This window comes from Aphanothece hegewaldii CCALA 016 (genome assembly GCF_003007785.1).
GTDB lineage: Bacteria > Cyanobacteriota > Cyanobacteriia > Cyanobacteriales > Microcystaceae > Chroococcus > Chroococcus hegewaldii.
In genome coordinates, this window is record NZ_PXOH01000035.1 from 1 (window position 1) to 44743 (window position 44743).

Annotated in this window: 39 protein-coding genes, 1 tRNA gene and 1 pseudogene; 22 read left to right on the forward strand and 19 right to left on the reverse strand. The window is 40.3% G+C overall.

Annotated elements, in window-relative coordinates:
• The first annotated feature begins 253 nt into the window (after positions 1-253).
• Positions 254-415, forward strand: a complete 162-nt coding sequence (locus C7H19_RS25940) for a hypothetical protein (protein ID WP_181280697.1) — start codon at positions 254-256, stop codon at positions 413-415.
• A 193-nt stretch (positions 416-608) separates the two neighbouring features.
• On the opposite strand, the gene C7H19_RS20970 is transcribed toward C7H19_RS25940, so the two are convergent.
• The 3 genes from C7H19_RS20970 to C7H19_RS20980 form a co-directional block, all read right to left on the reverse strand.
• Entirely contained in the window at positions 609-1505 is an 897-nt protein-coding gene (locus C7H19_RS20970; RefSeq protein ID WP_106458874.1) for a peptidoglycan DD-metalloendopeptidase family protein, read from the reverse strand.
• A gap of 102 nt (positions 1506-1607) precedes the next feature.
• Complete coding sequence (locus C7H19_RS20975) at positions 1608-3029, reverse strand: TolC family protein (RefSeq protein ID WP_181280698.1); 1422 nt, start codon at positions 3027-3029, stop codon at positions 1608-1610.
• Between the two features lie 195 nt (positions 3030-3224).
• The gene (locus C7H19_RS20980) at positions 3225-3704 is read right to left on the reverse strand and encodes a DUF2808 domain-containing protein (RefSeq protein ID WP_106458876.1); all 480 of its coding nucleotides are present in this window, start codon (positions 3702-3704) and stop codon (positions 3225-3227) included.
• 501 nt (positions 3705-4205) lie between these two features.
• On the opposite strand from C7H19_RS20980, the gene C7H19_RS20985 reads away from it, so the two are divergent.
• From C7H19_RS20985 to rppB, 5 genes are all read left to right on the forward strand, one after another.
• Entirely contained in the window at positions 4206-5873 is a 1668-nt protein-coding gene (locus C7H19_RS20985) for an efflux RND transporter periplasmic adaptor subunit (RefSeq protein WP_106458877.1), read from the forward strand.
• Positions 5874-5886: 13 nt separating this feature from the next.
• Positions 5887-9015, forward strand: coding sequence for an efflux RND transporter permease subunit (locus tag C7H19_RS20990; protein ID WP_106458878.1), 3129 nt, complete (start codon positions 5887-5889; stop codon positions 9013-9015).
• A gap of 38 nt (positions 9016-9053) precedes the next feature.
• Positions 9054-9560, forward strand: a complete 507-nt coding sequence (locus C7H19_RS20995; protein ID WP_106458879.1) for a hypothetical protein — start codon at positions 9054-9056, stop codon at positions 9558-9560.
• Positions 9561-10633: 1073 nt separating this feature from the next.
• Positions 10634-11344 carry a two-component system response regulator RppA gene (rppA, locus tag C7H19_RS21000; RefSeq protein ID WP_106458880.1) on the forward strand — a complete coding sequence of 237 codons (711 nt, stop codon included), beginning with the start codon at positions 10634-10636 and terminating at the stop codon, positions 11342-11344.
• Entirely contained in the window at positions 11271-12701 is a 1431-nt protein-coding gene (rppB, locus tag C7H19_RS21005) for a two-component system sensor histidine kinase RppB (protein WP_219907706.1), read from the forward strand. The genes rppA and rppB overlap by 74 nt, the downstream gene beginning before the upstream one ends.
• A 25-nt stretch (positions 12702-12726) precedes the next feature.
• Here the strand turns inward: rppB and C7H19_RS21010 are convergent, their stop codons facing one another.
• The 4 genes from C7H19_RS21010 to C7H19_RS21025 form a co-directional block, all read right to left on the reverse strand.
• Complete coding sequence (locus C7H19_RS21010; protein WP_106458882.1) at positions 12727-13449, reverse strand: tetratricopeptide repeat protein; 723 nt, start codon at positions 13447-13449, stop codon at positions 12727-12729.
• Positions 13450-13572: 123 nt separating this feature from the next.
• A complete protein-coding gene (locus C7H19_RS21015) occupies positions 13573-14199 on the reverse strand; it encodes a cation diffusion facilitator family transporter (RefSeq protein ID WP_146136566.1) in 627 nt (208 codons plus the stop codon).
• A 119-nt stretch (positions 14200-14318) separates the two neighbouring features.
• Complete coding sequence (locus tag C7H19_RS21020; RefSeq protein WP_245927691.1) at positions 14319-15320, reverse strand: vitamin K epoxide reductase family protein; 1002 nt, start codon at positions 15318-15320, stop codon at positions 14319-14321.
• Positions 15304-15675: a hypothetical protein gene (locus C7H19_RS21025; protein WP_106458884.1), complete on the reverse strand. Its 372-nt coding sequence runs from the start codon at positions 15673-15675 to the stop codon at positions 15304-15306. The genes C7H19_RS21020 and C7H19_RS21025 overlap by 17 nt, the downstream gene beginning before the upstream one ends.
• 161 nt (positions 15676-15836) lie before the next feature.
• Between C7H19_RS21025 and C7H19_RS21030 the strand changes: the two genes are divergently transcribed.
• Complete coding sequence (locus tag C7H19_RS21030) at positions 15837-16301, forward strand: PepSY domain-containing protein (RefSeq protein ID WP_106458885.1); 465 nt, start codon at positions 15837-15839, stop codon at positions 16299-16301.
• A 75-nt stretch (positions 16302-16376) separates the two neighbouring features.
• On the opposite strand, the gene C7H19_RS21035 is transcribed toward C7H19_RS21030, so the two are convergent.
• The 3 genes from C7H19_RS21035 to C7H19_RS21045 all read right to left on the reverse strand — a co-directional run bounded on the left by C7H19_RS21035 (position 16377) and on the right by C7H19_RS21045 (position 18748).
• A complete protein-coding gene (locus tag C7H19_RS21035; RefSeq protein WP_106458886.1) occupies positions 16377-17624 on the reverse strand; it encodes a sensor histidine kinase in 1248 nt (415 codons plus the stop codon).
• 3 nt (positions 17625-17627) lie between these two features.
• Positions 17628-18302 (reverse strand): response regulator transcription factor, encoded by a 675-nt coding sequence (locus C7H19_RS21040; RefSeq protein ID WP_106458887.1) that lies wholly within the window; start codon positions 18300-18302, stop codon positions 17628-17630.
• Positions 18303-18382: 80 nt separating this feature from the next.
• A complete protein-coding gene (locus C7H19_RS21045; RefSeq protein ID WP_219907707.1) occupies positions 18383-18748 on the reverse strand; it encodes a four-helix bundle copper-binding protein in 366 nt (121 codons plus the stop codon).
• Positions 18749-19039: 291 nt separating this feature from the next.
• Here C7H19_RS21045 and C7H19_RS21050 point away from each other — a divergent pair, with 291 nt between their 5' ends.
• The 4 genes from C7H19_RS21050 (at position 19040) to C7H19_RS21065 (ending at position 22576) form a co-directional block, all read left to right on the forward strand.
• Complete coding sequence (locus C7H19_RS21050) at positions 19040-19234, forward strand: heavy-metal-associated domain-containing protein (protein ID WP_106458889.1); 195 nt, start codon at positions 19040-19042, stop codon at positions 19232-19234.
• A 12-nt stretch (positions 19235-19246) separates the two neighbouring features.
• Positions 19247-21505: a heavy metal translocating P-type ATPase gene (locus C7H19_RS21055; RefSeq protein WP_106458890.1), complete on the forward strand. Its 2259-nt coding sequence runs from the start codon at positions 19247-19249 to the stop codon at positions 21503-21505.
• A gap of 109 nt (positions 21506-21614) precedes the next feature.
• Entirely contained in the window at positions 21615-22142 is a 528-nt protein-coding gene (locus C7H19_RS21060; protein ID WP_106458891.1) for a cupredoxin domain-containing protein, read from the forward strand.
• Positions 22143-22165: 23 nt separating this feature from the next.
• Positions 22166-22576, forward strand: a complete 411-nt coding sequence (locus C7H19_RS21065) for a heavy metal-responsive transcriptional regulator (RefSeq protein WP_106458892.1) — start codon at positions 22166-22168, stop codon at positions 22574-22576.
• 7 nt (positions 22577-22583) lie between these two features.
• Here C7H19_RS21065 and C7H19_RS21070 read toward each other — a convergent pair whose 3' ends face one another.
• Positions 22584-23696, reverse strand: a complete 1113-nt coding sequence (locus tag C7H19_RS21070; RefSeq protein WP_106458893.1) for a precorrin-8X methylmutase — start codon at positions 23694-23696, stop codon at positions 22584-22586.
• Positions 23697-23780: 84 nt separating this feature from the next.
• Here C7H19_RS21070 and C7H19_RS21075 point away from each other — a divergent pair, with 84 nt between their 5' ends.
• The 4 genes from C7H19_RS21075 (at position 23781) to C7H19_RS21090 (ending at position 30190) form a co-directional block, all read left to right on the forward strand.
• Positions 23781-25700: a heavy metal translocating P-type ATPase gene (locus C7H19_RS21075; RefSeq protein WP_106458894.1), complete on the forward strand. Its 1920-nt coding sequence runs from the start codon at positions 23781-23783 to the stop codon at positions 25698-25700.
• Between the two features lie 127 nt (positions 25701-25827).
• On the forward strand, positions 25828-27207 hold the full coding sequence (locus C7H19_RS21080; RefSeq protein WP_245927692.1) for a hypothetical protein: 1380 nt from the start codon (positions 25828-25830) through the stop codon (positions 27205-27207).
• Between the two features lie 43 nt (positions 27208-27250).
• A complete protein-coding gene (locus C7H19_RS21085) occupies positions 27251-28042 on the forward strand; it encodes a hypothetical protein (protein ID WP_106458895.1) in 792 nt (263 codons plus the stop codon).
• Between the two features lie 513 nt (positions 28043-28555).
• Positions 28556-30190: an efflux RND transporter periplasmic adaptor subunit gene (locus C7H19_RS21090; protein WP_106458896.1), complete on the forward strand. Its 1635-nt coding sequence runs from the start codon at positions 28556-28558 to the stop codon at positions 30188-30190.
• A gap of 188 nt (positions 30191-30378) precedes the next feature.
• Here C7H19_RS21090 and C7H19_RS21095 read toward each other — a convergent pair whose 3' ends face one another.
• From C7H19_RS21095 to C7H19_RS21110, 4 genes are all read right to left on the reverse strand, one after another.
• Positions 30379-31596 carry an Arm DNA-binding domain-containing protein gene (locus tag C7H19_RS21095; RefSeq protein WP_106458897.1) on the reverse strand — a complete coding sequence of 406 codons (1218 nt, stop codon included), beginning with the start codon at positions 31594-31596 and terminating at the stop codon, positions 30379-30381.
• Between the two features lie 171 nt (positions 31597-31767).
• Positions 31768-31839, reverse strand: a tRNA-Met gene (locus C7H19_RS21100).
• A 97-nt stretch (positions 31840-31936) separates the two neighbouring features.
• Positions 31937-33817: a peptidoglycan DD-metalloendopeptidase family protein gene (locus C7H19_RS25400; RefSeq protein WP_146136567.1), complete on the reverse strand. Its 1881-nt coding sequence runs from the start codon at positions 33815-33817 to the stop codon at positions 31937-31939.
• A 117-nt stretch (positions 33818-33934) separates the two neighbouring features.
• Entirely contained in the window at positions 33935-34213 is a 279-nt protein-coding gene (locus C7H19_RS21110; protein ID WP_106458898.1) for a hypothetical protein, read from the reverse strand.
• A 268-nt stretch (positions 34214-34481) separates the two neighbouring features.
• On the opposite strand from C7H19_RS21110, the gene clpS reads away from it, so the two are divergent.
• The 3 genes from clpS (at position 34482) to recJ (ending at position 37641) form a co-directional block, all read left to right on the forward strand.
• The gene (clpS, locus tag C7H19_RS21115; protein ID WP_106458909.1) at positions 34482-34769 is read left to right on the forward strand and encodes an ATP-dependent Clp protease adapter ClpS; all 288 of its coding nucleotides are present in this window, start codon (positions 34482-34484) and stop codon (positions 34767-34769) included.
• Between the two features lie 86 nt (positions 34770-34855).
• Complete coding sequence (locus tag C7H19_RS21120) at positions 34856-35596, forward strand: CPBP family intramembrane glutamic endopeptidase (protein ID WP_245927695.1); 741 nt, start codon at positions 34856-34858, stop codon at positions 35594-35596.
• A gap of 77 nt (positions 35597-35673) precedes the next feature.
• Positions 35674-37641, forward strand: coding sequence for a single-stranded-DNA-specific exonuclease RecJ (recJ, locus tag C7H19_RS21125; RefSeq protein ID WP_106458900.1), 1968 nt, complete (start codon positions 35674-35676; stop codon positions 37639-37641).
• A 2-nt stretch (positions 37642-37643) separates the two neighbouring features.
• On the opposite strand, the gene C7H19_RS21130 is transcribed toward recJ, so the two are convergent.
• Genes C7H19_RS21130 through C7H19_RS25945 form a run of 3 tightly spaced genes read right to left on the reverse strand, consistent with a single transcriptional unit; the run spans position 37644 to position 39516 of the window.
• Positions 37644-38540 carry a glutaminase gene (locus C7H19_RS21130; protein WP_106458901.1) on the reverse strand — a complete coding sequence of 299 codons (897 nt, stop codon included), beginning with the start codon at positions 38538-38540 and terminating at the stop codon, positions 37644-37646.
• Positions 38537-39307 carry an HAD family hydrolase gene (locus tag C7H19_RS21135; protein WP_106458902.1) on the reverse strand — a complete coding sequence of 257 codons (771 nt, stop codon included), beginning with the start codon at positions 39305-39307 and terminating at the stop codon, positions 38537-38539. Before C7H19_RS21135 ends, C7H19_RS21130 begins: the two co-directional genes overlap by 4 nt.
• A 35-nt stretch (positions 39308-39342) precedes the next feature.
• Entirely contained in the window at positions 39343-39516 is a 174-nt protein-coding gene (locus tag C7H19_RS25945) for a hypothetical protein (protein WP_181280699.1), read from the reverse strand.
• A 197-nt stretch (positions 39517-39713) separates the two neighbouring features.
• On the opposite strand from C7H19_RS25945, the gene C7H19_RS21140 reads away from it, so the two are divergent.
• On the forward strand, positions 39714-40661 hold the full coding sequence (locus tag C7H19_RS21140; RefSeq protein WP_106458903.1) for an NAD-dependent epimerase/dehydratase family protein: 948 nt from the start codon (positions 39714-39716) through the stop codon (positions 40659-40661).
• A 113-nt stretch (positions 40662-40774) separates the two neighbouring features.
• Here C7H19_RS21140 and C7H19_RS21145 read toward each other — a convergent pair whose 3' ends face one another.
• Entirely contained in the window at positions 40775-41098 is a 324-nt protein-coding gene (locus tag C7H19_RS21145) for a hypothetical protein (RefSeq protein ID WP_106458904.1), read from the reverse strand.
• A gap of 89 nt (positions 41099-41187) precedes the next feature.
• Between C7H19_RS21145 and C7H19_RS21150 the strand changes: the two are divergent.
• The 3 genes and pseudogenes from C7H19_RS21150 to C7H19_RS21160 all read left to right on the forward strand — a co-directional run.
• Positions 41188-42361 (forward strand): annotated as a pseudogene (locus C7H19_RS21150) (RNA-guided endonuclease InsQ/TnpB family protein).
• A 65-nt stretch (positions 42362-42426) separates the two neighbouring features.
• Positions 42427-43011 carry a molybdenum cofactor guanylyltransferase gene (locus tag C7H19_RS21155; protein ID WP_106458906.1) on the forward strand — a complete coding sequence of 195 codons (585 nt, stop codon included), beginning with the start codon at positions 42427-42429 and terminating at the stop codon, positions 43009-43011.
• A 447-nt stretch (positions 43012-43458) separates the two neighbouring features.
• Positions 43459-44743: calcium-binding protein (locus C7H19_RS21160; RefSeq protein WP_146136568.1), on the forward strand; the 1285-nt coding region annotated here is incomplete at its 3' end.

Consider the following 44743-nt stretch of genomic DNA (forward strand, 5'->3'; position numbering starts at 1 on the left):
AATCTCATCACGGAAGCATCCAAGTACAGAGTGAGTCTGGAAAAGGCAGCACTTTTATGATTCGCTTACCAATTGAATAATGACTAGCATAAAGACATTAATTATGGATAGAGTTACCTATTATTATGTAGGCCTATAGAAATAAAACAACTGGATTATTATTAAGAAGTATAAATTTTACTTGACTCTCCACATAACTAGAGAATTTAAAATCAATTTAGATCATTGTAAATTGAATTTTAAGGTGATGAGTATGATTAAGAACATCAAAACAATCCTTGGGGCATCTGTAGTTAGTCTAATATTTTTGGTATTAGCGTCTACTCCAGGATTAACACAACAAACAAACCAGACAAATCAAGGATGTGGTTGTTGTCAGAATCATTCGGGAACAATGAATAATCAAAACCGTTAAGTTTTTTGATTAGAAACTTATAATAGGAGTTCTGTGTCCTTTAAAAATTTTAAAATTTTGACAAAAGCAGGACTCTTGCTAGATTGTATTATTAATAAGTTTTTAATTGAAGAGAAAGTATTGATAGATAGAGATTTTAAATCATATTTGTACTCAGCTTTTTAATTTTTTAGACAGTAATTTGAAAAAAGACTTAATACATTTTTTTGTCCATTTTTAGATGAATACTTGGATCTTGAGCTACCCACCCAATAGGTAATTGATAGCGCACTTCAAAATGTAAATGAGCAACCTTCACATCAGGCTTTCCAGTCATTCCGACTGTTCCCAAAACGTCTCCTGTCTTAACTGTTTGGCCAAGTTTGACTTGAATTTTATCAAGATGAGCATAACGAGTTTGTCGTTCGCTTCCATGATTGATGATCACTAAATTGCCGTAATTCTCCTCACTACCTACATATATCGCTGTACCAGATGCCGCCGCCAGCACAGGAGTCTTTATTTCTGCTAATAAATCTAAGCCACTGTGAAATAGGTTTTGCTGATTGATAGGACTAATTTGCCAGCCATAATCTAACTCAATTTTCGCTACTGAAGGCAAGGGATAACAACTTAATTCTGTATAGTCATCATTCCGAGAATTACCTATAGGGCTCCAACTGATGCCAGGTATAAACACTGTTTTCGGTTGTTTTTGACAGCCATTAATTTCAAAAAGAACATCAGCCCGAACGCCATAAGCTGCTTCCAAATCTTGCCAAGATGTTCCTGTGGGAACTTCAAGACGAATACCATTAAAAGGAGGAATCAAAATTTCTTGACCAACAGGAATAGTACCGCCTTGCAAACTAGGATTAAGTCTTATTAAAGTTTCTGGAATTAGATTGTATTGTTGAGCAATAGTGACAATAGTTTCCCCTGAGATAATTCGATGACGTTGTAAGCGAGACAAAATAGGAGATGGGCAATTTACACCCTCAGTATTCTGTGTGGTTCTATTTAACTGGGCAGCTATCCAGCTATTAGACTGAAACATAGGGAAAGAAAAAGTCTGCTCAATAACAAAGGGAAAGAATAGCCAAGTAATCATGAAGACAGCAATTAATTCAAATGTAAAAGTTTTTGTCTGAGTCTGTAATTTTCCTGATTCAAGCCCTGCTAATAGTAGTCCCTAAATAAGGTTCATTTTCGATTAAAAATTTCCAACAGCGCGTTGGAGTGCGGCTAAAGCACGATTATAATTTAAGACTGCTCTGACTCGATTTCCAGCCGCCCGTGTCAACTCATTCTCGGCAATATTGACTTCTAATTGAGTGCCGATACCAGATCGAAACCGAAAACGAGCCATGTCTAAACTCTCTTTTGACTGCTCAAGAGCGAAGGTAGCTGTTTCAATATTCTTAGCATTTGCTATCAAAGTTTTAAACGCTCGTTCGACTTCTAGTCTAATCTGGCTACGGGTATCGGCAAAGCGGACTTCTGCAATTTTGATATTAGCTTCTTCTTGAGCAGCCCCAGCGATCGCCGCACCACCATCAAAAAAATTCCATCCGACTCTAACTCCTCCTGCATAGCCATCTTCTACCCTCCCATTCAATTCTCCGACAACTCCATAGTTAGCAAACAGACTAACAGTGGGTTTTTTCTGGGCTAAGGCTGATCGTCGTTGCTGTTCACTGATATTACGCTGTACTAACTGCTGTACTAACTCAACTCGATTTTTGAAAGCTAAAATCAAACTTTCTTCTAAAGATAGGTTCCACTGACCTGCAATTTGAACTGGATCGGCGGCAGTAGTATCAACTGCATCAGGTAAGCTTAAAATTCTTGCCAGTTGGTCGCTAGAAATGTCCTGTTCGGCTTGAGCTTGAACTAAGTCTTGCTCTGTATTAGCTAACTGCACCTGAGCGCGCACAATATCAAAACGAGCCACTAATCCCCCTTCTTCTAACGCTTGAGCATCTAGCAAACTAATTTGGGCATTTTCCACCGCAGCTTGATTAATCTTGACTTGTTCATCAGCTTCCTGCAAATCATAGTAAGCATTAATAACTTCTAGGCGAATTTGTTCTCGATTCCGCATAATGTCCAATTGTTCAAATTGAACTTGTCTCTCAGCAGCCTCAATTCTTGCAGAACGCCTGCCGAAGGTAAATAGGTCGTAGTTGACTTCCACCATCCCGCCAAGAAAGCTCGTTGGAGAATCGTTGATATTTAGATCGATGTCCGTAGGAGCTTCTTGATCGGCAGAAACTGCCAGCTCTGCATTAGTTCCCAACGTGGGAAATTGTGCGGCCTTAGCTTGTCTGAGGGCAGCTTGAGAACGTTCTAAGGACAAACGTGACACTTGTAGCTCTCGATTATTACGTTCTGCTAGTTCGAGTGCCTGCTGTAGAGAAATTGGCTGGGTTGTCTGAATTTTCACTTCATCAGATGAAATTGGCAATTGCAAGGGATTGGGATTAGGTTCAAGAACATCAAGAGCAGGAGTCGTTTTTTGATGATTGGAGTTGACGGGTAAAGACTGATCAGTCTGAGCAAGCGTAGGTATTAATTGACTGAGGTTGATGCTTATACCAATACTCATCAATAAGAAAGCTCGAAAAAATATCATAAATTTTCGATCAAGGTCAGTAAAGAAAGCTGATGCTTTATTCATAAGTCATCAGGTATTGAGTTTCCAAGAAAATTTCCTGGTTGGTTCCAGTCATAGTGTCGTAGATGTGATATGTTCAAGTTTTGCCTTAACCATCTGGAGTCCAAATTTTATCAAATCGACGAGAAAAATGAAATTTTAACTTGAGTTTTTTTATCGAGAGGTGCGAATTTCTGCTATTCCAAGATTTAATTCTGGCTCAATGTCTACAAGTTTAGCTATAACTCTATATGTAAAAACATTAGAAGCACCTGAAATCCGAACTCCATTCATGTTAATTTCAAGTCGGTTTTTAGGGGTAATAGGTTGTGAAAAACTGATGATTATCATCCGTTCAGCGACCGATATATCAGCAGTAATATTTTCTTCCGATTCATCATGGATAGTAATATTATTACTCACCGTTAAACCTGGAGGTACGCTGATTTTTAGTTGTGAGATAGCCTTACTATCTTCAGGAACTTCTATCCTAATAGTGTGTCTGACATATGATAGTTTTCTTTTGGGAAATTGGACGGCACCGACGATAGAAGGACTAGCAGCAAGATTTGAATTCTGGTTTCCATAGGCAGGCGGGTTTAGAACGGTAATTGCTAAGATTATAGAAGCTGATTGAATAAGTATTCTTGACATTGCAAATTTTCCAATAACTGACTTAACTTACTATTGAGAGCCAAAAAAGACTCTCAAATTATTAACATAACAGTCAGCTATGAAAGTAAGATGAAATTTTGGTAGTTCCGACAAAACAGTGGAGGTAAAGAATTTACGAGCTTTGTCAGTGATCGGAGCCAAGCGCAAATATCTCCAATCCAACCAAGTTGGAGTTAGTCCCATCCTCATAGCTGAAGTCGGGTAGCACTCTGGGTTTCATCTTCAACCTAAAATCTGGCAAAAACTTTCACTGTACTTTCATTTCTATCTACTAAACTGAGTTTTAGTGTAGTTTTTATGACCTTCCCAATTACAGCAATTTATAAGCAAACTTGATTATGAATCATTTATTTAATAAATTTCCATTATAACTTTAAGATTAATTATTTAAGCTAGGAAACAATTGCAATCACTTCTCTAAAATCTGTTGATTCAGTAACACTGACTTGTCCTTAACTCAAGAAAGGTTTGAAAGACTCTATGCGACAATCTCTTATAACTGCTGAAGTAGTCCGACTAACAACCAGAACAATACTAACCTTAATACTTCTGACAATACCATCAAGAGCTTTGGCTGGTGCAGGTCACGATCATGGTAGCAGCCAGTTTCAGCAAGGAGATGCTGGCAGCGTTCAAAATATCGAAGTTGACGCAGCGACTGCCAAGCGATTGGAACTTAAGATTGAGCCTGCGATACGGCAACAATTGTCCTTTGGCATCAGCACAAGTGGACAAATTGAAAGTTTGCCGAACAAGCAAGTTGATGTCACAACCCCAGTCGGTGGAACAGTAACGCGGCTACTGGTGAATCCAGGCGATGCCGTTACAGCAGGGCAAGCCGTTGCAATGATGACCAGCCCAGAATTGGCAAGTTTGCGAACTGAATCATTGGATCGGCAAGCCGAGGCGATCGCAGCAATGCAACAGGCTGAAGCAGATTTCAAACTTGCCCAACAAAATTTAGAACAACAGCGCAAAATCGTTACTGCCAATATCCGACAAGCCAAGACAGAGGAGAGTTTTGCCCAAGAACGCTACAGCAAAGATCAAGAGCTGTTGGCACGAGGAGCCATCCCCCGGAGAACCATGTTAGAGTCAGAAGTCAAGCTGCAAGAGGCTAAGGCAGCGTTAGCAAAAGCGGAAAGTGCTTTAGAAGTTTCTGAAGCGCAAGCACAATTGTATCGAGCGCAATCAGCCGTTAGTGTGGCGCAGAAACGAGTGAAATTGAGTAGTCAGACCTATCAAACCCGACTGCAACAGTTAGGAGCTACCCCTAACTCGGATGGTGCCATCATCATCAAAGCCCCGATTTCAGGGATCGTTGCCAACCGAGAAACAACTCTAGGTGAGTCTGGGCAGGATGCAGGTAAGAGAATTATGACGATTGTAAATGGTAATGACGTTCAAGTATCAGCTAATATCTTTGAGAAAGACATTGATCAGGTGCAAATCGGACAACGAGTGCGAGTTAGAGCTAACGGATTGCCCGATCAAACTTTTGAAGGACGGGTGAATGTGATTGGTGCCGTGGTCAGCGGTGATACTCGGATCGTACCCGTTAAAGCCACCCTTAAAAATGGTAATGGAGTGTTGAAGCCAGGAATGTTCGTCGAACTAGAAATATTAACAGATCGAACTTCAACGGGTGTGTTAGCTATTCCTAAATCAGCCTTGGTTGAAACCAACGATCGTCGGCAGGTGGTGTTCGTCCAAAATGGCAACGCCTTCCAGTTAACAGAAGTGGAACTTGGACGCGAATCCGGGGAGTTTGTGGAAGTCAAAAAAGGGCTTTTTGATGGGGATCTAATCGTGACCCAACGGGCAAATCAACTGTATGCCCAATCCCTCCGGGGCGGCAACGTAGCCGCTGATGATCATAGTGAAGGTGAAGATAAAGGTGAAATCGCTTCATCTACAGCTACAGCCTGGTTGCCGTGGTGGTTGATCGTTCCAGTGGGTGGAATCATTGTGGGAGGAGCATTTTGGACAGGATCTCTGTGGTCGAGCAGGCGCAGTCGGCTAACATTAGTAAACGATTCATTATATAACAACAGAGGCGATGGAACCGAAATCTATTTAGATCATGCCAAGCCTACAATTGAGCCGCAGCCAGAAGAACCTTTAACGAATCCTCGCCAGTCTGACTAGGAGCTTGCCCACTATGTTAAATACCATCGTCAAATGGTCGATCGCCCAACGATGGTTGGTCGTCATCGCTTGCATTATCATTTCTTTGTGGGGCATTCTAGTGGTTACTAAAATGCCACTAGATGTGTTTCCCAGCTTTGCTCCACCCCAAGTTGATATTCAAACTGAGGCACCAGGTTTAGCCCCAGAAGAGGTAGAGTCTCTGGTCACTCGTCCTATTGAGAGCGCAGTCAACGGTTTGCCCAACTTGGAAACCGTTCGCTCCTCCTCCGCATTGGGTCTTTCAGTCGTCAGAATTGTTTTCAAGCAAAACACTGAAATTTATCGTGCCCGTCAACTGGTGGCAGAACGCTTGCAAGAAGTAGGCAATCAAATGCCTCAAGGCGTGCATCCACCCCAAATTTCGCCCATCACAGCCCCGCTCGGCACAATTTTGCACTATGCCTTTACCGCCGATACAACCTCTTTGATGGAAGTGCGTCGGATTGTGGATTGGCAGGTAAAAAATCGTCTGTTAGCGGTGCCAGGAGTGAGCCAGATTTTGATTTATGGTGGCGATGTGCGCCAGTATCAAGTTCTAGCAGACTCCAACAAACTCAAAGCTTTTAATGTCTCACTGCAAGACGTGGTAGAGGCAACGGGAAAAGCCAATGTAAATGCACCAGGTGGTTTGTTGATTACACCTGACCAACAAACTATAATCCGAGCCGTTGGGCGAATTGAGTCGTTAGAGCAGCTTAAGCAATCCGTCGTCACAGCACGGAATGGAACTCCAATTTTGCTGTCTCAAGTAGCGGATGTGAAGATTGACGCAGAACTGAAGCAGGGGGATGGAGGCTTGGATGGCAAACCTGCCCTAATTGTGGTGATCAATAAGCAACCTGCGGCAGATACACCCACGGTGACGCGGCAAGTTGAAGCGGCAATGGAAGAATTGAAAGCCAGTTTGCCGTCGGATGTCAAAGTCACTCGCACCTTTTCTCAAGAGGAGTTTATTGAAGCGGCAGTCAAAAACGTTGAAGAATCCCTTAGAGATGGGTTCATCATTGTGTCGGTCGTGCTAATTCTGTTTCTGATGAACTGGCGCACCGCAGTCATTACTTTGAGTGCTATGCCACTCTCGCTATTGGTCGGCATGATTGTACTTTCTTGGACAGGGCAAGGCATTAATACCATGACCCTGGGCGGTTTGGTTGTGGCGATCGGATCTGTAGTGGATGATGCGATCGTCGATATGGAGAACGTCTACCGCCGCTTACGAGAAAACCAGTTGGCAGGCAACCCCATTCCACCGCTCCAGGTTGTGTTTGATGGTTCTGTAGAAGTGCGAGTGAGCGTCCTGTTCTCAACGGTGATCATTGTGGTCGTGTTTGCGCCAATTTTTGCTCTTTCTGGCATTGAAGGACGCATTTTCACGCCAATGGGACTCGCCTATCTGCTCTCGATCGTCGCTTCTACCGTGGTGGCATTGACCCTCACCCCCGCTCTGTGTGCGCTCTTGCTCACTAAGACGCGGCTACCTTCCGATGAAACTTGGATTTCCCATAAATCTCAGCAGCTTTATCGCCCTGCGCTTCAATTTGCGATTGGGCGACCGAAGGTTGTGATCTTGGCGGCACTCGCCAGCTTCATTGCCTCAATGCTCATTCTGTCCTCCTTTGGGCGCGTGTTTCTACCAGAGTTTCAGGAGCGATCGCTGATTAACTCGATGCTGCTCTACCCTGGTGTATCGCTGGAGTCTACGAATAGCAATGGATTTGCGATGCAGGATGCCCTCAAGGATGACAACCGCTTTGAGCATGTACAATTTCGCTCTGGACGGGTACCCGGAGATGCAGATGCGGCGGGGGTCAACCTGGCGCATCTAGATGTCACATTGAGTGAGGAAGGATTAAAAGATCGAGAAGGTAGCCTAGATAAACTGCGGGAAGAATTCAACAAACTCCCTGGCGTAGCTCCCAATGTGGGCGGGTTTATTTCCCACCAAATTGATGAAGTGTTGTCGGGCGTGAGAAGTGCGATCGCCATCAAGGTATTTGGGCCAGAGTTGCCCGAACTGAGAACGATCGCCCAGCAGGTGCAAACGGCAATTCAAGATGTTCCTGGTATTACGGATTTGCAAGTTGAACCCCAAGTTCCTGTCCGCCAACTTCAAATTCAGTTTGATCGAGCAGCAGCAGCACGATATGGGTTGCGCGTCGGAGATTTAGCCGAAACCATTGAAACGGCTCTCAATGGGCGGGTGGTTTCCCAAGTCTTGGAACAACAACAGGTATTTGACCTGGTGGTTTGGCTCATACCCGAGGATCGCCGCAACTTGGAAACAATTAGTAATTTACTGGTCGATACACCAGATGGCAAAAAAATTCCTTTGGCACAGGTTGCCCAAATTAAATACGGCACTGGCCCCAATACGATTAATCGAGAAAATGTCTCACGGTTAATTGTTGTATCTGCTAATGCAAAGGGACGAGATTTAGGCTCCGTGATTGCCGATATTCGTAGTCGGATCAAGCAGCAAGTGCAATTACCTCAAGGCTATTACATTCAATTTGGTGGACAGTTTGAAGCAGAAGAACAAGCCAGCCAAACCTTGCTGATTACGGGTTCAATCGCCCTTCTGGTCATCACTATCCTCATGTATTTCGCCGTGAAATCTATCTCCTCCACAGTGATGATTCTGATTAATTTGCCGCTTGCTCTGGTGGGTGGCATTATTTCAGTCGCATTGACTGGTGGCATTCTTTCGGTTGCGTCCCTGGTTGGGTTCATCACCCTATTCGGCATTGCTACCCGAAATGGACTACTGCTCGTCGATAACTACAACACTCGCCTTGCAGAAGGGCAACCGCTCAAACAAGTGCTGGTTGAAGGTTCAATAGAACGACTAGTGGCAATTTTGATGACGGCATTTACCTCAGCATTGGGCATGGTGCCATTGGCCATCGGTAGTGGAGCCGGAAAGGAAATTTTGCAGCCTCTAGCCGTAGTTGTGTTAGGTGGACTGCTGACCTCTACCGGATTGACCCTGCTGGTGCTACCCGCCTTATACTCCCAGTTTGGGCGATTCATAGTTTCCCAATCAGCTATTTCTAATTCTCAGGCTGATTTAGTGACTTCATACAGTGTTCCTAAGTTTTAGATGTAAAGATTCTACTTATTCAAAAAGGAGTGAAACTCATGCAATTAATCCGATTTTTAGGAGCAGCGATCGTAGGTTTAGGATTACTAGGTTTGGGTGCTTGTGGTGGCAGCAACGCACCCACGTCTTCAGAACCAGCGAACACCACCAGTTCACCACCCGCTGCCTCCAGTCCAGAGGCAAGCCCTAATCCGGCTGCCGCTACCGAGAATACTGGCAGTCAAACCAGCAAGCAGGGTGGACAGGTTGTGAAAGCGGGTGATTACCATCTGGAGTTTGTTCCCTCAAAAGAAGGAGATGGCACCCACCTCGATTTCTTTTTGTATAAAGGTGCCTCTACCGAAGTGATTCCTAACGCCAAAGTAACAGCACAGGTTGAGTTTCCAGATGGTACTCTCAAAGAACTTCCGCTCAAATACGAACCAGAGGGCAAGCATTATGGAGAAAAATTGCCAGGTGCGAGTGCTGTTGGAAATTACAAAGTTGCCATTCTAACTGATGTGAATGGTGAAAAAATCAACAGTCGGTTTAGTTTCAAACAATAACTGGGAATAAGAAGGTTAGTTGTTGTCCGTAGTTTCTACAAAATTATAAAAGCGCAATTCTACCTGCTTTAATCGACAATGTTATGCGGAAGCTAAAGCATATCGAAAAACAGTCAAACTTCGTCAGAACTGGAAATTGGGGCGGATGGTATCAACCCAAATTGTGCCATTGTCGCGGTTGTGTTCGGGATTAATAATTAACAACACTCCAAGAGAGGCAGATGTATTGTCTGGAATTTGGTAACGATAGAGTGCTTATAGATGCCAAGCAGTTGTGCCATCTTCATGATCGCGCACATCATTGCGAGTGGCTTTGGGGGGCTGGCCCGCAATGAACCCTATAAATACTTCCCTGAAGACCAATATCAGGGAATGCCAGCGTCACTGCCCAGTTGAAGATGGTGGCTTCATTGCCCCGTTCAACCTAGCGTAAATATAGGGTTCGTGTCACTTGGTGCAGCCTTGTAAAGTTTTGTAAAAAAAATCCTTTTTGAGCCTTGATTGATAAAAAATTGTCATCAAAACTTTGCTTAGTTTGTCTCTTTTTAGGCAAAGTCTAATAACAAGATAGTCCTCAGCATGAAGATTTGACCCATGCGCTCAATTACTCCTCAACATCCCTTTTCGGCAAAGATATATTTAAAAAAATTCTTAATCAGGTGGAAAATGGGGAATCAGAAAGCGCACTCATTCCGTGGCTATAATCTTTGTCTATCAATTGTTTCAACACGCTTGCTGCACTTTGTGACACGAACCTTCTAATTTACGCCGTTCCAGAACATAGCACGATCAGTGAAATCGTTCTGTTAGGTTTAGGGGGAATCTGTAGACTAAAACGTAAAGGTAAATTTGGAGGTGTTCGCTGAGGCTTGCAGGGGGAAGGCACTAGAAGTTCAAAGCTTTTAAAATGTCCTAATCTTTATCCTCTTTACCATCCGTCATGAGTTGTCGCTCTCATCTTAAAATTTCATTCTAATTTCATCGGAGTCTGTCATTCTAGAAATAGGAATTCTGTCAATCCTCCTCTTGGGGATGTTGATAGGGCAATTTGTAGATTGAGCAAGTAATCTGTGATGAAAGTTCTCCTTGTTGAAGATGAATTAGATTTAGGGGCAGCCATCGAGCGAACTCTGAACCAAGAAAAATATATTGTAGACTGGGTTCAGGATGGTAACTCTGCTTTGAACTATCTAGATAACCAGCAAGCTCAATATACCCTAGCTATTTTTGACTGGATGTTGCCAGGGCAGACCGGATTAGATTTGTGCAAGCGTCTTCGAGAACAGAAAAATTCTTTACCAGTATTGATACTAACGGCAAGAGATCGCTGGGAAGATAAGGTGATTGGCTTAGATGCTGGAGCCGATGATTATCTCGTCAAGCCCTTCCGTATGGAAGAACTGCTGGCACGATTGCGCTCGTTGCGGCGGCGATCACCTCAGTTTCAGCCGCAGCAGATTCAATTTGGCAGCCTGCTCTTGGACTGCGATAATCGGGTCATTTACTGGCAACCTGTTCATAAGGAGCGTCGTAGCATTCGGTTGAGCAAAAAGGAATTTCAACTGCTGGAATACATCATGAGACATCCTTGGCAAGCTGTAACACGAGATCAAATTTTGAACTATCTCTATGAAGTGGATGCTGAACGAATTAGTAATGTTGTTGCAGCACAAGTACGGCTCTTGAGACGTAGACTTTCAGAATTAGGTTGTGACGACGCAATTCAAACAGTTCCAGGAGGAGGCTATCGTCTCAATTCAGTTTATGCCGATGGAACCGTTTAATCGAACGCAACTCCGTCTAGCAAGTTGGTACGCTCTAGTTATGGGAGCGATTCTTGGACTGTGTGGACTGGTAAGCTATCAGGTAACTATTCGCGCTTATTCAGATTCAATGGAGCGGGAGTTGGAAACAGTTGCAAAAACACTATATGCTGGAATCGAACTGCATCTAAAGCAGCCTGGCCGTCTGGAGCCATTTGTAGAAAAACTCCTTCCAGATGTTTGTTTAACAGACGCACCCTGTTTGGTTGAAATCAATCCAAATCATAGTCATTCCTTTTGGAAAAATCACCACATACCAAGCAAAGTCCACCAAAACGATTATTATATTCGATTTCTGGATAGTTCAAATAAACTGGTTGCTGTTAGTGGACTTCGTGTCGATCTCCCTACAACAATGAGTTCGCCAAATTGGCAAACTGTTGTGGACTCGCAAGGAAAACGATTTCATCAGATAGCCTTTCCCCTGCATACTCTAGACAATAAACTTTGGGGTTATCTACAAGTGGGGCGATCGCTCAAAGATCTAGACAGTCGGTTAGCCGCTTTGAAGCTTGTCCTCTTGGTAGGATTGCCGATTACAGTCATCCTAATCGGTGTCTCTAGTTGGTGGTTAGCAGGAAAAGCGGTACGACCGATTTACCGCTCTTATTTACAGATGCAGCAGTTCACGGCAGATGTTGCCCACGAACTACGAACACCACTGACAGCGATTTTAGCCACGCTTGATTCTGCCTTGAGGCTGTCCAATGTGACAGAACCAGAGGTTCGAGACACCCTTAAAACCATTGAACGTCAGGTTAATCGTTTTTTTGAACTCATTAAAGATTTGTTGCTACTCTCACGACTGGAACAGCATACGTTAGATAGTAACCCGCAATCACTGTGTCTTAATGATTTAATGAGTGATTTGATTGAAGAATTTTCGGCATTAGCTGCTTCCGTTAATTTGAAGTTAGTGTCTGAGTTGCGATCGCCTGAACCCTTGTATATCTTTGCCGATGAAGATCAAATTTGCCGTTTGTTCTCCAATTTAATCATTAATGCGATTCAATACACTGCTCCAGGCGGTTGCATCACTCTTAAACTGTCTAAAGAAGATCGTCATGCTGTATTTGAGGTACAAGATACAGGTATTGGCATTTCTCTTGACGCTCAAACATACATTTTTGACCGCTTTTATCGCGTTCAAAGCGATCGCTCTCGCCAAACAGGGGGTACAGGATTAGGGCTGTCAATTGCTCGTGCCATTGCTGAAGGACACGGTGGTAGTATTAGAGTTCAAAGCGAGGTCGGAAAAGGTAGTACCTTCACCATTCGTCTACCTGTTGAAAAAACCTTACAAAACAAAAATTATTAAGTGATAATTTTAACGCATTGGACAGCTACTGCTTTACTTCTCTAATTAACTCTTGAGTGTATTCATAACCTTCAGTGTTTCCTTGGCTTAGGAATAGTTGAGCCGCTTTTTGTAGATCCTCTAACGCTCCTGACTTGTCTCCGAGGGCATTTCGGGTTAGTCCTCGGTTTCCGTAAGCATCGGCTGAATTAGGAGCAAGTTTGATCGCCTGGGTGTAGTCAGCGATCGCACCTTGACGATCTCCTAAATTAAAACGGGTCAATCCTCGATTATAATAAGCATCAGAAAATTTAGGATTAAGTTGTACGGCTCGATCAAAATCGTTAAGGGCAACCGTCAACTGTCCGAGATTAGCGTGAACATTCCCTAATCTATTATAAGCATCGGCATGGTTAGGATCGAGTTTTAAGGTTTGATGAAAATCTGAAATGGCTCCCTTAAAATCTCCCACAATACTTTTGACATATCCTCGGTTACAGTAAGCTTCTACATAGTTGTGGTCAATTCGTAAAACCTGGGTGTAACTTTCAATCGCTCCTGTATAATCGCCTTGATTGTATTTTTCCATACCTCGGTTAAAGTAATCTTGAGCCTTTTGAGAAGCAGATAGCTGTCGTTCTTGACTAGCTAAATTTTGCGTAAGCCATAACTGACTTAACTGGGAAGGCAAGGCATTAGTCTTTAGTGCCAATCCATTCAAGGCAGTTGTTATCCCTAAAACAATAATCGCTTTATTAAGTTGCATCATGCCACCTTTTCTAGCAGAAGAAGATTGGTTAACTTGATCTTAGAAAAGATTACGGATTTCGAGCCAGTCTATCCAAGAAAATTTATAGAAGTAACAAGCTACAGAGTTGATAAGAACATATGATTAAACGGCTTTAGTCTGCAAGACTTGACAACCCGACCTTATTAGAACTAAGGCACTTCCAAATATAATCAAAGCAACGAGCAATCCAGCAATAGCATCTACCCAAAACCACTGAAAGAAATACACGGCTAAGGCTGAGAGCATGACACTGATTGCACTCAGAACATCAGCCATTCCATGCAGGAAAATTCCTTTTAAATTCAAATCATCCAAATCATCTTTGTACAGAAAATAAAGAGTCACACTATTAATAACAAGGTTAAAGGAAGCACCTATTAGCAGGGGAAATCCTAAAATTGGTTCTGAAACTCGCAAATGCTCGATGGAATGATTGATCATCAAAAATGAGATCGCGCTTAAGCTTACTCCATTAAATAAACTGACCCAAGCTGAAATCTTTTGATAGTCTAAATTTGTTTGATGTTGAACAATCCAAACGGCTAACAGTGTTAAACTTAACGTCACTAGATCTAAAAATAAGTGACCCGAATTGGCGAGTAGCGATAAACTACGACTGATTAGCTCAATTCCTAAATCAATTAAAAAAAGACTACTTCGTAGCCCCAGAATCAACCAGAGATATTGAGTCGGTTCCGATTGCTTAAAATCATTGCTCAAAACAGACATTAATGTAACTCCTAAAGCTTCTGTAATCAAGCTTTAAACTGTTGTTTTCTTATTTTTTTCCTAGCAAGCAATTTCTTCCATATGTCCTTAAGCTTTTTAAAAATCGGTACTATCAATGGCTATTTAGGACTCAAATTATTTTGGAAATTACGCTGCCCTTGATAAGCCGATAAATTAGCTAATTGCTCTAAACTTTGTGTACCTTGATAGAATTTTCCTTTGATTTCCCAGCTTGGAAAACCTTGTATCTTAGCCGCTTGACAAAGCTCAGGTTTAGGATCTTTCCCTCTGGGATCGCACTCAATATAATTAATTTGGGCAACTGCTTCTTTACCAAATAGTTGTTTTTGGTCATGACAATGAGGACACCAAAACGCACCATACATTTTAGCCCCTACTTGTTTGAGATGCTGTGCTAAAGCAATTTCAGCCGTCCCTGAGACGGTCGTAATGTCATAGCCACCTGGTGTTTTTTCAGCGCGAGGATTATTAATCGGGGCATACATTCCCAGAGTACCAACTAAGACGATAATTCCAACGATGATCCCGATAAACCACAATTGTCCGACTTCTTCCCAATCATGCCCGATGATCGATAGGATAAAAAGGCTAGTCGATAACAAAGCTGAAACAATACAGTAAAGGCAAGCAGCTTTAATGACTGCAAAAAGTAGATACATTAAATATCCACTAAACACCATCATTGCTGTGCTACCCATAAACAGAAACAGCCGAGTCCATTTATTTAAGTTAGAGTGAAGTTTCTTTTGCTCTAGTGTATTGAAGAATAAAGGCGCAACAGCAAACACAATCATGCTGAAGTAGTCAAATTTTTGCGCTTGTGTCGTTCTATCATGTTTTAGAATAGAGGGTTTTACTAGAGTCCAAGTGTGTTGTATTTGGGAGGCTGTCTCTTTTAACTTCATTGTATTTCCTGTAGCTGACCAGATTTCTAATTCACGTCCGTAATAATCGAGTAAGGTGACTTTAATTGGTACTTTTAATTGATAAGATGCGGTTAGGTTAGCTGCGATTAGTGTTATTTGGTTAGCTTTTTGCATTACTACGTGATGATTTTTAGCGGCGATCCCACAGGGATCTCGCCTACGGCGAGCGCGCATTTTTCAGTAAGACAATGTTATCATTAAGCTGTTTGAGTTTCGTCGGGTTTTCTCCTTGTAAATCTCTAGCAAGACGTTTCGCTTCTGTTTCTAATTTTGTCAAACTTGTTGAAGCTTTTGTCCAATTTTTAGCTTTAGCCATATCATAAAGATCTTCACCCAATTCGCCTACTTCGCTTAAAGATTTTGGAACTCGATCATCTTTGACTTCTGTATCAGTATCATTATCTTTATGTTGATGTACAATCGCTACAGGTGTGGGTGATTGGTTGGCCGAAATCGCTTGAGTTAATCCACTAATTCCGATCACACTAATTGTCGAAGCCAGAACTATTATTTTTGTGCGAGTTTTCATATTCAATCAGCTATAAATTTAAGTTGATAGTTTGACTGTAGATAAAAATTATCAAGAACTCGGAAAGAATTAAACTTAAAGCTGATTCAAATCTTTTCGATTTCTTAATATTTGTCATTTAAGGTAAGAACTGTCTACATAAATTAAAACGTTTACCAACAATGAAAACATCAACTAAAATCGCTGTAGCAACTTTTGTCTTAGGAATTTTAGGAGTAGCAACAATTACTCAAACCACTTATGCACTTTCCAAGGAAACTTTTAACAAAGTGGCTGAAGCAGTAAATAGAAATTGGGAAGCCAATGATGATCTAGAAGAAGTACAAGAAGTAATTCAATTGCAAAAGTTAGCTAAAATTTCACTTCAGCAAGCCAGTCAAGCAGCACAACAAAAAATCGGTGGTGAACCTCATCAAGTTGAACTAGAAAACGAAAATGGAAATCTTGTTTATACTGTAGAAATCGGTGAAACAGAAGTAATAGTAGATGCTGGTAATGGTCGTGTTCTCTACGTTGAAAAGCTTAATCAAGAAGATAATGAAGCTGCTGAAGCATCTCGTCCTCGCAGTAGTATTCAAGTTCCTAATTCTCAGAATAATGACCGAGAAACAAATGACGATAATTAATTCATAATGAGTGTATTTACTCTCAATCAGATTAAACATTAGTCATTGAATCAAGAATTGTTGAAAAAACAAACTTCAGCAATTATTTTCTGCACTTTTAGGTAAATAGACAGTAAAAATACTTCCTTTTCCTAATTGACTACTAACTGAAATTGAGCCTTGATGATTTTGTGCAATCGCTTGGACAATCGCTAAACCTAAACCTGTTTTTTGCTGATCATAAGAACGAGCTTGATCAGCCCGCCAAAATCGTTCAAATACTTTTTTTAAATCCTCTGAAGTCATGCCAATCCCTGTATCTTTGACTTGTATATAAACTTGCTCATCAATTGAATTAGCAATAATTTGTATTTCTCCATCTGGTAAAGTGTAATGAATTGCATTATCAATTAAATTCGTGAATAAACGTTTAATTTGATTAGCATCACCCGTAATTAATAAATTTTCGCTTATTTTTTCTTGTAACTTAATATTCTTGCTTTTTGCGTGAGGAGTATAAATTTGAATTAATTCTTTTAAGATATTGGTTAAATTAAGGCATTCCCAATTGATTTCAGGCATTTGATCGGTACGAGCTAAAAAGAGTAAATCTTCAGTTAAACGAGTCATTTGGCTGGTAGCACTAGCAATCGCTTCAAATTTTTCTCGATCATTTTCTCGCATTCCTTCAGAATATTTTAAAGCAACCATTGTATTTGTTTTTATCGCCATTAAAGGACTTCGTAATTCATGAGAAGCATCGGCGGTAAACTGTTTTAATCTGGCAAAACTTTCTTCAATTGGCTGCATCGCTTGACGAGTTAGCCAAATTCCTCCTAAACTACTTAAAATTAAAGCTGTTAAAATGCCACTTCCCAAGCCAAAATCTAATTTTCTTAAGGTTTCATCGTATTCTTCTAAAGATTGACTAGCTCTGACATAACCAATCAATTGCCGTTCTTCATTCTCTAAAATAGGTAAAGTTACCGCAATTATTCGCTTCCCTTGTTTTTGAATCTGAATAGGTTCTTTAACAGAAAGTGGTAATTTAATAATGTTATTCCCAGTTTGATATATTAGTTGGTTTTGTGGCGTAAACCATTGTAAAGCTTGATGACGAGCTAATAAATCTCGTGAGATGAAATCATCTTCTATTTTTAACTTGCCATTTTCGTATTCAGAATTAGCGGCGGCTCCTTGCGCCAATGCTGTTAGTTTATCTGACAGTTGTTGAATCAGACTTTGAGCGAAAATTAATCTGACTGAAACAGCAAAAATAGATAAGATAGTTGCTAATACACCTAGATATGACAACAACAAACGATGTCGTATTTCTTGAAACATATTTTATTCTTTTTTCAAACGATAACCAATGCCATAAACTGTTTCAATTAAATTATCTAGACATCCTGCCAATTTCAATTTTTTTCGGAGATTAGTCAGATGAGTTTTAATCGTTTCTTCTCCTGAAAACTTATCTATTTCCCACAATTTATCAATGAGTAATGAGCGCGTTAAAATTTGATTAGGATTTTTGAGAAAGCATTCCAATATCATATATTCTGTTGGAGTCAAGAGCAGTTTGTTATTGTTATATGTAGCTTGACAATTGCTCGGATCTAGTTGTAGTTCTCCATAACTCAAAATCGGCTGTCTCGTTTCTGAGCTTCTACGCGATAAAGCTCTAATTCTAGCGGCTAATTCTTCTAATTCAAAAGGTTTGATTAAATAATCGTCTGCTCCTGCATCCAGTCCAATTACTTTATCAGTTGTTGTATCTTTAGCGGTTAACATTAAAATAAAGCTTTGACAATTTTCCGAACGCAATTTTTTACACAAACTAATTCCATCTAATTTAGGTAACATTAAATCTAATAAGATTAGATCATATTGACTCGATTGAGCATAATTTAACCCTTCAAAACCATCAACAGCAAGATCTACAGCATGATTTTGATGTTTTAAGTCTTCTGCTAAAGGTTTAGCGATACGCAGATCATCTTCAATTATTAAAATTTTCATAGCTTGGCTGATTTTTTTCGCTCAATCAATCAACAATTGGGAAAAGAAGATTAATTCCTTTTCCCATCTGATTCTTAATTTTAAGCCATGGCCATCGACATTTGACGACAAGACTCAGCACATTGACGGCAAATTTGAGCGCAGGCTTTCATCTGAGCATCATCCCCCATTTTTTCACAGTCAGAGGCGCATTGTTCGCAAATCTCAGCACACACTCCACAGGTACGGTGATGAAAATGAGAACCCAGTAACATAAAGTCAGCACTCGTTTGACAGATTTCAGCACAGCTTAACATCAAACGGATATGATCAACTTCTGAGTGCATCCCACCTTTTTGTAAGCAGTAAGTAACAGTATTTAAACAGACGCTGTGACAATCTAGGCAATTTTGGATACAATCTTGCATTTCTGGTTTAACTTGGGACAAAGTTAATTGATGAGTCATGATTATTTCCTCTTTAATTATTTAAGGTACTGTTGACAGAGCTTTTAACTCCGTGTCCTCATCCTAGTTAGACCTTGCTCTGATTACTTCTTTCTTTTGCCGTAATTCAACATTCTTACTATTGATAACCTCGATTTCATCCTAATTTCATTTTTATCTGTAAGGCTAAGGAGATTACTACTAATTAATCCATTTTTGCTTTTAAGAAAAAACTTCCCGTTACCCCTTGACTCTCCAGTTGGCTAGAGACTTTACCATAAAATTAACCACTTTAGATAGGAGTTTAAAGCAATGTCTTTTCAAGTTACCGTACCGAATATGGCTTGTTCTGCTTGTAGCGATACCATTACCAAAGCTATTCAAACTATAGATCCTAGTGCTAAAGTTAACGCTGATCCAAAAACAAAACTGGTTAGTGTTGACACCTTAGCCTCAGAAACCGAAATCAGACAAGCGATTACTACTGCTGGTTACACCATTGCCTAAAAGAGGTGATTTATGGAGAACACTACCTTGAAACTACGCGGGATGAGTTGCGCTTCCTGTGCGAGTAACATCGAAAATGCGATTCGTTCCGTTCCTGGTGTCGAAGCTTGTAACGTTAATTTTGGTGCCGAACAAGCAACTATCACCTATGATTCTAGCCGAACCAGCATTGCAGATATCCAAAGTGCAGTAGATGAAGCAGGATATTCAGCACAACCAATGCAAGATGATGTTCTTGCGCCAGAAGATGATACCGAAAAAAGCACCCGACAAGCCGAAAATCGTGACTTAACTCGAAAAGTGTGGGTAAGTGGCATCATCAGCAGTATCCTCGTCATCGGTTCCCTACCTGCGATGACAGGTTTAGAGATTCCTTTGATCCCGATGTGGCTACATCATCCATTGTTACAGCTTATCCTAACCGCACCTGTCTTGTTTTGGGCAGGAAGTTTATTTTTTATCAATGCCTGGAAATCTCTGAAACGCCATACTGCGACGATGGATACTCTAGTGGCACTTGGTACAGGTGTTGCGTATCTCTATTCTCTGTTTCCGACTTTCTTCCCCGAATGGTTCATCCAACAAGGAATCAATCCTGATGTTTATTTTGAAGCAGCATCGGTAATCATTACCCTAATTTTACTCGGAAGACTTTTAGAAAACCGAGCTAAAGGACAAACCTCGGAAGCTATCCGTAAACTCATTGGTTTACAGGCAAAAACAGCGCGAGTGATCCGAAATGGTCAAGAAATCGATATTCCTATTGCTGAAGTAATTCTAAACGATATTATTCTTGTTCGTCCTGGTGAAAAGATTCCCGTTGATGGTGAGATTGTCGAAGGTTCCTCAACGATTGATGAATCAATGGTTACAGGTGAAAGTCTTCCTGTGAAAAAACAATCAGGTGATGAAGTCATCGGGGCAACTTTCAATAAAACGGGTAGCTTTAAATTTAAAGCAACAAGAATCGGGAAAGATACATTTTTAGCGCAAATTGTCAAGCTCGTCCAACAAGCTCAAGGCTCAAAAGCACCGATTCAAAGATTAGCAGATCAAGTAACAGGATGGTTTGTCCCTGCTGTGATTGCGATTGCCATTGTCACTTTTATCATCTGGTTTAATTTGATGGGGAATGTAACACTCGCTCTAATTACTACCGTAGGTGTTTTAATTATCGCTTGCCCCTGTGCGCTTGGTTTAGCCACACCTACCTCGATTATGGTAGGAACGGGAAAAGGTGCGGAGAATGGAATACTGATTAAAGGTGCTGAAAGTCTGGAACTCGCCCATCAGATTCAAACGATCGTCTTGGATAAAACAGGCACGATTACCCAAGGTAAACCTACTGTGACCGATTTTATTACAGTTCGAGGTACAGCGAATCAAAATGAATTAAATCTTCTAAGTTTAGCGGGTTCAGTCGAACGAAATTCCGAACATCCTCTAGCCGAAGCCGTTGTACAGTATGCCCAATCTCAACAAGTCACCTTAACTGATGTTCAATCTTTTGAAGCAGTTGCAGGAAGTGGCGTACAGGGTACTGTATCGAATAAATTAGTTCAAATTGGTACACAGAGATGGTTTAAGGAATTGGGGATAGAGACGAGTCGCTTACAGCAAGATTGGGATCGCTTAGAATCTATGGGTAAAACCGTTATCGGAATAGCGGTTGATGGACAAGTAGAAGCAATTATGGGGATAGCTGATGCTGTCAAACCCACTTCTGCCAATGCCATTCGGAACTTACAACGGATGGGTTTAGAAGTGGTGATGCTGACAGGTGATAACTATCGTACTGCTGAAGCAATTGGCGCAGAAGTCGGCATTAGAAGGATTTTTGCAGAAGTACGACCTGAGCAAAAAGCGGCACAAATCGAGACACTTCAACAAGAAGGAAAGAACGTCGCAATGGTGGGGGATGGTATTAATGATGCACCTGCACTCGCTCAAGCGGATGTCGGTATTGCTATTGGTACAGGTACCGATGTAGCGATTGCTGCTAGTGATATCACTTTAATCTCTGGTGATTTACAAAGTATCGTCACCGCGATTCAGTTATCACGGGTCACCATTTCAAATATTCGACAGAATCTCTTTTTTGCCTTTATTTACAATGTACTCGGTATCCCGATCGCTGCGGGGATTCTCTATCCCATTTCTGGATGGTTACTCAGTCCAATTATCGCAGGTGCAGCAATGGCTTTTAGTTCAGTTTCCGTAGTCACGAACGCGCTACGTTTACGAAATTTCCGTCCCAAAATCGTTCATTAAGAAAGGAGTTAAATAAAATGCGGCAAAAAATTAGTTTCTTCGGGACATTATTAGGATTTGGTTTTCTAGTCGGTGCGATTTCGGGAGTAATTCTCTAAGAGGTTAATAAATGTTTAATCAGAAATTTATCATTGGAAGTATGGCAGGGATGGGATTTTTTCTAGGGATAAATTCAACTCAAGTAGTTGCTCAAATGACCCATGAAGAAATGTTACCTTCTAACACTGAACAAAAGAATCAATTTCAAAAAGTCGAACAACCTTTATGGCTGAAAGGTGCTGTTACAGTAGGCGGTTTAGGATTGATCGGTCTTGAATTATGGTGGTTTCTTGGTAGTAAACCTCGTTCTCAAAAAGCTGAAACAAAACAAGGTATTCAGGAAGTAACAATTACCGTTGATGGTGGCTATGAACCGAATCAAGTCGTAGTCAATGCGGGGCAACCTGTACGACTCAATTTCTATCGGAAAGATCCGAGCAGTTGCTTAGAAGAAGTTCGCCTTCCTGATTTTCGGATTGCTCAAGAACTAACTTTAAATCGAGTTACTTCTATTGAATTTACCCCCGACAAACCAGGAATTTATCCCTTTAATTGTGGGATGAATATGTTTCGAGGTGTTATCGAAGTTAAAGCGTAATTAGATTTGATGAGGAACTAGATATGTTAGCACAAGAATCACTAAAACAGATCGGTTTAGTCGCTAAAGAAAGTAGCGTACCGATTAAAACAATCCGCTACTACGAAGAATTAGGTTTGCTCAAAGCTTCAGGCAGAACAGAAGGAGGGTATCGATTATTTGATTCTGATGTATTTTCACGCCTTAACTTTATCAAACGCGCTCAAAAATTGGGCTTAAGTTTATCAGAAATCAAAGAGTTTTTAGAGGTTCATGATGGAGGACATTTACCTTGTGACCAAGTAAAAATAAAATTAAGTGAAAAAATCGCCGAAATTGAGCAGCAAATCGAACAACTTCAAATTCTCAAACGGGAATTGCAAGGATTACTCGACAGAGAAGATCTTGCTCAAGATGATGAAGCCTTAATTTGTCCGATTATCGAAGGAAATTAACACTCACTTACAAAGATTGAAGATAGCAGTGACAATTGGGTTTGTCGATGAGAGATTTAGCCAAAGCATTAATTACAACAGCCGCTAAAAGCCCTCCTCCCATTGTTCTTTCAATCGTAATATAGGGAATCCCAGAACGGATTAATCGGCGTTTAGCGGCGGGAGCATGGCTAAAACCAATGGGCATCGCCACTACTAAAGCAGGTTGAATTTGGTGTAAAGAAATTGCTTCACAAATCTTCATCAGAACTGATGGAGCATAACCAACAATTAAGATCGATTGAGGGGGAATTTTTTCTAAGTTTTCGACCCAGGTGGATTGTTGCCAGAATGCTTGCTCGGCTTCTACGACATCAGTAACATGAGGATCATTAATTAAGGTTGTAACCTGACATTTCAAATGAGCTAATCGAGTTTGATCGAGCGTCGCAGTGACAGCAGGTACATCGCCCACAATCTGACACTGAGCGAGCATTGCATGACGAGCAGCAGCGATCGCATCACGACTCAACCGAACAAAATTTATGATACTAACATCACCGCAAGCTAAAACCAATTGAGAAAGCAGATCGATTTCGATTTCCGAGCGATCGCAAAGTTCAGGTAGCAAGTGTTGTAAAGATTCTTTAAAATCTTCAGGATGAGAAGATACAGCAGCATCCAAATTTTGCCATAGTTGCTCTAGCCCTTCTAAGCTATCTTGTGTTTCTACTTCGAGTAGCCTGAGATGTGCTAATAAGTTAGCTTGTAGAGTTTGACAATGTTCATCTCGTCCTAAAATTCCTTCTAAAGCAGTAGCCGTTTGGCGAAGTCGAGAAATCTGGCTAATCACTGCTTGATATTGCTGCTGTAGCTGCGTCATCAATGTTGGATTAACTTCTGTCTCTGAGTCGTTGGTGAGTAACTGTTGAATATGCGACAACTGAAATCCTTGTTCTTTGAGGGCAACAATTCGCTTTAAGCGTTGAGCATCCTGTTGAGTATAAAGCCGATAATTTCCTGACGAACGTTGTGCGGGTGGCATCAACCCTAAAGTGTGATAGTGACGTACCATTCGAGGCGTTACCTTCCCCCCGACGTTTTTGGTGAGTTCTTTAATCGTTAAATACTGGTCTTTCATTCTTATTATTTTAGTGAATTAGGTTGACATTAACACTAATGTCAATGTGTAAAGTGAAAGTGTTAATCAGGCTTAATTATTACCATGTCATCTTCTTCTATCGAAAACCTTTTTCAAGAACATCCTGATGCTATCACTGCAAGCATTTGTGCCGTTCTCGTTTTCTTGGGTTGGCTTACTCTCCATCTCGGTTGGCTAGGTTTGAGCTTATTCATTTTGCCATTTGCCTATGTCATCGGCGGATATAGCAGTGCAAGAGAAGGACTGACGACGTTATTTCAAGAAAAAGAATTAGATGTAGACTTACTGATGATTATTGCTGCATTAGGTGCGGCTATTCTAGGTTTGTGGCAACAGCAATATTCCTTCATCATTGATGGTGCAGTCCTCATTTTAATCTTCGCCATTAGTGGCGCATTAGAAAGCTACGCCATGCAGCGCACTGAACGTAGCATCCGAGGGTTGATGAGTTTAACACCAGATACCGCACGACGGCTGGTTAATGGTCAGGAACAAATTGTTCCAGTTGCTAAAATGCAAATTGGGGATCGGGTTTTAGTTAAACCCGGTGAATGGGTTCCTATTGATGGAATAGTAGTCGAAGGATACAGCACCCTCAACCAAGCATCGATTACAGGGGAATCGCTCCCTGTGGAAAAAACAGTCGGTGATGAAGTTTTTGCAGGAACACTCAACGGGAATGGAGCCTTAAGACTAACGATTCATCAACCTCCAGAGAGTAGTCTAATTCAACGAGTAATTCGTCTTGTCGAGCAAGCGCAAACAGAAACGCCTCCCTCACAGCAATTTATTGAACGATTTGAGAGGATTTATGCCAAGATCATCGTTATAAGCGGTTTTCTGCTCGGAACGCTACCGCCGTTTCTATTGGGTTGGACTTGGGAAGATACGATTTATAAGACGCTGATTTTTCTAGTGGTGGCTTCACCTTGTGCTTTGATGGCGGCAATTATGCCGACTCTTTTATCAGGAATTGCCAACGGCGCACGACAGGGGATTTTATTCAAAAATGGCGCACAGTTGGAGATGATGGGACGAGTCAAAGCGATCGCATTTGATAAAACAGGAACGCTGACAACAGGAAAGTTAGAAGTAATACAGATGATCGCCCTCAACCAAGATGAGGCGGCATTACTTCGAGTCGCTGCCGCTTTAGAAAGTTTTTCCGAGCATCCGATTGGTGAAGCGATCGTACAAACGGCTCGTCAACAAAAACTAGAATGGAGTAGCGCAACTAATGTTCAAGCTCAAGTCGGAAAGGGCGTTACTGGCGTTCTCGATAGTCAAAGAGCGGTCGTTGGGAAAGCGACTTTTGTTCAAACCCAAATTAACTTAGAAAATGAAACCTTCCTCCAATCTAGCCAGCAGTGGGAACAGAGCGGAAAAACCGTCGTTTGGGTAGCTCATGCTAACAAAATTCTGGGGATTATTGCTATTGCTGATACTGTGCGACCTACAGCCTCAACAGCGATCGCTCATTTAAAATATTTAGGTATTCGCTTCATTGCCATGTTAACGGGAGATAATGAGCAAACCGCCCACAGCATCGCCCAGCAAACAGGAGTAGATCGAGTATATGCAGAACTATTACCTGAAGATAAAGTTGAGGTCATTCAACGACTTCAAAAACAGTATGGCACTGTAGCAATGGTAGGTGATGGAATTAATGATGCTCCAGCTTTGGCACAGGCCTCAGTTGGAATTGCTATGGGAACTGGGGGAAGTGATGTTGCTCTTGAAACAGCAGATATCGTATTAATAGCAGATCGTCTAGAAAAGTTAGAGTATGCGATTCGTCTCGGTCGTCGTTCTGAGCGTATTATCAAACAAAATATCATCTTTGCTCTGAGTTTTATTGTATTCCTCCTGATTGCTAATTTTACTGGACATATTACTTTACCTCTGGGAGTTTTAGGGCATGAAGGTTCTACAGTCTTGGTAACACTTAGTGGTTTACGACTGCTAAGAAATGAACAGACCTAAAGAATAACTAGATGTAGCCTATTTAAAATTTCATCCTTATTTCATTTTTCTCTCCTAAACTATTTCAATTGAGAGAGCTAGACTCACCAATTAATCAAAATACGAAGTAGAACTACGGACTTTCGCCATGCGACATCAACTACTCAAAAAAATTACCCTTTTTACCAGTACACTTGCTCTAGTCTTGGGGATTCAAATTTATTCGGTAACTGCCCAACAACATCAAGGGCATTCGACCCCCCAGATGGATACTTCATCTGAACCGAAAGCCTTACCGCCTATACCTACTGACTTACCCAGTTGGATGAACAACAAAAAGGAAAATCATATCTATCGCAAACGGGGTGTCTATAATGATGCCGTCTATAATATTAAACCCCTTGCCCTAGATATAAATGCGGTTGCCGTTGGTCATGCTTTAGCCTACGAAGATTTAGTCACGGGACAAGAAAAAGAGTTAGAAAGCAAAACTTTTGAGCGCATTAACTATGTCTTAAAAAATCCGCCGCGTTTTATGCCCGATGAAGCGAATATCTCACCTACGTTCGGACGCAAGTATGGTGTATTAGAACAGGTGTTTGACTGGACGCATGTTCTTCACGCTCAAACTGTAGATGTCTTAGTCAGTACCAAAATGACTGAAGCCGAAAAAGAAGCAGAAATTGAACGATTGTATGAATTTTACATCAAAAATGTCCCCTATGCGGTTACAGGTTTACCGATGAATATGGGTTATCTCGATGGACAGCCTTATTCAAAAGCGTTTCGTCAAGAATATCCCAAAGTCAACGGGCTTTTTTGGGGTTATCACTGGTTGCAAGGCAGTATGTACGATCTGTTGTACGGCAAAACTTTAGAAGAACAAAAAACGGCTTATGCTACAGTTGGCAAACAATATCATGAGGTTGAATTGTATCGGACAGACCGCCCGTTTATGCCGATGTTTGCTGAAGTGAGTCCACGCTTTGCTCAACGCTTCCCACAACTGGCTAATACGTTTGATAATCTGCATATGTTACACGATATGGTTAACGATATTCTCGCCTCAGATTGGATCACTGAAAAACAAAAAGAAGAACAAATTCAACGGGCGATTTGGTTAGTAATGGCGAAAAATCATGAGGGAATGGAAGCAGGACAAAACTACGGGGGTGATGGATTGCATGATCATCGTTTTATGGCAGGAATGCCAGGTATGGGTTTAATGCCTGAAGGCACTGAACATCAAGGACATGATATGTCAGAAAATCAGAACAATTCTGACTCAATGCCGAATATGAATCATGATAACTCAATGCCAGGTATGAACCATAACAATTCAATGCCAGGAATGCAGCATAACAACTCAATGCCGAATATGAATCATGATAATTCGATGCCAGGAATGCAACATAACAATTCCATGCCGAATATGAATCACGATAATTCGATGCCTGGTATGACCCATCCGATGCCACAACCGACTCAAAAACTCTCTGAACCCTCAATGTCCAAGCCTAAGCAGTAATTCGTTATTATCCAAAACCATCAATCAAGCCGATAAAATTAAAATGAATTTACAAAGAATCTTATTCTGGGGAGTCATCTCATCTACCATTGTAGCCTTCAATCCCGCTAGTGCCGTCGATCACAATAATCTTGATGCAGGTCGTCCCCTATCTTTTGATGATGCGGAAAGTATTGCCTATCGGGAACAATCAATCGAATTTGGTGCAGGATTAAACCTACCGAGTAATCGAAGTGTTGGGGGATCTTTTGATATTGAATATCTGTATGGATTTGCCCTTAATAGTCATTTAGTAATTGGTCTAGATCCTAGAGTTGGGGGTAAAGCAGATACAGACGATACTGATTTTGATGTAGGTAATCTATCAGTCGGGGTGTTCCATAATTTCAATCGAGAGTACGATAATGTACCTGCTTTTGCGATTCGGGGTGATGTTGGATTTCCGACTGGACGGGACTCGCGGGGGGTAGATGTACGGTTACGAGGGATTGCTAGTAAAACCGTTGGACAATATAATCGCCTCCATCTTAATCTCGATCTAAATCTGAAAACCGATACTGATGGCGAAGAACGATCGGTGATTCCCGGTTTAATTTTAGGGTACTCTAGACCGATTGGTTATCCAAAACGTTTTGACAAAACTTTTCTAGCCGAGATGGGGGTCAGAGCGAGTGAGGATAGTAAAGGAGGCGCGATTCTATTAACGGGTGTGGGTCTTCGGCAGCAAGTCAGCTTACGAAGTGTTGTTGATATTGGATTAGAAGGGGATATTGCGACTGGTGGAGGAGAGCGTAGCGAATTACGGTTTAAGGTTGGTTATTCTTTTGGATTTTAGGATGAATAACAATCCTGAGATTGTATCCGACGATATATAAAGGAACTCACGGGGTGACAAACTCTTTGAAACCCTTATTGGTAATGCTTTTAAGCTAGTTGACCTTCAAAAAGATTAAAGCTTATAGATAGGCTTGAGGAGCATTAATAAACGATCTCTAATTTAGGAAAGCCTGATTCTGTGGTTAAATTTTCCTATTTTTTGATGAAATGGCTAGACAATCTTTTTTAAGGACTATAGGCTGAAAGCCTTATTTGGCAAAGCTTATAGAATGCTTGTCACCCCGTCTGGTAAGTTTATCTCAATAGCTGCTTTTCACTAACCAAGCGACAGACGATTGAGAAAACTTGCTCATTTCATTCTAATTTCATTTTGAGTTGAAACACTATAAATATGAATTAATTTTAGCAACTTTATTTATATCTGTCTTTTTTAAATTGAAACGACTTAACTTTAATCTTTTTTAACTATTATTCGCTGGTTCTACTTACACGCAACTCATGGTACCCCTCAATGTCAAAGACCTTAACCTTTTTCTCCGCAACTTTTTTGAATCTTATTCTCTTGACAACTCCCGCGATCGTTTTGGCTCATGGCGGTCATGGAGACGAATTTCAAGGCAGTGGTGAGTCGAATCAAACAACCGAAGCGATCCAAGTTGATGCTCAAACAGCAAAACAGATGGGAATTAAAGTCGAGCCAGTAAAACGCCAGCGTCTTTCGGTCGGCATTAAAACCACAGGACAGATCGAAACTTTACCCAACCGTCAAGTTGAAGTGACAGCACCGACATCAGGCAAAGTTGTTGAACTATTGGTCAAACCAGGAGATCTAGTAAAAGCAGGTCAATCAGTGGCGGTTGTAGCTGCACCTGAATTAGTTGAGTTACGAGTGACGGCAACTGAAAAACAAGCTGAGGCTGAGGCTGATGTTGAGAAAGCCAAAGCGGATTTAAAACTTGCTCAAGAAAATTTAATACGTCAGCGTCAAATTGCTCAAGCAGAAATTGTTCAAGCGAGTACTGAAGTAAGAGTTTCTCAAGAAAAGTATGATCGAGATCGGGAGCTCTATGAAGCGGGTGCCTTACCACGCCGTGATTTCTTGGAGTCGCAAGCTCATTTAGCGCAAGGGAAAGCACAATTGACCACTGCCACAAGTAGTAAAGATGTACTTGAAGCCGAAAATCAACTCAAACGCGCTCAATCAGATTTAGAAGTTGCTCAAACTCGCCTTCGTCTAAGTAATGAAGCTTATCAGTCTCGACTACAACAAATTGGAACTCGTGCTAATGATAAAGGTTTAGTTGTAGTAACCGCACCAATAACAGGAAGAGTAGTAGATCGAGAAGTGAGTATTGGTCAAACCTTTCAGGATGCAGGGGGTAGGTTAATGACTATTGTTAATGACGATCGCATTTTCATCACCGCCAATATCTATGAGCAGGATCTAGCTAAGATTAGAAAAGGTCAACGGGTTAATGCCAAAATTGCATCATTAGCGGGAAAAGTTTTTACAGGTCGTATTACATTGATTGGTTCAAATGTTGAAGGAGAAACCAGAGTTGTTCCAGTCAAAGCCGAATTAGATAATACAAACGGTCTACTTAAACTAGGGATGTTTGCCGAACTAGAAGTTTTGATGGATCGATCTTCTACAAATACTTTAGCAATTCCTACATCAGCAGTTGTTGAGGCGAATGGTAAACAATTAGTCTATTTACAAAATGGTGATGCGTTCCAGCCTGTAGAAGTAAGGCTAGGACAAACCTCAGATCAATTAGTAGAAGTCAAAAGTGGACTATTTGAGGATGATTTAATTGTTACTCAGCGTGCGCCTCAACTGTATGCTCAATCTCTTAAAGGTGGGATACCAAGCGCAGAAAGTGACGAAAAAGAAGTTTCTTCACCAACAAAGGATACTGTAACAAATTCTGAACAATTACCCTTGTGGCTCGTGATTCCCATAGGAACAGCAATGATCGGAGGTACCTTTTGGGCAGGCTCTTTCTGGCAGAGTCGTCGTCAATCTAAAATTATTCCTGTTGAGCCTAAAAATACTTCTCAATACGAAACTGAAATTTATCTAAATAGTTCCTCATCTTCAAATTCTTCGACAAAAATGGATGAACAAGCCTATGAAGAATCCTAAAGAATTGAGTCTACATAATTGGTTGTCCCCCCTTTTTTTTGTCTCCCATCTCGTCAATTTAGCTCAGAAATTAGGTTGATATCTTGCCCTTAGAGATCTAGAAAAGCATTACAGGAGAAACGATTCCTTTTAGGACTAGATACCTTCATGTTGGAGATTGACGCTTAAGTTGAGTGCTTAATGGGAATTCAGATGTTGATTGATGATTCGGTTTGCACCAGTCCAAAAGAGGGGACTTGGATCTGAGCGATTGCGCCCGCGTAGTGATCTTCGATTACGTGAACCGATGTGCCACACCAATCTGCAACTCTGCGAGATGGGATTCCATCTTCGAGACAAAGAGTGATAAAAGTATGCCGACAGTTATATTGAGGCAAGTATTCTCTAACTTTACCTTCCTTGACTAACGCCTGAACTATAGGCTTCCAAACCCGGTTGAGAAAATTATGAGCATCTAATTCCCTGCCATTTTTAGCAGGAAATACGAGAGAATCCGAAGTACAGTTGTCTGGCTTGATTATCTCAAGAATCGTTTGTAGTTCAGCGTTGATCGGGAAATAGCGAGGCTTATCGGTTTTTGTTGTTTTCCTAACTCGCACATCCGTTGCGACCGCCTCACAGAAATGAATGCGATCCTTTTCAATATGCCTCCACTTCAAAGCGATTGCCTCTTCTGGTCTACAACCTGTGTGAAAGAGAAATTTGACATAGGGAGCATAGTAGGAGTGAGGCACTGAAGAATAGCGAGAAGAATAGATATTATGCTCTAATGCGGAAATAATTGCCGCTACACAAGAACGAGAAAAGGGTTTGCGAGATACTTGACTGGTTTTCTTGGTTTTGATTTCCTTGGCAAGCTCTTTAAAAGGATTCTCTGCAATCAGCCGTTTCCTCATTGCCCAATTGCAGCAAGCACTTAAATACTTGAGAGTGCGTTTCGTTACCTCTGTAGAATAATTCTTCAGCAGGTAGGCCTGAACGTCAATGGCATCCTCCACAAACTGCTTGGGGAACTTCCGAATCCGCTTCTCAATTTTGCCGTAATCTCGCAGAATCGTTGACTCCTCAAGATGCTTACGCTGAAATTCGGTGTACGAAGTCCATAGCTCCAGAAGCGAGGTTTTCGATGGTTCGTTGTTTGGGAGAACAATCGGGGTAACGGTAGTTGGTATTAACTGTGGCTTGTACTTTTGTAGGGTTGGATCGAATTTTTCTTTATAAATGTCATCTTCAATAAGAGCGGCTTTTCGTGCCGCTACCTTTTGGTTGGCCGGTGTATCTGCCAGTCCGGTAGAGAGATAGTGGCGTTTGCCTCCTACAGTGAAGACAAGCTGGATACGGTTGTTGGAAATCTTAAGACTGACAGTGCCTTTGGAGGCTTTACCTGAAAAATTTTCATTGTACATGAGGGAGTCTACTCATATCCGATAAAACTGGATAACTAGAAGATAAGCAAGTCATCTGTACTATATTTTACCCCAATTTTACCCCAATTATTGACCCAAACTGCTCTAAAAACACCCAAATGATTCAGCAGGTATTCTCTTGAATCTTTGCTGAATTGCTTGTTATTCTGATGGCTCAGGCGAGAGTTGAACTTGCGACCTTGGGCTTATGAGTCCCCTGCTCTACCACTGAGCTACTGAGCCGTTTCTTTCCACAATATTTAATTATACAACAAAGTTTAAACTTTTGAACAACTTTTTTGAAAAAAAAGGGGAAAGTTGTTTGCTTTCCCGAATGACATTAACGACGCTCTCTCTTAGGTAAAAAGGCGATCGGATTAACGGCACCTTTTCCATTAGGATGTACTTCAAAATGGAGATGGGGACCTGTGCTAAATCCTGTACTACCCATTTGTGCAATTTGTTGTCCTTGCTGTATTTGTTGACCGCGACGCACCAACAAACGGCTATTGTGAGCATATAAAGTGACACTGCCATCAGGATGTTGAACTTTAACCAAATTGCCATAACCTCCGTTATTCCAACCGGCGGAGATCACTTGACCTGGTGCTGCTGCAATAATGGGTGTACCAACGGGAGCCGCGATATCAATTCCTCGGTGCATTCTTCCCCAACGTCTGCCATAACCCGAACTTAGAACCCCTTTTGCTGGCCAAATAAATCCTTGAAATACGGGTTGGGTTTCGGGTAAATATTGGTTAGGGTTATTCAGAGACGGAAATTCAGGATCAACGGTTGTACCGACTGGAATCTGTAGATTATCAATATAAGGCTCTACTTGAATGGATGCTGTCCCCACAATGGTCGGTTTGTCATTAATGGGTCTTGATTCAATATTTTGGGGTCTTTTAAAGGCTGAACGCCTGTTATCGTGATCCCACTCTGAATTACGGGTTTGTGGTACTTCTATTTCAGTCGTGTCAGCGTCAATTGGAATACTAACAGACACTTGATCTCTAGGGTTTTCTTCAGCTTGTTCTAAATAAGCGAAATCTTCTCGTAATTTTTCGGTTTGAGTTTGTGTGGGAGATTCGACAGAAAGACTAATGACTGAAGATTGGGAAGATGCGATCGCACTGTTCGGTTTAACTGCAAACCCTCTAGCTGTAGAAGTTGTTTCTATCGGTTTGACTTGGGGAACTGGTGGCAGTTGGTTCGCTTCTTGGACTTCAAGGGAATTAGAGGGAATAATCAAAGATTGATTCACCTTGATCGTATTTGGATCGGTGATTTTATTCGCTTCGGCTAATGCTTGTACTGATATACCATGAGATTTAGCGATCGTTTTCAGGGTATCTCCGACTTGAACTTTATAATAGGTTTCTTGATTCGGTGTAATCAGTTTCGGTGTTGGGAAGGCCACGGCGTGTTCTTCTGACACGGGTTCTGTATAGGATTCGACTACAGGGATTGATTGAGTAGATGCTACTGTAGTTGAAATTGTTGTTTGGGGTGTTACTTCGTCGTCTTTAATAAGTGTGGGTTGAGGCGGAATATTACTAACTTCTGTGTCTGGAGTGGGTACAACGATCGGAATAGGGTGATTTAATTGGATCGCTAAAGAAGAAGATTCATCGATCTCATTAATCGGATCACTAAAGGGTTTGATGGGTTCTTCTACTACTGGAATTGGGGTTTGAGCGATCACAGTAGGTTGAGAGATAATTTGATTAGACCGTAAAGCGGCTAGACTTTCTTGTAATTTTCTCCGGCTTTCTTTAAGATTGCTTAGAGATTGCTCCAATTCTGGGGTAGAGATTTTTTCTGAGCGTGGAGATATTTGATTTTCAGGACTTGCAATTTTAAGAGTTTGTCCCACTTGTAGATCATATGATCGCTTAGGGTTATTTCCTTGTGCGATCGCTTCTGGTTCAAGATGATAGTTTTCAGGGCTTAGAATTAATGATGGATTCTGTTCGTTTTGTTCGACTGAAGTGCTTTGAGGGGTTGGTACATCAGCAGCAAACGCCGATTGATTTGTGTTCGCTAACAATAAGCTAGATGCTCCCATCGAAATCGCTAAACTCAGAATAACTGAACAGCAATTTTTGTTTGTTCCTTCATTGGGGTTGTTCGTTTCTTCTAAAGAATCGGTCAACAAATCGATTAGAGATTGAGTGGTGTCTGTCAAATCTGAGGAAGTCGTTACCATTTTTTTCATAAATGCCTCTTTCTTTATAAACCTTTATCTCGTGTCATAAGTCCTTAATGTTCAATATGACTCGATTGGTCTTGTACGATAACTGTGCTTTTTAACACAGGGTTTCTGTTTAGTCTGTTAATGAATTATGCCAAACACCTCACTTAAATCTATCTTTGGGTCATGATATCTATGAAAGGTTAGCTTAGTTTTCCCATTTACACAAGCCCGTCTCATCGCTCCATGAACTAAAATACCTCGTTTGATGGACTGGTTTTTAGAATGGATAGTTAGACGATTTTGTTCAAAGAAAGTTTCTGCCAATCCTAGAAAAATGATCTGTTTTTCTTGAAAAAGGCAATGCTCACCGCAAAACCCTCGGAAATTTTGATAAGCTAAGTCGATCTTTTTTCGCATTTGGAGCAATTCCTTATACAAATTTCTTATTTTTGCGCTCTCAAGACGTGCTATAGTACGTCTTTACTCCTCACTCACCACATTATCTCTTAAAAGCTTTCTCTTGCTGAGTATGCCCAATTTAATGAGTCGATGTAACATGATCGCTCAAAGATTATTTTTTTGAGATCCAGCTTTCTAATGTTGGTCGAGAGGCAAAACTTTGATTATCATAAAAGGTGGTCTAAGTTCTCTGACTCAAATCCGTTCCACCGAGAGGACAAAAATGATTTCAACAGAAGTAATAGAAAAAAGTACAACCTCAACCGTTCGTAAACATGCACCCCGTTATCGAGTTTTACTCCATAACGATGACTATAATTCGATGGAACACGTGGTACTAACTTTGATGCAAACGATCGCAGGAATGACCCAGCCTCAAGCGGTTGATATTATGATGGAAGCTCATACTAATGGGTTAGCTTTGGTGATCACTTGCGCTTTAGAACACGCTGAGTTTTATAGTGAAACCTTAAAAGCAAATGGTTTAAGTAGTACTATTGAACCCGATGAGTAAAAGTGTTTAATAAACGTCTTGCTACTTACCCAGCACCATTGAGGCTGGGCATTTTCATTCTTATCTTAGTTTCATTATGGCTACCGTTGGCCATTCCGATTTATTTCTTTTTCCGTTCTGATCCTAATCTGGTTACGATCTTGACAATGGTGATCTTGTATGCTGAATTCCTTTGGTTACTGCGTCGCTGGAGTCGTCAAGTTCATCATCATGATCAAGGTTTAACACATTATGGGATTATGTGGACTCATCAGAATCGTGTTGAGTTCATTAATGGTTTAAGTATTGGTTTTCTACTGGTTTGGTTGCTATTTATCGTCGAAGCTGTTTTCTCCTGGGTGACATTTAAAACGCCTACTGCATCGATTGGACGTATTATCTTAGAAGGGCTGATCGTCTCTTTTGGGATCGGTTTTGCTGAAGAATTATTTTTTCGTGGCTGGATTTTAGATGAACTAGAAAAGGACTATAATCTTACTACGGCGATTTGGGAAACTGCGCTACTGTATTCATCCTTCCATTTTCTTAAACCGATCGCAGAAATTATTCGGACTTTCCCTCAGTTTCCCGCTTTAGTTTTATTGGGTTTAACGTTAGGTATAACAAAACATCTTAACCGAGGTCGCTTAGGAATGAGCATCGGTATACACGGGGGGCTAGTCTGGGGCTATTATGTCATTCAGGTGGGTCAGTTGATCACTTATACTAATACTGTATCTCCTTTAATTACAGGAGTCGATCGCAACCCATTAGCGGGTGTAATGGGCTTATTTTTCCTCAGTATTCTATACTTTGTGGTCAGACGCAAACAATCCCTCAATCCTTAATATTCTTGGTTGTTTTAAGCAAAATACCCGCAACCAAGAGAAAATAAAAGTCTAAAATCTGCTCATGCTACTACACAATGTCTCATTCATTACCCGATCAACGCTGGTTTATTGCTCAAGCTAATAAGACATCGGTTGAACATTTAGTACAAAATACAGGATTATTCCCCATCCTCGCCCAAGTTTTACTCAATAGAGAGATTATTACTTCAGATCTCGCTCAGATTTATCTTAACCCTGAAAGTCAAAATCTTCCCTCACCTCTAGATGAGTTTTCTGATCTTAAACTGAGTGTAGACTTATTAGCCGAAGCGATCGCATCTCAAGACAAAATTATTATTTGTGGGGATTATGATGCAGATGGCATGACCAGTACTGCAGTACTACTCCGCTCACTAACACATTTAGGCGCAGATGTCAACTATCTGATTCCGTCTCGCATGAAAGAAGGATACGGAATTAATACTCGTATCGTTGAAGAATGCGCCTCGGCTGGAGTTGGTGTTATTCTAACGGTTGATAATGGAATTTCCGCCTATGAACCGATTGCGAGGGCTGTAGAATTAGGATTAACGGTTATTATTACGGATCATCACGATTTACCCGAAATTTTACCCCCTGCCGATGCGATTCTCAATCCTAAATTACTTTCTTTTAATTCACCCTATCAAGGTTTAGCAGGTGTGGGCGTTGCTTATATTTTAGCGGTCACTACGGCACAACATTTAGGAAAATTACAGGGATTAACGGATCAACTCTTAGAACTATTCACACTGGGAACTATAGCAGATTTAGCCCCTTTGACTGGGGTAAACCGTCGCTGGTTAAAACGGGGTTTAAAAAAGTTGCCCAAGTCTAAACTAGCAGGAATACAAGCATTGATGCAGAAATCGGGGGTGAGTGATCAACAAAAACCAGTCAAACCCGATGATATTGGTTTTAGATTAGGCCCTAGAATTAATGCTGTAGGACGTATTGGCGATCCGCAAATTGTAATTGAACTCCTGACAACGGATGATCCCGAAATTGCTAAAATGAGGGCGATGCAATGCGAACAAATCAACCATCAGCGTCAAACTTTATGCGAACAAATAGAATTAGAAGCGATTCATTTGATCGAAAATACTCCGATACAATGGAAAAGCGATCGTATTTTAGTTGTTGTTCACCCAGAATGGCATCATGGAGTAATCGGAATTGTCGCATCTCGTTTAGTTGAACGTTACGGGGTTCCTGTTTTTATTGGAACTTATGAGGAAGAAGATACGACTAAGATTAGAGGATCGGCCAGAGGAATACAAGAATTTAATGTATTTGAAGCGTTAGAGTTTTGTCGAGATCTTTTAGGTAAATTTGGTGGACATAAAGCAGCAGGTGGGTTTAGTTTAGCCACTGAAAATTTAGAGTTATTTAAAAAGCGTTTAAGTCAGTTTGCCCATCAATGTCTTAAAATCGAATATCTTAAACCTTTGGTTAAAATTGATGCCCAAGCTAATTTTAGTCAATTGAATGCTGCACTCTATCAACAAATTGATAGTCTACAACCTTGGGGAATTGGAAATGATTTTCCTGTATTTTGGACAGAAAATGTTAGAGTAATTGAACAGAGAATGATCGGAAAAAATCATCTCAAGGTAACTTTAGCGCAAGATGATGGCTGTCAGATTAAAGCGATCGCATGGCGTTGGGGTCAATATTTTCCTCTACCTCCTCGCTTTGATGTCGCCTATAAATTACGAGAAAACATCTGGAATGGTAACACAGATATTGAATTAGAAATTATCGGAATTCGACTTACTAACATCCAAAATAATGTTATAAAAAAAGCCAGTTTTCAATATAAAGGACGTGCTTATATTTGTAGTCATTGGCAAGAAATAGACGAATTACGCATTAAAAATGAGGAAGGTAAAGTCTTATCTGTCAAACGAGGACATCGCTCAGGTTTATTAGGCATTAATCGAGAAACTGCTGAAACAATTGATGTTACACAACCCCATTATTATCAATTAATTAAAGAAGCTATAGCCGCGTTATCTGGTTAAAATTAGTTGAGAAAATCAGCTATTTTTTCAATTAAAAATAACCCAGCTACAGAATTTCCATGATCATTTAAAGGAGGACTATAACAAGCAATAATACCTTGTTGGGGAACGATGGATAACATTGCACCACTAACCCCAGATTTTGTGGGAAATTCTTGATTAAAAGCTAAAGTTTGTGATTCTTCATAGAGTCCACATTCTCTCAGAATTTCGTGTACAATTTGACGATTTTGTGATGAGATTAAAGGAGAATTAATTAAAAGCATTCCTAACTTAGCTAAATCAATAATATTGCCCGAAAGACAACAAATTTGTTGATAAGTATCTAAGGCTATTTCTAAATTTTCTAAGTATCCGCTTTTGTGTAATTCTTCAGCTAAAGCTATATTTTTCGGATTGGGTAAAGAACGAACAGAATCTAGCATATTTTCATCTAAAAAAAGGTTACTACCGCTACATTCATTTAACCAAATTCGTAAATTATTACAGCAATCATTAGATTTTTTTCCAGGTAATAAACCAGCGAGAGTTATGGCACCACTATTAATCATTGGATTTCGCGGTAAACCTTGATCTAATTGCAGTTGTGTTAAAGAATTAAAGGGATATTCAGACGCTTTTGTCCCGACTCTTTTTAAAACAAATTCTTCACCATATAAAGAAAGTAAATAAAGCAATGAAAAAACTTTGCTCACACTCATTAAAGAAAAAGTTTTAGCCATATTTCCCACTGCAACACAATAATTATCTTGGGTGAGTAGGTAAAAAGCTAACTCATTTGGATCAGCTTGACCGAGTAATGGGATATAATTAGGCAATTGACCCAGATGTATTTGTTTTTTGGCTTGTACGAGCCATTCATTGAGTTTATCGCCTTGAATAGAATTAAGAGGTTTCATAAATTTTTCTGAGATAAAATTAAATTAGCTAATTCAGAAAATCCGTCGCATTCAGGTTTATTAGTTATATAACGGGGTGAGTGTTTTAACTGAGATAAATAGTGGGAAATATTAGCGACACCTACCGAAATAGGGAATAATTCTGGATTAAATAAAGGTTCATCATTTAGACTATCACCAACGGTCATAACTTCGTAAGGACTTAAAATAGAAAAATGTTTTTTTAAAACTTGTAAAAGACTATTTGCTTTATTTTGCTGTAACGGTTTAATATGACATTGAATGGTACTATAAGTAAAACTCCAATTTTTAGATTGACAAAATTGATTAATTTTTTGGAGATCAGATAAAGTTAATCCTTGAAGCTCAAAAGTCCAATCAGTTATCCGAAATGTATTATCAAAAGATTCTTCAAGATGAGGAAAAAAATTTTGTAACTCTTGAAATGTTTCTCTTAATGCCTGACGATGGGATACTAAATTATCAATAGAAATCAAAATTTCTGGCTCGTCATGAGATGATGGAAAATAGATACCGCCATTTTCTGCGATCGCACCCTCAATGGGTAAATAAGTTCTAATTCCATCAACCCAAGCAACTGAGCGTCCTGTTACGATTAGGACAGTAATATCATGTTTAGCCAACTTTTCGAGCGTTTGTAATAGCTTTGGGCTAAACTTGCCTTTTTTTGTGAGCGTACCATCTAAATCGGTGGCAATCAGTCGAATTTGTCTTAAATCAGCATTTTTAATCGATAAAGGCTGCATAAAGTTATAATAGCAGGATCACAAGAAAGCATAACTTAACCCGTAGATGATTGCTCAATAACTGGATAAATTTGACTTGATTCTACGTTTTTGCCTACACAAAGATCTACCTTTAGCTGAGACTGAATTACAATCCAAGTACCAGTTTTAGGATCTCGATAGGTTGTAAATGGGTTAGGTTGTAAGGGGTCATTGGAGACTCTAGCCATTTTTAATGTTATAATATTTTCCTTAATACTTATGGTAATAGGATTTCAGCAAATGCAAAGTGATCTAGAAGCGATAAAATTGTGATCTCGATCACTTGTTAATTTTCCAAAAAGTTATAAAAAAACAGTAAGATAAGCAAAAAATCATCGAGTTGTCATGACTCGGTTTACAAATAAACGCTGACTTATCAAACAGAATGGCTACTCATATTGTTACTGGTGTTGCGGGTTTTATTGGTTCTCATTTAGCAGAAACTTTACTGCAACAAGGAGAAAAGGTTATTGGTGTGGATCAATTCAATGATTATTATGACACCACACTCAAGCGAAAAAATGTACTACCACTACAGCAATACAAAGATTTTGAATTGATAGAAGCTGATATCCAACAGCTAGATTGGTTAACGCTTTTAAAAGAAGTTGAGACGGTTTTTCATCAAGCAGCCCAAGCCGGGGTTAGAGCAAGTTGGGGATCTGGCTTTCGTCATTATACCGAACGCAACATCAACGCGACACAAATTATTTTAGAAGCGGTGAAAGAAACTCCCGCCCTAAAACGGTTGGTTTTTGCTTCTACTTCTTCGGTATACGGAAATGCAGAAACGTTACCCACATCCGAAATTATTCCCCCTCAGCCTGTTTCTCCTTATGGGATTACAAAACTTGCCGCAGAACGCTTATGCTGGCTATATCATCATAATTTTGGCGTTCCAGTAACGGCTTTACGCTATTTTACTGTTTATGGGCCGCGTCAACGTCCTGATATGGCTTTTCATAAGTTTTTTAAAGCGGCTATTTTTAAAAATTCTATTCCGATTTATGGTGATGGTAAGCAAACAAGAGATTTTACTTTTGTAAGTGATGCTGTAGCGGCTAATTTGGCGGCGGCAACTTGCTCACAAGCGGTGGGAGAAGTGTTTAATATTGGTGGAGGTAGTCGGGTCTTTTTATGCGATGTTTTAGATAAAATTGATGAAATTGTGGGTTATAAAATAATAAGAGATCACCAAGAACAAGCGATGGGCGATGCACGTCATACCGGTGCAGATACGACTAAAGCTAAACAGTTAATTGGGTTTAATCCTCAAGTTTCTTTAGATGATGGTTTAGCTCAAGAATGGGAATGGATTCAAGGTTTGTATTAGTTAAACAAGAGGGTTTGTCGAGTGAATTGGGTTGGGAAACCAAACCCCTACTAAAAAATCTATCTTTTTTTAAGATTAATAACCATAATAATATCTAACTTTTTTATATTCTATTAACGAGATTTTCGTTTCCACAAACGCAAGATTAAGCCTAAACTCACCACAATATAACCCGAAGTTAGTAACCCATTAAAATACAGCAATCTTAAGGTTGTGGTTGGGAGAGCAAAACTCGAACTCGTCCATAATAAAATATAAGCGATCGCCCAAGTTAAAGTTAAAGTAACCGAAATTCTGCTCACTGATTTTTGTGCCGAATTTCCTTTACCGTGGTAAAGTGTCCACATCGCAGGTATCCAACCCACGACAGGAATTAAATAAACCATCAATTGCAATTTATTAAGTTTTGTTTCATAAAAAGGATCAGAATTATTCATCGAAAATTTGGGTTAGAAACCCCGTCCTTAAGGACGGCTTTACTCTTTAATTGTACTATTTTCACAAAAGATATGCTAGAATGTAAGGCATGGAAAAAGCTTTTAGTTACCGATTTTACCCAACGCTCGAACAAGAGTCGCTTCTGCGGCGCACGTTAGGTTGCGTAAGATATGTGTACAACAAAGCTCTCCATGAAAGAACTCAGTCTTGGTACGAAAAACAAGAAAGAGTCGGATACAATCAAACGTCTTCAATGTTGACCAACTGGAAAAAGCAAGAAGAATTTAGCTTCTTAAATGAAGTTAGTTGTGTCCCTTTGCAACAGGGGTTGAGGCATTTACAAAGTGCTTTTACTAATTTCTTTGCTGGCCATGCCAAGTACCCCAATTTCAAGAAAAAACATCAGGGAGGTAGTGCAGAATTTACTAAGTCAGCCTTTAAATGGAAAGACAGACAAATCTATCTAGCAAAATGTTCAGAACCTTTGCCGATTCGATGGTCAAGACAAATTCCTGACCTCTGTGAACCAAGCACGGTTACAGTTAGATTACATCCTTCTGGACGTTGGCATATCTCAATAAGATTTGATGACCCCAGATGTAAACCCTTGCCTGTCTCGGATAAAGCCATAGGAATTGACTTAGGGATTAGAGAAATGCTTGTAACCAGTGATGGAAAGAAAATTTCTAATCCTAAGCATCTAAAACAACACTACCGCCGTTTAAGGAGTGCGCAAAAAAGTCTTTTAAGAAAACAGAAAGGCTCTAAAAATAGAGATAAAGCAAGAATCAAAGTTGCCTTAATTCACGCTCAAATTAGCGATACGAGAAAAGACCATTTACATAAACTAACAACTCAATTAGTTCGTGAAAACCAAACGATAGTAGTTGAGAATTTAGCGGTGAAAAACATGGTCAAGAACCACAAGTTAGCTCAATCTATATCAGATGCCAGTTGGGGTGAAATTACTCGTCAAATAAGCTACAAGTGTCGTTGGTACGGGAGAAATTACATTGAAATAGATAGATGGTTTCCTAGTTCTAAACGGTGTAGCGATTGTGGGTATGTTGTTGAGAAAATGCCGTTAAGCGTTCGAGAATGGGATTGTCCTAATTGTGGTACAAGCCATGACCGAGATATTAACGCAAGTAAAAATATTTTGGCCGCTTTCTCTTGCGGTGTCAGTCTGTGGAGCGAGTGTAAGACCCGAACAGAGTAAATCTGTCAAGGCATCTGCATTGAAGCAGAAACCCAAATCGTAAGGTTTGGGAATCATCGCCATTTATGGCGGTGAGGATGTCAACGTCTTTAGTTTGAGGATAAAAAAATGGCTTTCTATTCTAAGAGTTCCCTAAATGCGATTATTCTTGCCGGGGGACAAAGTTCTCGTATGGGAAAAGATAAAGCTTTATTGCTTATTGATGGAATTCCGCTACTACAAAAAATTTATACTGTGGCTAGTGATTGTACGCAGAATGTGTATGTTATTTCTCCTTGGATTGAACAATATACCTCGATACTTCCTCAATCTTGTCATTTTATCCGAGAAAATACCCCTACTCATGGCCCTTTGGTGGCTTTTTTTTTAGCTTTAAATCACGTTGAGTCAGACTGGATACTTTTACTCGCTTGTGATTTACCTTTATTAACGAGTGAGATCGTTCAACAATGGGCAAATTCTTTACCTGGTGTACCAGAAACAGCGATCGCCTATTTACCAAAACAAGATGATCTTTGGCATCCTTTGTGTGGGTTTTACCGTCGTTGTTGTCTTGCTTCACTAGAATATTTTATCAAAAAAGGTGGGCGATCGTTTCAAGGTTGGTTAAATCAGTCCACAGTACAACAAATATTAGTCAGTGATCCTAGGGTTTTACTAAACTGTAATACACCCCAAGATTTACTTTTTTAAGTCACATATTCTACAAATCTTAAAATGTCAACCGTATTTTCACGTAATATAATCATTAATTATTATCCAAAAAGGTAATATTAATGGATAAAGTTAGAGATTTTAATAATAACGATACCAAAAATAAAAATAATATAAAAAAAAATTGACATTTAAATTTTAAAATAGCATTTTTAAAATTTAAATGTCACCTTCTGAAAATTTTTTTGGTTTTTTTAACCGTTTTTCAATGAAGTAAACTTTTGGGATTTCCCTTACTATAAAGTTTGCTGTAGAAAGCTTTGCGGAAAAATATCTAAGCTTAATCATTAATTTCAGCTTGCATATTAAGGATTTATCGAATTGATTGACTGGGTTTTATTTTTTCTTGTTTCTAAAAATTAATAGCTTTTTTTGTCCATTAAAGTAAGTTTTGTCTCATTTTTAGCCAATCTGGAGTAACGCAAAATGCCTAATTCATCTCTTTTAGTCGCCCTTCTTACAGTTCAAGAATCGTTAATTACTTTGGTTAGTGAGAATCGTTTTTTGGGACAATTAGCAGTAGCATTTGGTGAGAATTTTGATGTGACGGTGGCGCGAAATTTAGCGTATACTTGGCAGAATGGGGATTTTAGCGTTATTCCTGAGATTGAGGTTTTAAGTGCATCGGCGATGAATGGTGCTCTGGGTGGGTTTGCCGTATCGACGAATAAGATTTATCTTTCTGAGGTTTTGTTAGGTGATGCGGATGCTTTGGTTAGAGTTTTATTAGAAGAAATTGGGCATAAATTAGATAGCGTGTTGAATGTGGGTGATAGTGCGGGAGATGAAGGGGCGATATTTTCCGCGTTGGTTTTAGGGGAAACGTTGACAGATGATGAGTTAGCGTTGTTGAAAGCAGAAGATGATAGAGGTTTTGTTAAAGTTGATGGTCAAAATATTGCAGTTGAGCAGGATAATTTTATCGGAGATGATAACCCTAATAATATTCTGGGTACTGCGGGGAATGATTTTCTTGATGGAAAAGGTGGTAATGATACCCTTGATGGAGGTGCGGGTATTGATTTTCTTGTTGGTGGTACAGGAGATGATATTTATATTGTTGATACCACAACTGATACCATCACGGAAAACGCTAACGAGGGAACCGATACAATTAATGCCAGCGTTACTTTTAGTATAGCCGCACTGACCAACATCGAAAACCTAACCCTTACTGGTACAAGTAATATCAATGGTACAGGAAATACACTAGATAATATTATTACGGGAAATAGTGGGAACAATACCCTTAATGGTGGCGATGGTAATGATATTCTTAATGGGGGTGCAGGCGCTGACACTCTGAATGGAGGTATAGGCAACGATACATTAAATGCAGGATTAGGAGTATACGATAATGTTTCTGGTGGTGCAGGAGATGACCTACTCATCATAGACTACTCAGTCGGTGATACAGGAAAAGCGGTGTATCTGTATGCCTATAATGATACAGAAGGCTTCTATGGGGCTGCCTATCGCTACAACAGCAATAATAGCGCTTACCTCGATTATATTTCCTTCGATGGCATCAACCGCTTACAGGTGACTGGCACTAGCAAAAATGATACCCTTTATGGTGGTGCAGGTAATGATACTCTTGTTGGTGGGCTAGGCAACGATAACATTGATGGCGGTGCAGGTAATGACAGCTTAGTTGGAGGAGATGGCAACGATAGCATTTCTTCTGGAGATGGCAACGATAGCATTTCTT

Coding starts and splice junctions, on each gene's coding strand:
- C7H19_RS25940 (WP_181280697.1), top strand. CDS start 254: ATGATTAAGAACATCAAAACAATCCTTGGGGCATCTGTAGTTAGTCTA.
- C7H19_RS20970 (WP_106458874.1), bottom strand. CDS start 1,505: ATGATTACTTGGCTATTCTTTCCCTTTGTTATTGAGCAGACTTTTTCT.
- C7H19_RS20975 (WP_181280698.1), bottom strand. CDS start 3,029: ATGATATTTTTTCGAGCTTTCTTATTGATGAGTATTGGTATAAGCATC.
- C7H19_RS20980 (WP_106458876.1), bottom strand. CDS start 3,704: ATGTCAAGAATACTTATTCAATCAGCTTCTATAATCTTAGCAATTACC.
- C7H19_RS20985 (WP_106458877.1), top strand. CDS start 4,206: ATGCGACAATCTCTTATAACTGCTGAAGTAGTCCGACTAACAACCAGA.
- C7H19_RS20990 (WP_106458878.1), top strand. CDS start 5,887: ATGTTAAATACCATCGTCAAATGGTCGATCGCCCAACGATGGTTGGTC.
- C7H19_RS20995 (WP_106458879.1), top strand. CDS start 9,054: ATGCAATTAATCCGATTTTTAGGAGCAGCGATCGTAGGTTTAGGATTA.
- rppA (WP_106458880.1), top strand. CDS start 10,634: ATGAAAGTTCTCCTTGTTGAAGATGAATTAGATTTAGGGGCAGCCATC.
- C7H19_RS21010 (WP_106458882.1), bottom strand. CDS start 13,449: ATGATGCAACTTAATAAAGCGATTATTGTTTTAGGGATAACAACTGCC.
- C7H19_RS21015 (WP_146136566.1), bottom strand. CDS start 14,199: ATGTCTGTTTTGAGCAATGATTTTAAGCAATCGGAACCGACTCAATAT.
- C7H19_RS21020 (WP_245927691.1), bottom strand. CDS start 15,320: ATGCGCGCTCGCCGTAGGCGAGATCCCTGTGGGATCGCCGCTAAAAAT.
- C7H19_RS21025 (WP_106458884.1), bottom strand. CDS start 15,675: ATGAAAACTCGCACAAAAATAATAGTTCTGGCTTCGACAATTAGTGTG.
- C7H19_RS21030 (WP_106458885.1), top strand. CDS start 15,837: ATGAAAACATCAACTAAAATCGCTGTAGCAACTTTTGTCTTAGGAATT.
- C7H19_RS21035 (WP_106458886.1), bottom strand. CDS start 17,624: ATGTTTCAAGAAATACGACATCGTTTGTTGTTGTCATATCTAGGTGTA.
- C7H19_RS21040 (WP_106458887.1), bottom strand. CDS start 18,302: ATGAAAATTTTAATAATTGAAGATGATCTGCGTATCGCTAAACCTTTA.
- C7H19_RS21045 (WP_219907707.1), bottom strand. CDS start 18,748: ATGACTCATCAATTAACTTTGTCCCAAGTTAAACCAGAAATGCAAGAT.
- C7H19_RS21050 (WP_106458889.1), top strand. CDS start 19,040: ATGTCTTTTCAAGTTACCGTACCGAATATGGCTTGTTCTGCTTGTAGC.
- C7H19_RS21055 (WP_106458890.1), top strand. CDS start 19,247: ATGGAGAACACTACCTTGAAACTACGCGGGATGAGTTGCGCTTCCTGT.
- C7H19_RS21060 (WP_106458891.1), top strand. CDS start 21,615: ATGTTTAATCAGAAATTTATCATTGGAAGTATGGCAGGGATGGGATTT.
- C7H19_RS21065 (WP_106458892.1), top strand. CDS start 22,166: ATGTTAGCACAAGAATCACTAAAACAGATCGGTTTAGTCGCTAAAGAA.
- C7H19_RS21070 (WP_106458893.1), bottom strand. CDS start 23,696: ATGAAAGACCAGTATTTAACGATTAAAGAACTCACCAAAAACGTCGGG.
- C7H19_RS21075 (WP_106458894.1), top strand. CDS start 23,781: ATGTCATCTTCTTCTATCGAAAACCTTTTTCAAGAACATCCTGATGCT.
- C7H19_RS21080 (WP_245927692.1), top strand. CDS start 25,828: ATGCGACATCAACTACTCAAAAAAATTACCCTTTTTACCAGTACACTT.
- C7H19_RS21085 (WP_106458895.1), top strand. CDS start 27,251: ATGAATTTACAAAGAATCTTATTCTGGGGAGTCATCTCATCTACCATT.
- C7H19_RS21090 (WP_106458896.1), top strand. CDS start 28,556: ATGTCAAAGACCTTAACCTTTTTCTCCGCAACTTTTTTGAATCTTATT.
- C7H19_RS21095 (WP_106458897.1), bottom strand. CDS start 31,596: ATGTACAATGAAAATTTTTCAGGTAAAGCCTCCAAAGGCACTGTCAGT.
- C7H19_RS25400 (WP_146136567.1), bottom strand. CDS start 33,817: ATGAAAAAAATGGTAACGACTTCCTCAGATTTGACAGACACCACTCAA.
- C7H19_RS21110 (WP_106458898.1), bottom strand. CDS start 34,213: ATGCGAAAAAAGATCGACTTAGCTTATCAAAATTTCCGAGGGTTTTGC.
- recJ (WP_106458900.1), top strand. CDS start 35,674: ATGTCTCATTCATTACCCGATCAACGCTGGTTTATTGCTCAAGCTAAT.
- C7H19_RS21130 (WP_106458901.1), bottom strand. CDS start 38,540: ATGAAACCTCTTAATTCTATTCAAGGCGATAAACTCAATGAATGGCTC.
- C7H19_RS21135 (WP_106458902.1), bottom strand. CDS start 39,307: ATGCAGCCTTTATCGATTAAAAATGCTGATTTAAGACAAATTCGACTG.
- C7H19_RS25945 (WP_181280699.1), bottom strand. CDS start 39,516: ATGGCTAGAGTCTCCAATGACCCCTTACAACCTAACCCATTTACAACC.
- C7H19_RS21140 (WP_106458903.1), top strand. CDS start 39,714: ATGGCTACTCATATTGTTACTGGTGTTGCGGGTTTTATTGGTTCTCAT.
- C7H19_RS21145 (WP_106458904.1), bottom strand. CDS start 41,098: ATGAATAATTCTGATCCTTTTTATGAAACAAAACTTAATAAATTGCAA.
- C7H19_RS21155 (WP_106458906.1), top strand. CDS start 42,427: ATGGCTTTCTATTCTAAGAGTTCCCTAAATGCGATTATTCTTGCCGGG.